The organism is Xenorhabdus kozodoii, from assembly GCF_002632875.1.
Taxonomy (GTDB): domain Bacteria; phylum Pseudomonadota; class Gammaproteobacteria; order Enterobacterales; family Enterobacteriaceae; genus Xenorhabdus; species Xenorhabdus kozodoii.
This window is the reverse complement of sequence record NZ_NJCX01000001.1, coordinates 279,208-323,484: the sequence shown is the minus strand read 5'-3', so window position 1 is coordinate 323,484 and position 44,277 is coordinate 279,208. Positions and strand designations below refer to the sequence as shown.

Genomic DNA, 44,277 nt, shown 5'->3' with positions numbered 1-44,277 from the left:
GGTGGCGAACGTGGTTTTCTGTGCGCTGGCCACGTCTTTAATTGCACAGGCGAGAGGATCTGAAGGTGTCATATGTTGTTTGACCAGCATCGGGTATCGGCGGTTAAGCCGGGCATCAAACCCGGCGAGAGTAAAATTAAGAGCATGCTGAAAGGTAATAACATAAATTTCAATAAATGTGTAGATACCTATGCGCAGCGGGGAGATATAAGCACTTCCATTGGTTTGCAAACTGCAACTTGAAGTTGGATTGGTATATACCGGTATTGTGAAATGTTCACTGTTTAATTGGGCGTTTGCAAAGATATCACATTCTTTGCTCAGTAAAGCGTGAAGCTGAAATAGTTTGCAGCCTTGGCATCATGAAGAAATGGTCAAATCAGACAACTCGCTCCAGCTCAATAAGATACCGATCCAAACTTCAAATTGCAGCTTGCAAGCCAATGTGATTATTTATATCTCCCCGTATAGCGGGGAGATATAAGACACATCTTGAAAGACGACGGGTATATATGATTTAGCAAAACAATAAAGAGCTATTTAATTTATTTTCAAGGAAAAATTATTTCCATTATAAAAAAGTAACAATATGTCCTGACCAAATACCGCCATACGTCACCCCCCTATCATTATCATTACCAATTTGATAATCAAAGAAGATCTCTCCATCATGATATGGAAATGCAAGATTATCATTCAATAAATTGAATGGTATATCAAAAGTCAGCGTTGCTGTTTTTCCACCTATTTTATCTGGTTGATACGGCATGATCCCTTTAAATGGCTGCTTTGTCGTTCTATTACTTGAATTAATATATAAAGTTAAAATAACTTCCGAACCAAATCTTACTTTAGTGCTATCACTGTTATCATTAGTTCCCGTTATTCTGACAAATAACCCTGCATCATTGGGATTATTGATATGATTGGATATCACTTGATTATTGATACCACCATCCTGTTCTATAAGCACATCAGAGCTAGAATAAACCTTACAAGATTCATATATTCTATCAACATCTGTCCACGGCTTATTTGGTCTTCCTCGATAAGTGACGTCTGTGGGGCTGGATTCAGCCAATATAGTTCCACTTGGTTTAATTACGAGATAAGATAATCGTGATAATTCGTTTTTCTGAAAAAAAACATAAGGCAACTTCATTAAACATGGATTACGATGTTCATCGTCATCAATAATTCTAGTATAGTATTTGCATTCTTTGTTAACAAAAAACAACACAAAATCACCAATTTCATATTCATTGCACGGTGATATATCTACCCAGCATTTACTTTCTCCTTCAGATTTGAAATTACCGTCAATAGCAGTAATTATTTCCGGAGGCTTTTGATAATCTTTAACATTATCAACAATGATAAAAATAGGATTTTGAGAAAAAACAAAATCGGTTGAATTTGGTATGATAGAAGACAATTGAATGATTAATGACAATGATTTTTTAGGTACAACATAAAATTCCACTATTCCTTTTTCGTCTGAATTCACAAAGATCCCGGAATATTGACCAAACTTCTGAATATTTATCTCTGTATTTTTATCATCAACGTAAATATACCTTTCATCTAAATCATTAATAACATTGTTCTTGATAAATACAGGTACTCCTGATAACGTACTTCCATTGTTATCTCTTATAACTGTGTTAACTTTCGTTGATATAGATCCTACTTGGGAATCATCAAATGTGATTGGCATCGGCAAAAAAACATCCTCAACCTTCAGCTCCAATGAGCTTGAATCAATTGTTCTTGCTGTATATTTCAGAGTTTTCGGTTGAATACCACTTAATGATGTTTTTACACTAAAAGAAATTTTTTCATTTTCCGATACTGTATTAGATACAGTGAGAGTGATTATTGCTATGGCCTTTTTTTTATTATTATTATCCAATGTTAAAGCAATAGCATTAGACGGTACAGTAATATCTTTATTATTATAAAATGTGATGGTAGAATTATCATCAATATCTTTATCAGATAATACTGTCACAGTAAATAAAAAACTTTGCCCTATTATCAAATTACTATTATCAGGCAAAGAAAATCTCATTGCATTAGACATTTTTATATTCCTTTTTATTAGTGTAAAAAATATTAATGGCGCTACCAACCAGCAGCGCTCATTTATTTTTTGTCAATTAATGATTACCTGGAGATGGAGTGGTTTGAATATTTGCACTCCAACTAATACCATATTTAAAATCTATATCTTGATAAAACTGATAGTCAAAAGTGATATCACCAACTTCTGTTACATCAACTATATCTTCATAAGGAATATGAAAATAAATAGAATCTTTATTACCTGGATCACCTATTTCTGTTAAATTAATCTGTTGGGTATAATGTTTTACAAAATTTCTATTTTGTGAATTTATATACATATTCAAAGTAATATCTGTTATATTTAATGGTACAGGTATTATTTTTTCTTTAGGGTCATGAGTATTAGATCGTACGATCTCAACAAACAATCCGTTATATTTATATCCGGGATATTTCATTATTGCAGCATAATTAACATAATTACCATAACCAGATGGTATAATATGTTCAGAATCAACACCAAGACTAGTATGAACAATACAGGGTTCATACTCTCTTTTAGCATCCGGATCCGGTTCATAAGGAACTCCCCCAACATAATTCAATGGTAATGGTAACGAATATAACGCGTCTCCACCCTCTTTAATTACAGTATAGGAAAATTCAGAGAGTACATCTCGTTCAAATATAGTATAAGGAAGTCTTATACTAGGTTGATCTAACTGTTTTTTTTCATCCTCGATAGTCACGGAGTAGCCAGTATAATTACCATTAACAAAAAATAAAACCACATCACCAATTGCTACGTTATCGTAACTGCTCACAGTAGTTAGAAAATATGCTAATCCTTGATTGGCAAATAGATCTCCCATAGAAAACCCAGCAATATCTGGAGTGCCAATAGAATCCATATAACCTGGATTAATATAATTAGCCACATAAAGTATTTTTTTAGCGCGGATATCAGCAACATCATTCAGAATAACAAGTTGTAACACAAGTGAGGTTACCTCTGACACTTTTGGATAGAGATAAAACTTTACCAATCCATGCTGATCTGAAGAAATGGATATTCCTTCATTAGGTCCTATTTTCTCAGGAAGAATTTCTTGTTTATTATTAGCATCTTTGAACTGAAAATCATTCATTTTATGATGAACAGATGATGTAACAAAAATAGGAGTACCTACCAATATTTTCCCTGATATACTTTTCAAAGTTGTATGTATTGCTGTAAAGTTATCTTTCTCCGATGGTTTATCATCACCCGTAACAACTGTTTTCAAATAAGGCTTTTCAATAAAAAGTGCCAGTGAATTTAAATCAATTTCATTGACAGTACCCTTAAAAGGTACAGGATTAAAATCAGCCACATCCGTATGTACTTCAAATGTAAAAGGAGAACCATCTTTTACAGGACTACCACTGACTTCCGTAAGCACGGTAAACCCCAATTGCGCAGAAGCGATGCGGCTTCCCTGTTCATAAATAAGTGAAATAGTCTCTTTATCAAACTTTATGTTATTACTGGCATTTTTTATGATTACATTTTTCAGTTGGAGAATAGATTTATCCGAACTTAATGTGGCAACAAAACTAACATACTGACCAACGACTAAATCTGCGTTAGGTTGAATTGAAACTTCAATTTTATTTTTATTACCTACCATTTTATCACCTCATGATTTAATTAATGCTAGTTATAGTTAATGTCTTCTTTAATTAGAATCAATCCATCACCTTAACAATTGTTAAAGTAAATAAAATTAACTCTAGAAAATAGTAATTCAACATTATTATTACCTCCTTAAAAGAAGACGAGCTTCCGTGTTCTTAGAGTAAACATATAAAAACGAAAAAAACCAATGACAAAAAGTTATCATGTGATAACTTTTTGTCATTGGTATCTATTAAACAACCTTTTTACCTGATCTGTTTCATTCCTTGTGAGTTAGTTTCTAATAGCTATGTAACATAAAACAATCCCCTCTGAATATTGATCAAATGTATTACTTTTAAAATCATAAACCCTGAATGGATCTTTAATAGAAGGGTCGGTGTTTTTCACTATAATAGTGAATTTATTTTTATCTATTCCAGGTACGTCTTTAAATACCCCCCAGTTATATAAATTACCAAATTCATTATACAGAGTATAACTATTACCTTTATCTGAAACTTCCTTATCTGAAAATAAATCTTGGAATTCTATATCAATAATTGATTCAGACTTATAGTCACAGCTAATATTATCAGTTACGTTGTTATATCCTCCTGTCCCACTGCTAGGGTCAGCGTATGCCCCTTTGGCGAGAGTTATTTTATATTTATACAGTTGAATTTCGCCGTTTTTCTTTGTTATTGTCGCGTTTATTGTGCCATAACCCGTCGCTTGAAATTGTATGGGGCCGTGCCCTTCTTCACCAAAGGCTAACATTTCGTCCCCATATAATGAATTAAAATCAGTCAGTGTATAAATAACTTCATCCTTGTCGAAGGGACCAGACTTTTTGGATGCCCTCAACTCCCCCCGTAAAGTCGTAAAAAAAGTATGGGGATAATTCTCATTATCAAAGTACTTATTTTCACTTGTTTCAGTGTTATAAACATATAACACCGCCGGTTGCGGAACAGGGTTAAATACGACGTGTTGATCTGCATCATGCTTCACATCATCAGTACCATCTGGTTCAGTCATTTTTAATGTTACCGTGACCTTTTCAACACCAACAAAGCTTTTTAATGTTGCATATAAATAGCCATTCCCGTCTGTTTTAAATTTATCCTTCTTGTTTGTGGGATCTGTCGGTGAATAGGCTTCAGGTTGAGGAAATTTGGATTCTCCTATTTTGTCATGGTCGTGCGTCCACTGCACACCATTAAACGTATAATGAGCAAGAGGCTCTACCGTCCCTTTTTTGACAATCAATGCCCTGTAATGATATTTATCTGTGCCATTACCTTGTAATGGCTTGTTTTCATCAAAATCTATTACTTCAACACGGGAAATGTCGAATTCCGGCGGAGGTTCAATAAAATTCATCATATCTGAGCATGTTGGCAAAGCGGGGTTTCTGCCATCAATATCAATGCATGCTTTCACCTGCTGTGCCTTATTGCTAACGACATTCGCTTTCAGGGTGCCATCATTAGGGTTCACTGACTGTGCTGTTGATGGGGATAAAGTTGCATCTGCCGCATCTGTACCATCCTGGTTTTGAGGTCCAAGCCATCGGAACGTAATACCTTGCCCTTTATATACTGTTTTATTTTTTTCACGCCATACAGTTGCCGTAAGATCATATTTTTTTTGCCCACCAATAGTGACATCATGATCCGTAGGTTTCCTTTCTATAGTCATTTCTGGCCAAGTAAAATTAATTTTTTCTTTTGATTCGCCTTTGCCGGATTGGCCTTCAACAGAAGCTATAACGACAATATTTGAAGCCGCAATAGGACTGGTCAATGTTGCTGTCACTTTTCCTTGACCATCGGTTGTTTCTGAAAGGGGTATGGGTTTAAGGTTAGCATCATCTTTAACCGACCAATGCACTTTCTTACCGGTTACGTCTTTACCCGTCACATCGACAACTGTTGCTGTACAAGTGTAGGTTTCAGTGATTAATACAGGGCTTTCGCCATCAGCCTTACAGGTTAAATCAATCTTGTTAAGATCGGCGAGAAAAGAAACGGCTTCTGCTGAAGCAGACTCTTTGTTTTCAATAGAAAGCGTAACCACAACGTCATTTAACGGAATTTTACTGCTTAATGTTGCCGTTAATTTTCCTTTATCCGTTTTAACCGTGCCTGTTGGACCCTCGACAGCAATATCCTTTATTTCCTTACCCGATAAATTTTTACCGACGGCACTCCATTTCACATTATCAACGTTGTCGGCCACCACACCGCCATCAGTGATGATTTCTGCTGTATAAGTATATTTTTGTGTCCCATCAGCCAACAATGCTTTTTTGGGGTCAGGGGTCACACTCAGTTTATCGTCTTTTATTTTGTAGTGAGGCTTATTCTGGCTAAATGTCACTGAGTCTATTTTTTGCCGTGGGGCACCGTCTAATTGTATATAGACATCGACTTTGTCATGCGGTTTTTCACTGACTAAAATGTTAGGCATTAATTGCCCTTTTGCATCAGTTAATTCACCCTTGTCATTCGTTTGGGCAGGCTCATTATTCCAGATAACCGTTAAGCCAGAGTCAGTGCCTAAAGCCGGCTCAGTTGTCCAGGAAACGTTATCGATTCTGGCATTTTTAACAAATTTCCCCGATGGGGAACCTTCATAAGTAATAATGGGCGCGTTAAATGTATACCCATTTTCTTTTTTGCCGGTTGCTATCGGTGATTCAGGTGGAGTGATATTTATTTTTCCCTCTATTATAAAAGGTAAAACTTTCATAGGAACCTGAATCGGTTTTTCTTTTTTTCGACCGTCTATGATATATTCTAATAATATGTCAAGCAGGTAATCATTTTTATGTGTTTCTTGATAGCTGGGGAGAGTAATAACAATATTCTTACCGGTATCAGCAGAAAGTTTACCCTTATTATGTAGAAATGCTTCATCTGCAACAATCCAGCGAATGTTTTTAATATTAATATCATCAGGGAGTGGGATATTCACGGGGATCTCTTGGTGACCATATCCAACAATAGGCTCTAGCGCGATCAATATTTCTCGTTCTCTTTTTAAATGATCCAAAATAATATGATTATTTCTTTCCACCAAATCGTAACGGCTACCTGCCAATGTCCGCATGGAAGCTACGTTAGCGGGTGAAAATTGGGTACTAAAGGGAATACCAAATTTAAAATTTAAGTTTGCCAAAAACTGTGTTTCTGTATGACCACTTTCTCCTTGTTTATAGTTCACACCCAGGGTGAATAGTGGGATCGGGGTATATGTCAGGCCTAACTTAGCCAGATTGGGGTTTTTCTGTTTGGTATCACGGTCAAATAAAACAACATTATCACCAAAATATTGCTCATATGTCAGCTTCATTCCCAGATTAGGGTAAGCAGGCAAGAAAAACTCCCCATTAATGTCATAACCGTTGGCTGAGCGTTCATAATAATCCTGAAAGTTTCGTGATTGTTGCCAGTCACTTAAACGATAATAGGTATTAGCAGAAAATTTAATATAGTCACCCCAAATTTCTCCCCCTAGCCCCAAACGTTGGTTTTTCCCAGTAACATCATGATCATAAAAAGTATTTAATCCATACATCCAGTTCTGATAAAAATAGCGGCCACCTAAACCCAAATTAATGGTATTCCGGCTATCTTTGTTACGATAACCGAATTGGGAAAAGAACAGCCAATCGGCTTTGTTATCATAAAGTGGTAATAATATGTCGAGTGAATTATCTTTCAATGCCCATTTTCTATCTAGCCCGAAGTTAATTCTGACAGTACCAAACGCTGATAACCATTTTTGAGTTTCTGAGGATAAGGTACTGTTGACTTTACCCAAAGCATAGGATTTTGCTTGTTCCGCAAGTTCTGAAGGGGAAGAAGATAAAATATGATTGACTGCTTGGACATTGCTGATAATGGTATGGGGAGGGATAAGTTTCGAGGTATCAGTCGTTTTTTGTAAATGAATAGGCAAATTATTGTCCGTTTTTCCATTAGTTTCCGCTAAAGCATTAATTACTGTTGAAGGCATAAATAATGTGTAGAAAACAATAAACAAGTTAATCATTTTTCTAGCATATGATGACATATATAAGCGCCTCAAAAATTTCATCTCAGATGATCTTTTTACTTAACTATTAACCTATTAAACATCCCCTATCTATAACTTTAGTTAAGAAAATTAAAATTGTCATCATTCAAAATGGTTATCACATGACCTGCAGGGCATGCTAAGGCTATTCCTTGACTCAATTGAAATATCGTCTGCGTAATTGAAATCAGGGAAATTATTCAGAGACACTCTATACCCGAAGAAAACAAATTTCATGCGGGGTCATTCGCTTTGATGATAACCGTACTACACTTATTATTATACGAAATCATTGATAACAAAAAGCTATCAGTTGATAATATTTTATCATTGGTTTTTGGGTTTCACTCTGTTTATTCTAAAACAACATCAGAAGCTCAGTTTTTTAGTGAAAATGACACTGAATGACTATTTCATTGAGTTGATGACGTTAATATTTAAAATAATCAACGCAACAACCTTACTTAATTATAACAGTTATCAACTATAACCAATTTCAATTTAGGCATGAGATTATAATATGTCAAATAATAACTATAAAATGGAAGCTTCAATTCTGCACAACGCAGACTTAAGCATTGTTCAATATATTATTTTTGTTATCACATTAAATTTTAACAAGCCGATTATTTCACTGAAAAAAGTAACAAAAAGAAATTATATGTATTATATAAAGTTTAATTTGGTTACCATTTCATCTATTTGTGGTAATAATGGACTTACACAACATTATTATATCTGCATTATCAGAATGAAAAATCATTTCCCTTAAAATAATTAAATTCATTTAATAAATCAACCTATTATTAAATTTTATTATTTTATATATATTTTTTAAAAAATTCTTAAAAAGGTTTTTTATGAAAAAAAATAATATCTTATTAGCCCCTAAATTCCCCCAAAAAAACTCAGGGGGAATAATTAACATTCCCGATGTTATAGCAACGAAAACCAAATACATAATAATGCAAGTGAACAAATATGATGGTGTGGAAATAAAGGATAAAATAGAAGGAGAAATTTATGTAAAAAATGATACAAACACTAAAATTAAAAGTGTTCCTTATTATATAACACCAAATAAACTAGAACAAGATTTTTATCTCTTATTGTTCCATGTTTATGATATAAAAACATCTGGTTTATATGAAGCGAAATATACAGTAAAAGATTTGATTGGCAATCACATTGATTCACCAACATCAAACATCACTATAATTGGAGTGGAATACATGAATAACGCTGATAATGAAGTCATTTTCCTTGATGCTAAAAAATCCATATTAAGTTTGCGCACCATAAACCTTAAAGAAGGCGTTAGGCTTCGTGCTAAATTTAAAAATCTTGTGCTTTATGATAATATAGTTATAACAGCTAAATTTTTAGGTGAAGATAGTGTAGAGTTAATAACATTGATTTCTGATAATATCAACTTAGATTCAGATGCAATAAATAATGGTTATAAGGATTATATAACCAAAACAGATAAAGTTAATTTTTTAGACGTGAAATATATTATTGCATCTTTCACTGTAGTTAATAAGACAATAAATCAAAATTTTACACAAGTTTCTATTTTAAATGATTTAGATAATGTCAACATTAAAGTGCAAACAACCAAAAACATAGGCAGTAGTCTGAGTGAATATCCTGACATAAGACCTTATTTAACCGCAGTAATATATACTGGTTCAAATAACAATATAATAACTGCTCAATTGACAAATGCTAAATTCATTGATGGTACTTCTAATACAATAATAGATAAGATCGATGAAAATGGTGTAGGCTATTTTCATATTTATAGTGATAATGTTACTAAAAATAGCGTATTAATTCTTAACTATGCAGATCCAGTCGTTGCCTATAAAGTTCCTTTGGATTTTGGAAACTGGATGTCTTCTTCAAGAGAAGAACTCTCTTATACCTATAGTTCTTATGGTGTCGCTGATGGTAAGTGTCAGTGTATTCTTCTTATTAAACTTCTCACAGAGAATATTACTGGTATTTACGTGGGTTTCGATTCACCTGATATTAAAATTAATAATTGGAGTAATACATTAGAAATAGTTAACCCTGATATTAACAAGATATTAGTTTATGAGTTGACATCCACGAAAACAGTTCGTTCAAGTTTTACTATTAATGTTAGCGGTATTTCTATGGATCAAATTAAAAATACTATTGTTTTTGTCGACCCACTTGTACTTTGAGTAAAATAATATGAATATTTCAATAAAATTTTTTCAATCTTATAAACTCTACCAAGGAAGGTCTGCTACTGATATTCAGCTTTTAGTTCATGAAGAATTGATTGAATTGGCTGAATTAGACCTCATTCTTGAATGCTCATTAGGTAGCTTTATCGTTAATGGTCAGGATACAGGCCAAAATCACCTTTCTTGTTCTACAGATGGTGCAGGTGAGGTTTCTGTCTCGATCGTAGGATCAGAAATAGGCGGTGATGGCCAGTTAACTGTTTCCCTCAGGGAAAATAATAAGCAAATTGGTATACAACCCTACCATTTCAACGCTATCGCACATTATACGCTTAACTTTAATGTGATTAATGACTATGCAATGGCTGATGGTGTACAAAGCAATAAAGTCACTGCGACACTTACCGGAACCGGTTCAGAGGTAAATCTCACCAAACGTAAGCTGGATTTAAGTGTTACAGGTTCTGCTTCTTTTGAACAAAATCACTTAACCCAGACCACCTCCATAGAGACTGATGCAACAGGAAATGGGAGTTTTGAGCTTTATAACACCAATAAAGGTGGTGAAACGGTCACACTCACAGGTGTTTTGGATGTCAGCAAAACCGCTCATGCCATCGAACAAGTCCATTTTCAGCCTAATCTAGATTGTGAGGTTTCGCCTCCCGCTAATGGAATATATATTAGAACTATTTTTACTTATTCCATTAATAATCAACAATATCTTTTGCGCCAGCGTCAATGTGATCATTTAGTGACTGTACATAAACTGACAGCCGGCGGACACCAGGGAGTTCAAACTTCCACTGGGCAGAAATGGGTCAATTTTTATGATTTAATGTTTCCTTTCGTGCTTGGGGAAGAACAATATATTTTTGGGTTAGCCAAGAATTTTATTAATACGTCAAAGAATACGTATAATTCCTATTGGATAATTGCAAAATTAGATGAGAAAGGACACAAAGAAATTATAGATCATGGTTATTGGGATAGCGATTATGATGTCGGATTTGCCTATAAAACGGATAAAGGACAATTTATTTATCTCCATAGTCAAGATAAAAATGACAAAGGTAAATTCCCTTATCTTATACGAGAAATACTGCCAAATGGAAAAATGGGAACAATAATAGAACAAAGCTGTTGGGATCAGTTTTATGGGGCTACCTTCTTCTTCTCAATAAAAGGGAAATATTATATATACATCCATTCGGACTCATTTTATTTTATTTCTACTTATTCTGCTTTTACTTATGAATTAAATGTGGATGGAAAGATAGGTAACTTGGACGGTACCTCGCATCTGAGAGGTTATTACTACCCAACGTTTCCATATTCTATTGGAGACACTCATTATTACGTAGGACAGAACCTCTACGATTATTCTTGTTTTTTCAGTTACCTAGGTGATAAAAACATTCATGGGAATGAGAGTCAAGAACTATTTGATAGGAGTTATCAATACATGGTTCCATTTTCCATTGATGGACATCAATATTTTTTACGGCAAGATAAAAGTAAAGACTATTGGTATATTACAGAGATTCTTGCCGATGCTCTGATGGGAAATAATACCGATAGCAGTGCCAATCATTAATTTTTATTAATGTATATGATTTATTCAAAAAGTAGAGCAGTGATGGAAAACATGCTTAACCATGATAATTGACTATCTTTTTTGGAAATTTCACTCACTTAGGCAAACCCACGACATTTTACCTATAAATACAGGCCCTGAATTCAGGGCCTTAACTATAAAATCACGATGATTTGCTGAGGCTTTAAATCATTCCCACTCAATCGTCGCGGGCGGTTTACCGCTGATGTCATAGACTACCCGCGAAATGCCATCAACCTCGTTAATGATCCTGTTCGATACACGTCCCAGGAAATCATAGGGCAGATGCGCCCAATGAGCAGTCATAAAGTCAATAGTTTCTACCGCACGCAGGGACACAACCCAGTCGTATTTACGGCCATCGCCCATGACACCCACAGAACGAACGGGCAGGAACACGGTAAATGCCTGGCTGACTTTATGGTACAGATCCGCTTTATGCAGTTCTTCAATAAAGATGGCATCGGCACGACGCAGCAAGTCACAATACTCTTTTTTCACTTCGCCCAATACACGCACACCCAGGCCTGGACCTGGGAATGGATGACGATACAACATGTCATATGGCAAACCCAATTCCAGCCCGATACGACGAACTTCGTCTTTGAACAACTCTTTCAGCGGTTCAACCAGACCCAGTTTCATATCTTCTGGCAAGCCACCGACATTGTGGTGAGATTTGATAACGTGGGCGTTACCCGTTGCCGATGCCGCTGATTCGATCACATCCGGGTAAATCGTACCCTGTGCCAGCCACTTAACCTGAGTCTGTTTCGAGGCTTCTTCATCAAACACATCAATAAATACGTGACCAATGGTTTTGCGTTTAGCTTCTGGCTCATCAATTCCCGCCAATGCAGACAGGAAACGCTCTTCCGCTTTAACGTGAACGATATTCAGGTCAAATTTACCGGCAAACATCGCCATCACCTGTTCCGCTTCATTCAAACGCAGCAGGCCATTATCGACGAAAACACAAGTCAAACGCTTGCCAATCGCACGGTTTAACAGCAGTGCAGTGACAGAAGAATCTACACCACCAGACAGCGCCAGAATAACATGATCATCGCCAATCTGCGCACGCAGACGTTCTACGATATCGTCAATAATCGATGCAGGATTCCACAGCGCTTCACTTTGGCAAATATCCAGCACGAAACGTTGCAGGATGTTCATGCCTTGGTGGGTATGGGTGACTTCTGGATGGAACTGCACGCCATAAAAACGTTTTTCATCGTTGGCCATGATGGCAAATGGACAAGTATCTGTGCTGGCAATGGTTGTAAAGCCATCAGGGATAGACGTCACTTTATCACCATGACTCATCCATACATCCAACAGTGGGTTGCCTGTTTCGCTCAGGGCATCCTGGATATCGCGGAACAGTTCACAATCATTCTTGATTTCAACCTGTGCATAACCAAATTCACGCTCATTCGAGCTGGAAACTTGTCCTCCCAATTGCGTAGACATGGTTTGCATGCCATAGCAGATCCCCAGTACCGGTACACCCGCATTGAAAACATATTCTGGGGCACGTGGGCTATCGTGCTCAGTGGTGCTTTCCGGCCCACCAGAAAGGATAATACCCTTCGGATTAAATTCACGGATTTGTTCTTCAGTGACATTCCATGTCCAAAGTTCACAATAAACACCGATTTCACGGATGCGGCGAGCAATAAGCTGGGTATATTGCGAGCCAAAATCAAGGATCAAAATGCGATGCTGATGGATATTAGTTGTCATTTGAGGTGAATTCCAAAAACAAGTGGCAATGAAAAAATAAAAAAAGTCAGTGGCCCAATAATGAGCCACTCTCAATAAATTACAGGCCTAAACGATAGTTTGGTGATTCTTTGGTGATCGTGACGTCATGAACGTGGCTTTCCTGAATGCCCGCACCACTGATACGAACGAATTCGGCTTTAGTTCTCAGTTCATCAATGGTTGCACAACCTGTCAGCCCCATGCAGGAGCGTAAACCACCCATTTGCTGGTGAACGATGCCCTTCAGCAGCCCTTTATACGCCACCCGGCCTTCGATACCTTCAGGAACCAGTTTGTCAGCCGCGTTATCAGACTGGAAGTAACGATCGGAAGATCCCTTGGACATCGCGCCCAACGAGCCCATACCGCGATAAGATTTGAACGAGCGGCCTTGGTAAAGCTCAATTTCACCTGGAGATTCGTCTGTCCCTGCCAGCATAGAGCCAACCATCACACATGATGCGCCTGCCGCAATCGCTTTGGCGATGTCGCCAGAGAAACGGATACCCCCGTCCGCAATAACCGGAATGCCCGTGCCTTCCAGGGCTTCAACTGCATCTGCAATTGCCGTGATTTGAGGAACACCCACACCAGTAACAATACGGGTTGTACAAATGGAACCAGGGCCGATACCCACTTTAACGGCGTTCACGCCCGCTTCCACCAGCGCCTTGGCGCCTTCGCCCGTTGCTACGTTACCGCCAATAATTTGCAGATCAGGGTACTTGGCGCGAGTCTCACGAATACGTTGCAACACCCCTTCAGAATGACCGTGGGAAGAGTCAATCAGCAGGATATCGACTCCCGCAGCAACCAGTGCATCGATACGCTCTTCATTACCGGAACCTGCACCCACCGCCGCACCAACCCGCAGGCGACCTTGTTCGTCTTTACATGCGTTTGGCTTACGTTCTGCTTTCTGGAAATCTTTTACTGTAATTAAGCCAAGCAGGTGGAAATGATCATCAACAACCAGCGCTTTTTCAACACGGTGTTCGTGCATTTTCTGCAACACAACTTCACGCGCTTCGCCTTCTTTTACCGTCACCAAACGTTCTTTCGGTGTCATCACCGCAGTCACCGGCTGTTCCAGATCAGTCACAAAACGCACATCACGACCCGTAATGATACCGACTAATTCGTTTTCTCCTGTTACCACGGGGTAACCGGCAAAACCATTACGTTTGGCCAATTCCTGGACTTCGCGCAGGGTCGTTTGTGGTGTCACAGTCACAGGATCGGTCACCACACCGCTTTCATGCTTCTTCACGCGGCTAACTTCTTCTGCCTGACGCTCGATTGACATATTTTTATGAATGAAGCCAATGCCCCCTTCTTGTGCCAGTGCGATAGCCAGTGAAGATTCCGTCACAGTATCCATCGCTGCAGAAAGCATAGGCATGTTCAGGCGAATGGTGGACGTTAATTGAGTGGATAAATCTGCGGTATTAGGCAAGACTGTTGAGTGGGCAGGAACTAACAATACATCGTCAAAGGTTAATGCTTCTTTTTTAATTCGTAACATGGGCAATATCTCACCAGGCTATGGAGCAATAAGAGGGATAAAATATTGCCGCGGCATTATACAGGCCGAAATCGGTTGCCTCCAGCATTTTTTGAAAAAAATTCTTGATTAGTCATATGATGAGATTAATATCAGTTAATTAAGTCATTGTTTTGAAATTTGATCTAGCTCACATGTCACTACCTATCAATACCGGAATTTTTTCTGTTAGCCGCCTAAATCAGACTGTTCGTCAGTTACTTGAACTGGAGATGGGCAGAATTTGGCTGTCTGCGGAAATATCCAATTTTTCTCAGCCATCGTCAGGGCATTGGTACTTCACATTAAAAGATGAACGGGCGCAAGTTCGTGCTGCCATGTTTCGAAGCCACAATCTGAGGGCAACATTTCGCCCACAAAATGGTCAACAGGTATTGGTTCGGGCGCAAATTACCCTGTATGAACCCAGGGGTGACTATCAACTGATTGTAGAAAGTATCCAGCCTGCCGGGGAGGGTTTGTTGCAACAGCAGTTTGAGATGTTGAAGCAAAAGCTCTCCACAGAAGGCTTGTTTGAACAAATTCATAAAAAACCGCTGCCCTCTCCTGCTAAACGGCTCGGTATCATCACTTCCACCAGTGGCGCAGCACTGCACGATATCCTGAATATCCTGAAACGCCGTGATCCTTCCTTACCCATTGTCATTTATCCTACGGCGGTTCAGGGAGCCGAGGCGCCATTACAGATTATCCGGGCAATCGAACTGGCAAATGCGCGACAAGAGTGTGATGTTTTGGTTGTCGGCCGTGGCGGAGGATCGCTGGAAGATTTATGGTGTTTCAATGACGAACAAGTTGCACGGTCAATATTCCAAAGCCGTATTCCCATTGTTAGTGCTGTCGGCCATGAAACGGATGTGACCATCGCGGATTTTGTCGCTGACTTACGTGCACCGACGCCTTCTGCGGCAGCAGAGTTAGTTAGCCGCAATCAAACCGAGTTATTGCGGCAAATACAATCCCTGCAACAACGTCTGGAAATGACAATGGATTATTTCTTTGCTCAAAAACAGCAAGAAATGGGTGTATTGCAGCACCGCCTCCAGCAGCAACGTCCTGATTTGCGATTGGCACGTCAGCAAAATCATTTGGCTGAGCTACGGCAAAAATTGATTGATAGTTTATTACGTTGTCTAAAACAGCATTCAATTTCATATGAAACGTTGAATCAACGTCTGTCACAAATCCATCCTGAACGAGAAATTCAGCGCTACAGCCAATCAATTCAGCAACTTGATTTTCGTTTGAAACAGGCCATTGAACGACAATTAGGGCGTTATCGGGAAAAATTTGCAGTTTCCTGTTCACGTATGGAGGCCGTTAGCCCGCTGGCAACATTGAGTCGCGGTTACAGTATCAGTGAAGTACCTGATGGAAAATTGTTAAAACAGGTTAAACAGGTAAAAGCCGGTGATATGCTGAAAACGCGATTACAGGATGGCTGGGTTGAGAGCCAGGTGACTCAGGTGAAAAAAATCAGCAAAAGAAAAAATTAAATTAGCGTGATAATTTTAGCCTAATAAAGGACTTACATTCAACTTTCCGCCTGTTCATCTTTTTTTTCATTTTATGAGTTGATGAACGGGATCTTTATTCTATACTTAATCACATAGAGTAACTATTTTGTTGGGTAACATTTTGATATGGCTTGATGAAATAGACAGAATAATAAAAGTGCAAATTATCCATAAAAATACACAAGTATATTCATGTATTGAATGGTACTGATTTATTTCACATTTAATTAATTGGTTATTTATCAAAAATATTATACACAGCCGACATTCCGCACCGCATTCGTAATTTATTGATTTAATTAAAATTAAATAATAGCATAAAATTTATGCGATTTATTTAAAATCAGTATATTACAGATATAGCTGCGGAATGACGGACACAACACGAAATATGCGAGGCTATTATGACAGAATCAACAACAGCAGAACAAGTCAAACTTCTTGATGAAAATATTTTGCAGGATATTAAAGACATTATTTCCAGCGCATCTAAATTAATAGATGGGATATTATATACGTTACGTGATAACAATGTTATTTCTGCGGAATCAGTGCAAATCGCAACCACCTGCATAGATGAATTGGTTAATGCTGTTTTAAAAATTTTAGACAAAATATTTAAAGTCAGCGAATAAATTGGCAACCACTCCAGTGTATTTTTTTGGAGTGGTTACTCTCACCTTTTATCTAAATTGTAAAGTTATCCAAAGATTAAATACCGAGGAAATTATGAAAGAGTCAACAAATGTAACTGTAAACTTTGCTATTAGTGAAAATGTATTAAAAGGTATCTCTGAATTTATCACCAATCTTTCTAAATTAATTAAAAAAATAATTAAATTACTGTCGGATTATGGAATTATTAATAAAAATATAATAAACAGATTAGATTCAGGTATAGATTTGATTATTTCAGGCATTAAGATGGCATTCAATTTGCCAGATACAGATACTCTAACAACACATTAATTATAAAACACTACTTTGTCATTTTAAAATTAATTGTTTAATTCATTTCCAAATAAATCATATTACATTTAATTTAAGGAGTGATTTATGAATGAATCAACTAGTGTAACAGAAAGTCATTTTATCAGTGATACATTAAAAAACGACCTTGAAAATATAGTTAAAAATTTTTGTTCAGTACTCAAAGGTATAATTAAACTGTTAGGTGATTTTGATGCTATATCTGATCCGCTTGTAAAGGGTATCATGGGTGCAATAGATTGGTTTTATGGTGTATTTCTCAACTTAATAGAGGACAATAATGATGAGTTGGGAATATGATAAATGTTTCGATTGTATAATAAGTTCCTGAAAAACCGGATAGCGGTGAGCTTTCACCGCTATCTGTACGGGATTATTTAAACACCATCAGAAGCGAATTTCTGCGCCCATGACGTAGGTTCGGCCGCGGGCTGTTTGGGTTTTAGCATCTTGTTCTCCTAAGAACGCCGATGAATTCATACGGTTCAATGCATCAGAATAGTTTCGGTTGGTGAGGTTTTGAACAGAAAATTTAACTAAAATATTTTTATTAATTTGATAATCGGAATATAAATCAATAATAGTCGGTACTTTGTTATCCTTTTTCATAGACGGTAGCATAGCACCATCCTCATTCAGTTCCATTGAAGGATCCTGGTGATAAGATTTTCCTGTATATTTTGCAATAGCACCAATACGTACTTTTTCATCAAATAAACGTACCCCCATATCCAGAGTAACATAACGCTCTGGCAATTGAGACGCAGGACTTGCACCAAAAATGACAGATGAGAGTGAAATGGGCTGCTCTGTTTTTTGCTGACTATATGCGAGTGTACTGTAGAATATACCTGCATCATAATTCATAAAAATTTCATAACCATACATAGTTACTGGGGTGAGGCTATTAGTATGAATGTAAAAATTAAAATTAGGATCGATCCCCGTCCAGTCTTCATCTGTCAATGTTCCATCATTTTTACACATTCTACCTTCTGCACAAAGCAAATAAGATTCATTGAGGATGTAATTTTTGATTTTAGTACGAAACATCGTAGCCTTAAGCCGGAATGAATCCTCTTCCACGATTAAGTTTGGATGGTAACTATTAAATCCAATTTGATAAGTATCCGCTTTTTCTCCTTTCAGGAATGGATTAATAGAACCGCCACTGTCATTGGTATAAAAAATTTCCTGGGCATTAGGCGCTCGCATTGTATGCGAATAACTTACAAACGGTTGAAATTCAGGAATAATTTCTGCCGACAATAAAATGCTTGGATTAAATCCACGTTCTTTTAGGTTTAATTGTGCTTCCCCTTGTGGAAAACAATTTACCCGCTCGTCACAAGCAGGTTTTAATCCTTTTACGCTGTAATCCAAATAATTCAACCCCAGCTCAGCAGTATAGATCCCATGTTCAATTTTTAACTTACTATAAATACTGTTAATATCTTGCTTACCATTTGGTGAAAAGGTATTATTTTCCTCTGTTGATTTATACTCCTCATCCAGATCTATACCTGTTTTTTTATTATATTTAGTCCTCATCAATTTACTACCAAGCGTAAATGAAAAATCAGTATCGGCATAACTAAATCTGCTCGTATTTTTAACATCAATGGTGTCAGATTTATTATTCGATTCACTTTTACCCAAGCCACTTAGGCTATTATCATTGAAACTTTGAATACCATTTGCCTTACTCAGCATAATTTTGGCATCAATTAACTCACTAAATGGCGTGTAATGATATTTCAAATAATAATCATAATTATCAACATGACGATGGTTAAATTTATTGTGATAAAGACGACCACTTAATTCCAGATCATGAAAATCATTAGGTTTAATGTTTAATTTCATCAATTGAGAATTTGGCTTTTGTTTAAATGTGTTGCTTGTACCAAACTCTTCACTACTGATGCCGTCTGCATTTCGATAATGCGCTTCAATATTGTGCCCACTGAATGCGAATAGGGCGCCCAAGGAACCTTCCGGGCTGAATGCCTGGGTTTTTCCAGCAACAGCCATCATGCCACTTCGACCGATGCCATTGTTTCCATATGTCCATTTAGTCCGGACTCCCAGATTATTGCCCTCAAGTACGACATCATCAACACCAATAGTACGGAAATTGGCACTTCCTACTAAGGCATTGATGGAATCAGCGTCGTCAGCTTGCCCTCTGGCAATATCAACCCGGACAATAAAATTAGGATCAACCAAAGCACCAAACTGGTTATAAGGCTGACCTCCATGCGCGAATTCACTGGGCGCCGTACCATAAAAGGTCTGGCTAACACCATCCACCATCATATTGACGCGACCAAAACCACTTAATCCACGAATATTAACACTGACGACCCCCTGCCCCTGACTGGTATCCATCTGGGTATAAGTTCCTGGCAAGCTGCGTAATATGCTATCTACGGATTCTAATTTATGATCTTCCCCCACGGAACTATAAGCGCCAGGTTTCTCCATCGCTTCAATCTGGGGAGAATTATGACTATCCTGAGAGCCTGATATTTTCAGGCTGCTAAATCGTATGACCTTTTCTTTTTTATTGTCATTTTCAGCATAAGCGATGCCCTGAAGCCCAATCAGCATTACGCTGGCTCCAGCTATTTTTGCCACAGTTTTCATGAATATATTATCCTAAATTGAAGAATATTGATTGCTGCTCACATTGCTTCACAAATTTGCATAATAAAATACCCATGACGCTGATAGAAATTATCAGCGCCTGAGTAATAATGAGATATTTTTTATTAATCCTTTAATTCTGGGAAATAGGTCTTAGCGTCATCTAACATTAATAGGAAACTATAATCAGAGGCAATATCATTCAGGCGATTAAAACGCCCTGGTTTTCCGCCATGACCGGTATCCATATTAGTCTCTAACAATAACAGGCTGTCACCTTGTTTCATTTCCCTTAATTTTGCGACCCATTTTGCTGGCTCCCAATATTGCACTTGGGAATCATGTAAACCTGTTGTGACCAACAAATGAGGGTAACGCTGATGTTGGATATTGTCATAAGGGCTATAGGATTTCATACGGAAGTAATCTTCTTGGTTATTTGGATTACCCCACTCTTCATATTCACCGGTTGTCAACGGAATAGAGGGATCGAGCATGGTTGTCAAAACATCGACAAAAGGTACTTTTGCAATCACACCACGGTATAATTCCGGTGCCTGATTAATAACCGTCCCCATTAATAAACCGCCCGCACTGCCACCTTCGGCATAAACACGCTTGCTATTGCCATAACCATCGGCAACCAAGCTCTTGGTTGCATCAATAAAATCGTGGAAGCTGTTTAGCTTATTTTTGAGTTTACCCTGTAAATACCAGTTCTTGCCTAAATCGCCACCACCACGGACGTGCACCAGGGCATAGACAAAGCCACGATCCAGCAAGCTCAGCAAGGCAGAACTAAAATAAGGGTCCATACTGATACCGTAAGAACCATAACCATAAATCAGGATCGGGTTCTCACCTTTTTTGAACAAAGCGTGACGGTATACCAAAGAAACAGGCACCTCCACGCCATCACGGGCTTTGACCCAGATACGCTGGCTTGCATAGTTTTCTTTGTTGAATCCTTTTACTTCCTGTTGCTTTAACAATTCACTCTCACCTGTTTGCATATTCCACTGGAATACTGAACTGGGTGTTGTCATGGATGAGTAGCTATAGCGCAAGAAATGGGTATCGGGTTCTGGGTTATAGCCCAATGATGCCATATAAGCCGGATCATCAAATTGGACACGTTTCTCCTGCCGGGTTTTCCACTCAATCTGGCGGATCGACGACAATCCTTTTGTGCGTTCCTGTATAACCAACCCATTATTGAACAGGGCAAAATTTTCCAGATCGGTATTTTCCTGTGGTGCAATCACCGTTTCCCAAGATTTATTAATGGCATCTGTCTGATATAGGCCAAATAATGGATGCTCATGATTAGAACGGATGTAGAATTGGCCACGGAAATGGTCCAGATCATATTCACGATCCGTCTGGCGGGCAGAAAAAACCTGCGGTTCTGATTGTGGGTTGTTAGCGTCAATCAGTCGATATTCCGAGCTCGAATAGCTCGTACTTGATATCAAAATATAATCAAGTGAGGTGCTCTCCGAAATTGACAAGTAAAAGCGCTCATCATCTTCCTGATAGACCATCTGATCTTGCCGGCTATCAGTACCATATTGGTGGCGGACTAGCTGATAAGGCAACAATGTTTGTTGCTCCCTGCGCACATAAAACAGTGTCTTGCCATCATTTGCCCACACAATGTTGCCAGACGTGTTTTCTATCACATTATTCTGCCAGTCGGTATCGCCGAAATTTTTAAACGAGATCTTGTAGTTACGGCGCCCGTGGGTATCTTCTGCCAAAGCGATACGCGTGTTATCCAATGAAACCGCAAAGCCACCAATTTGATAAAATTTATGACTCTTTGCCCGCTCATTACCGTCAACCATCACCTGCCAATCGGTTGAATTATCGACCGGCTTGCGCTGATAAATAGGAAAATCCTTACCTGCCTCATAAACGGTACGATAAATATAGCCATTATAGGTATAAGGAACTGACTGATCGTCTTTCCTCATTCTGTCAGTCATTTCTTGATAGAGGGTTTCTCGCAATGCCTGGCCTGATTTCAGCATCTGCCCGGCATATTGATTCTCAGCCTTTAAGTAATCAATAACGTTTTTATCCTGACGGTTGTCATCACGCAGCCAGTAATAATCATCAACACGCACATCGCCATGGATTTCCATTTTATGTGGCTGTTTTGCGGCCATAGGTAGCACCCTATTTTCCTCCATTGCCGTAGTAGCAAAACTGTGGCCCAATAAACTACCACCGAGCAACAGACCAAGCACCCCTCTTTTACTGCCCCTCGTATTACCGCAAGCGATCCTTTTTTTATGCCGCCTTTTTGTATCTGCTGAAAATACCGTCTTATGTTGTGACATGCCATCAACCTTGTATTTTTATTGAGATAAATAAAAATCTATCGGCAGTTCAACTGTAATACTGCCGTGAGTTAAAATGTCTAAAGGTGGCTTAGGCAGAGGCTGTGCCCTTTCCAATACCCTCTTTGCTTCCCTGTCTAACGAGTTAGTCCCTGAACGACGGGTTAATTCACTGTTAATCACGATACCCGATTGGTTAACCATAAATTTCACCATTGGTCGCCCTGTTCGTCTTCTTCTCTGGGCATCTTCTGGATATTTTTTATAACGGTTCAAATGTCCGGTCACTTCGGCCTGCCAAACGGCTTTGGCATCAGCAATGGCTTCAGAATTACTTTCATAGGATGCCGCGGTACGGGTGGTCACATTATTCGCTGTTGCACTACTGGTCGTTGGCGCGGCACTGCTGTGGGATTTTTCACTTTCTTGCTCTTTTGCTTTCACGCGCTTAACAGGCTGTGTTTTCTTCGGTGCATCTTGTTTTTTCTTGTTTTTCTTCTGCTTATCCACTAAAAGCAGGGCATTTTCATTTATATCCAATTTAGGCATGTTAATGTGGTCAACTTTGCTTTCCTGCTGCTGACTGGCAACAGAAAGTTGTTGTTCAATGCCAATGGGTTGTATTTGTATTTTATATCGCGCTTCTGTCTGCGTTGACAGTTCTACCATCACCGCTGGCGGAGGAAGAAATTCCTCAATATCCATCTCTTCTGGTTTATAGATCAGCCATCCTACGAACAAAACATGCAGTGTGATCGCGGCGAGAAAGGATTTTGTCACATGACTCGTGTGAGCATTTTGATACGTGGTATACGTCAACATTTCTTATAGCACATTATGTCAATAATCAATGGGTCGTGAATGATAATCAATTCAATACATAAATGAAAACTATTTTTATTTGTTAATTAGTCACATCCTGATGATAGTTACCACTATTTGGTTAAGTTTTCGCTCACTTTAGGCGTAAACCAGACAAAATCAGCATATTCGTGATTTAACAAAACGCCCTCTTCTGCAATGACAACAACAGCTATTTTTTCATTTGGCGCTATTTTTTTGATATGTTGAGGAACCCCCATGGTTTTTACCGCGTGATATCCCCCAACAAAGAGTAAAGCAGGCGATGGTGCCTTAAGCAGTTGCTCTGCCATCCGTTGATCTCGCATTTGCTGGATCTTGGTCATGCCGGAAAGAAGTTGGGCTGCTATATTTCCACCGTGGGAATTTTTAATGGTCGCTTCAATAAGTTTTTTGACATCATCAGAAACAAATGAATTTTTATCTTCAATAGTGTGATTTTTATACGCCTGGTCAATTTCGCTGCGATCCAGATTGGCGGCCAACAGCGGATAAGGCGCCCTCATCAGTTCCATAACCAAATCACCATACCATTTCCACGGCCAACCTGCTTGCCATGCCAATAAGTGCTGGACCCGCTCTTCCCTGACGATCGGATTGCCCTGTAACCAACTTTTCACTTTATTCACTTTTTCTTGCTGGTTTGGGTTAATCATTTCCAGTAATACGGAACCGTGGGAACGTTTTTGCCCAAGTTGTTGAACTAGCCATAACTCGATTTGGTGATGGTAAGGATTGTCATGTTTTTCACCCACAATGACACGAGGGTAATTGGCCAATTGTTCCAGCAACTGATCTGGCGTGATGGCTTTGCCTGTTGTCATATCAAGCACCACACCAGGACGCACTAACTCACTGGGGAGCGTTTGGAATACCACCTGAGGGCTATTTTGGGCACCGTTTGGCATTGCGGAACATCCGGCGAGAACACAACTGCCAAGCAAGAGGGAACAGGCCCAATAAGTTGATTTTGTACGGGTAGATGTTTGCATTGTGATTGATCATCAAAAGAAAAATTGCCCGCATATTATAGATAATGAGAATTATTTACAAATAAAAAGCCCTGCTAAGCATAATCTTAGCAGGGCAGTGTTTATGCTTTTATTCCACATTCACGAATGGGATAAAGGCACGGAAAAACGTTCGTTATAACGGGTTTGTTTGTGCTTCAACCACCGCTAACGCCACCATATTCACGATACGACGTACAGATGCAATCGGGGTCAGAATATGAACAGGCTTCGCAACCCCCATCAGGACGGGGCCAACGGTTACGCCTTCTGAACTGGTGACGCGCAGCAGGTTATAGCTGATACGAGCCGCTTCCATGCTCGGCATAATCAACAGGTTTGCTGAACCTTTTAGCGGACTATCCGGCATGATATCGCGGCGGATACTTTCCACCAGCGCCGCATCGCCGTGCATTTCACCGTCAATTTCAAGGGATGGTGCCATTTGCTGGACTAATTCCAGTGTCTTGCGCATTTTTCGCGCAGAATCACAATCAGAAGAGCCAAAACTTGAACGTGATAACAGGGCGACTTTCGGCTCAATACCAAAACGACGAACTGTTTCAGCCGCCATCAGTGTGATCTCTGCCAACTCTTCCGGGCTGGGATCTTCATTGACATAAGTATCGGCAATAAAAGTATTTCCCGTCGGTAACATCAAGGCATTCATGGCGCCCGCAGTATGCACTCCCTGACGGAAGCCAAAGACATCCTTCACCACCTGATAATGTTCACTATAGCCACCCACCGTGCCACAAATCAGACCATCCGCTTCGCCACGATGTACCATGATGGCACCTATCAGCGTTGGGTTACCAATCACGGCCCGACGTGCTTGCTCTTGCGAAACACCACGGCGTTTCATCATTTGATAATATTCTTGCCAATATTCTTTGAAACGTGGGTCATTTTCGTTATTCACCACTTCAAAGTCTTTACCGGCTTCGATATGCAGCCCCTGCTTTTTAATTCGCATTTCAATAACGCTCGGACGGCCAATCAGCACAGGGAATGCCAGCCCAAGGGAGACAAGTTCTTGTGTCGCATGCAGGACCCGAATATCTTCCCCTTCCGCTAATACAATGCGTTTCTTCTCTTTTTTCGCCTGGGAAAAGATGGGTTTCATGAATAGGTTGGTTTTATAGACAAACTCATTGAGTTTCTCAATATATGCCCCGAAATCGGTAATAGGTCGGGTCGCCACACCTGATGCCATGGCGGCTTTCGCGACGGCCGGTGCAATTTTTACAATCAGACGAGGATCAAACGGTTTCGGAATAATGTAATCAGGGCCAAAGAACAGATCCTGATCGCCATAAGCAGAAGCCACTTCCTGACTTTGTTCAGCCAAAGCAAGATCAGCAATGGCACGCACACAGGCAAGTTTCATCTCTTCATTGATGGTCGTTGCCCCAACATCCAATGCGCCGCGGAAAATGAATGGGAAACAGAGAACGTTATTCACCTGATTAGGGAAGTCAGAGCGGCCAGTACAAATAATGGCATCAGGACGTACGGCTTTTGCCAACGGCGGTAAAATTTCTGGCTCAGGATTGGCCAAGGCCATAATGAGCGGGTTTTTTGCCATGGTTTTCACCATGTCTTGTGTCAACACGCCTGGCCCGGAACAACCGAGGAAAATATCGGCATCCGGGATCACCTCTGCCAATGTACGACTGCCATTATCCTCAACCGCATAATCCGCCTTGGTTTTTTCCATGTTCTCTTCGCGGCCACGATAGATAACCCCTTTTGAGTCACAGACGACAATATTTTCACGCCTTAAACCCAATGCGACTAACAGGTTCATACAGGCAATTGAAGCCGCCCCTGCCCCTGATACCACCATACGCACTTGATCAATATCTTTGTTAACCACCCGCAATCCATTTAACACCGCAGCGGTACAGATAATCGCCGTGCCATGTTGATCATCGTGGAATACCGGAATTTTCATGCGTTCACGCAGTTTCTGCTCAATGTAGAAACACTCTGGTGCTTTGATATCTTCAAGGTTGATACCACCGAAAGTAGGCTCCAAAGCCGCAATAATATCAATCAATTTATCAGGATCAGATTCATCCACTTCGATATCAAAGACATCAATGCCTGAGAATTTTTTGAACAAAACCCCTTTGCCTTCCATAACCGGTTTGCCGGCTAATGCACCGATATTTCCCAACCCTAAGACCGCGCTGCCGTTGGAGATAACCGCAACAAGATTACCACGTGCAGTGTATTTATAGGCCGCCAAAGGATCTTTTGCGATTTCAAGACAAGGCGCAGCAACGCCTGGTGAGTATGCCAGTGCCAAATCACGCTGCGTTGCGAGTGGCTTGGTGGGTGTAACCGTAATTTTTCCCGGTTGTGGAAACTCATGAAAATCAAGAGCACTCTGTTTTAATTTTTCATCCATCATCAAATCCTTTACGCGTCATGTCTTTGTGAAAATTGTTCCAGTATAATAGTTACGGAAGGTTAAATCATGATGCCGGCAACATTTTGTTCATAACCTTTGAAATCAAGGGGCAAAAAACAAACAAACAATGACCTTGTGTTAATCAATATTATATCGATATTATTCCAAAGATACCCATATGGAGGTATTTTTTCTTCAATTAATAACCTGATAAATTAATTAAAGATATATTTTTAAATTAATATTTAAAATAAGTTTACAAAAACAAAACTTAATCTATAAAATATTCATCCAAATTTATATGGAAAATTATTGGCAATTAAGGAAACACATTCTCTTATGAAAGTGAATTTTGTTTCACCTAAGTGGTTAAACCTGTTTGCGCCATTTCTATTTTTATATCAGGATATATTTCCAGAATCTCATTAGCGATGATTCAATATACTCCATAAAAATCACACAGCAATTTAACATAAAGCAGAAAACCTGCCTTTTATGTTTTATTAAACATAAATCTGCATTTCTATATGGGAGAAGAATATGCATAATCATTCAGTCATGATAGTCGATGATCATCCTATCATTCGTCACGGCTTAAAAGGGTTGATTGAATTGGAACGAGAACTCATTGTGACTGCCGAAACTGACAATGGTGAAGATGCAATTAATATCGCCTGCCAAATAAAACCCGATATTATTCTGATGGATTTGAAAATCCATGGCCTTCCAGGGATTGATACCATTAAATCCCTCCGTCGCAAGGGACTTGACTCCTATATCCTGGTACTCTCCGATTCCGATCACAGAAGTGATATTTACGATGCTGTTGATGCGGGTGCGAATGGTTATTTATTAAAAGATATCGAACTCACTTCTCTATTGAACAACATAAAAAAAGCCACTGATGGTCATGCCGTGTTTAGTGAAAAAGTCCACCAATATTTATCCACTCGCCATCTTTATGTTGATCCGTTATCAAAATTAACCAAACGTGAATTAGATGTTTTAAAAGAAATTGCAGAAGGGATGACAAATAAAGAAATTGCTGACTTCCTTTTTATTTCGGAAGAGACAGTGAAAGTGCATACCCGTAACTTATTGAAAAAACTTAAATCTCGTTCCCGCCTCGAAGCCACTATCATCTACCTAAAACAGAGAAAGACAGCGTTCATTTAGCATTGGATTCTTTTTTCATCGTCTCAATATGCAACACAATTTCCCTTAGTCTCACCGATGGGGAAATTGTGGGTTATCAAGGAAGATAACTTAATTAGGGTGAAATTAATTTCGTATATAATAAATAAGGATATTATTTATAAATTTATTATATAAAATGCATCTATACGCATTAAACTTCAAGTTGCAATTTACAACACGATATGAAACCTGATTTCTCCCCGCGAAGCGGGGAGATATAAGACGCATCTTGAAAGGTAACGGGTATAGCAACCACGCGTCATCTGGATAAAATAGCTCATTTCCCGCATTATGTCGGATATGTTAAACAAGACAAAACCAAGGCTCTTATCATGTCAGATATCCTTTATCACAAAGTATCCACTCTCTACGGTATCAAAAACTGCGACACCATAAAAAAGGCGCGTCGCTGGTTGGAAGATCACGGTATTCCTTATCAGTTTCATGATTATCGGGTTGATGGATTATCCCCTGAACGACTCCAATCATTTATTGAACAAGTTGGCTGGGAAGCCCTCCTAAATACCCGTGGTACAACGTGGCGCAAATTGCCTGACGAGCAAAAAGCAACCATCAATAATGCAGAAGCGGCCAAGGTATTGATGCTGGAGCATCCCTCGATCATAAAACGCCCTCTCTTAGTCTCAAGCATCGCTGATTCAAAAAGCAGTGAGACAGCAACAGGAAAGTATTTACTCGGTTTTAAGGCGGAACAGTATCAACAATTTTTTTCGCATGACTAGAGAAGGGAAACATCATGACTTGTCCAGTAATTGACCTTGCTCAACAGTTAATCAAGCGACATTCTGTCAGCCCAGATGATCAAGGTTGTCAGGAACTGCTTATCCAGCGCCTGCGAAACATTGGCTTCACAATAGAACGCATGCCTTTTGGCGATACCCTGAATTTCTGGGCTTATCGTGGAACCGGGGTCACTTTTGCCCTTGCCGGACATACCGATGTCGTCCCTGCCGGCGATATTTCACAATGGCAAACGCCCCCTTTTGAACCCTCTCTCCGTGATGGCATGCTGTATGGCCGTGGTGCCGCGGATATGAAAGGCTCTCTGGCTGCAATGGTTGTTGCGGCTGAACGTTTTGTCGCAGAACATCCTGAACATAAAGGCCGTCTGGCTTTTCTGATCACCTCCGATGAAGAGGCCAAGGCGACCAATGGCACGGTGAAAGTAGTTGAGGCGTTAATGTCTCGTCAGGAGCGTTTGGATTACTGCCTGGTAGGGGAGCCATCCAGCCAGACATGCCTTGGGGATATGATCAAAAACGGGCGACGGGGTTCCCTGACGGCCAGCTTAACGCTTTTTGGCACCCAAGGGCATGTTGCCTATCCACAGTTGGCAGATAACCCTATCCATCGCTCAGTGCCTTTCCTGCAAGAACTCATCAATACTCAGTGGGATAACGGTAATGAATTTTTCCCTGCCACCAGTATGCAAATCGCTAATATTCAGGCGGGAACCGGCAGTAATAACGTTATTCCGGGTAAGCTGTGGGTTCAATTTAATTTCCGTTTCAGCACCGAACTGACAGATAGCGAGATCCGCCAACAGGTTGAAGATATGCTGAAAAAACATCACCTCAAATATGAGATTGACTGGTGGTTATCAGGCCAACCTTTCCTGACCTGCAAGGGTGATCTTGTTGATGCTGTGGTTGAATCGATTGAACACTATTGTGGCTATCAGCCAGCGCTATCAACGAGTGGCGGTACATCAGATGGGCGTTTTATCGCCAAGATGGGCGCTCAGGTTGTGGAATTGGGACCCATTAATGCCACCATCCATAAAATAAATGAATGTGTCAAGGTGTCTGATTTACAAAAATTGAGCCTGATTTATCAACGTATCATGGAGCAATTAATCAAATGATGACACCTGAAACTTTGACCGGCCTGTCCACCGATCATTTAGTGACCCTTAGTGGCAACCACCGCTTGCAGTTTAATGCCACCAAAGCGTTTCTTGCCATGCAAAAAGAAGCAGCCAAAGCAGGCTTTAAGCTACAACCTGCCAGCTCGTTCCGCGATTTCACGCGCCAACAAACTATCTGGAATGAGAAGTTTCGTGGTCAACGTCCCGTGTTGGATGATAATAGCCAGCCCCTTGATATTTCGAAAATGAGCGAAGGGGAACGTTGTGAAGCCATTCTCCGCTGGTCAGCCCTGCCAGGGGCAAGCCGCCATCATTGGGGAACGGAGCTGGATATTTATGACCCCTTTCTGCTTCCAGAGGGGAAAAAATTGCAGCTAGAGCCGTGGGAGTATGAAAACGGAGGGTATTTTGAACCATTAACCCATTGGCTGACAGAAAATATGTCTCTCTATGATTTCTACCGCCCCTTTACGCGCCATGACGCTGGCGTCGCTTATGAGCCGTGGCATATCAGCTATTGGCCCTTATCCCATGAAGCCGAAAATTTATTCAATGAACAACTCCTGTTAAATACCTGGAAAGATCGTGATATTGCCGGCATCGGCTGGTTAAAAATCAATCTATCTTATATAGTTGAAAAATATATCAGGATAATAAGCTAAGAAGACCATCATGACAGTTCAGCAAACTAGCGGGTTATGCATACTCATTGATTCACAGAAATGACACATTAGGCTCCCAAGCCTCATAGAAGAGGCTCTTAACATTCTGAGGAAAATACCATGCAATGGTTGATAGATTATTGGTGGATTGTACTGCTGGTGCTCATCGGTATTATTGTGAATGCGGTAAAAGCACTCAGTCGCGTCGATAAAAAAACTTTCTTAGAAGATAAACCCGAATTGCCTCCACACCGAGATTTTAACGCTCAATGGGATGAGGATGAGGATGATTGGCCGCAGCAGGATCGCAAGAAATAACCCAATCTTTCCAGTGTCTGGCAAGCATTTTATCTATGCTTGCCAATGCACCTGCGGTTTCTTCCCGCCAATGTTCCAATAATGCCTTTCGGCCACTCAGCGATAAGTCACGGACGCATTGTTCGACACTTAACCGCTGTTGAAGATGCTTTCTCAACGCAGGCAAAGCTAAGTTGCTCTCCAGCAATAGCCTTTGCAATGCAAAATAAGATGCTGACAGGGGGCGATGGGCAAATGCAAACCCGGCCAACTCCTGCCAATCGCTGTCGTTGAGCCGTTCGTCATTATCATGCTCAACGGGCAAGGTAAAGCCGAGTAACGATCCCAATTCACGAGCGTCTCTGGATAATCGCTGTTGCGCGGATTGGGTAAACTGTTCCCCCTGTTCACTCAAAGGCAAGACAGCCATCGCGGCATAGCAACCACTACTCGCTTCCCGGTGGCTACCCATTCTCACCAGACGAAAACCACACTTTTGCCAAAGAGCCCACAGCTCAGCGGTATAACCAAAACTGACAGAGAGGAAATCCAGCTTTTGCTGACTGGCTGCCTGACATTGCTGGGTTATCAAATGTCGTGCGATACCACAACGGCGATACTGAGCCTGCACGGCAATGCGGCTGATCCGCTGTGATCGCAAGGTTGCAGCCTGCGGAAAACCGCTATGTGCCGCCAGGGATTGAGCCACCAAATTTCCCCTTGGCCGCCGACGCCCCGCCCAGATCTCATGCGCCAATGTCTGTGACAATCCCCCTTCGTCCACCATCCACAAAGCGCCAACCAATTGGCGCTTATGCGCTGAAAAACGGGCAAGGGCGGCCAGAAATGTCATTCCGTTACCATCCATTAATCGCCGCAGGTCAAGGGGTGATGTGCGGTAATGGGCACTGGTTAATAAACCATAAAATTGGCGCAATAATGTGGGATGTTGTAACCATTCAGGCTGATAGATCGGGTGAACATGCAATTTTTCTGCGCTGAATCGCGTGCCATCAACGGGCTGTTGATCGTCGAATAACAGGGCGCTATCCAGCCATGCTTCCAAGGGATCATTTTCAGCCCAGCGCATAGGCGTTTTCAATTCACGAATATGGCAACCAGGCAATTTAGCACAAAGTTTCAACAAAAAACCGCGTCCCGTGCCCTCGTAACCCTGAACGGTTGAAATCAATAATACCCGTGGGAAATGGCGGATCAATTCCGCTAATTGTGATGTAGGGATCGCCGCGGCTTCGTCAATCAATAGCCAATCAGCATCACTGTTATTTTCCCGCTGACCTTCTTTCGCCCGACAATATTTCAATAAATTGTCCACCGCCCAAAAAGGCGTTTCGTGTTCTAAAGATTGTTGTCCAGCAAAATCGGGCATGCCAGCGTAACGTCGGATCACTTCTGTGGTTATTTTGGCAGGGGCACATAACCAACATTGGCCTTGCCAATATCGCACTAACATGCCTGCCAGAGCCGATTTTCCCCTGCCTCGCGGTGCAGTGATCACCCAGACACCGTGTGTCGCCTGTAACAACTCGTCAAGAATGGATTGCTGGCTTGCTATTGGGTTGCCATCAGGCCTCTGCCATGCCCCAGTTTCAGGTAACAGGGACATTCGGGATATCTGAAAAGGGATCTCCTGACGCCATAATAAGACTTCAGGGAACGCAAGGACTTGCTGCTGAATATGGCGAATAAAATTCGGCGTCGAAATAACACCAGCCGATTCATTCCAGCGCAAACTATCTTCATCAGGCTGTTCTGGCCATTGTGTCCAGGCGGGTACGCACATCACCAACCAGCTTCCCGCTTTTAGCGTGCCAGCCAGTATTGCCAATGCTTCCGCATTAAATCCTTGAGTGGCATCAAAAACACCATGCAAGAATTCACGTCCCAGTAAGCGGACGGCTTTTGTTGGATCAACCGCACCGGATAAGTGAGCGGAAACCGTAAGCCAATCCCCCTGAAACTGTTTTGCTAGCTGATTAACAATCGATTCACTCCATTGCGGCTCACCACTCAAAACGACCAAACGGCGTTGTCCCTGCTGTTGCATCTGTGTCTGCAACATTGTCCACGCACTAATAGTTACCCGCACCGTCATGACTTACCAATCATGAGCGATAAAAGACCAGCAGCAATCAGGGGGCCGACAGGAACGCCCCTAAACAGAGCCACACCTAACACCGTGCCGACCAGTAATCCAGCCACGGTAGAAGGCTGGCTAGACATTAAAGTCACACCACGGCTTCCCAACCACGACACCATGACGCCAACAGCAATGGCTAACAGTGATTTCCAATTTAAGAAAGAACCAAGAATTTCCTGCGCTGAGATTTTTCCGCTTGCGATAGGTGCCATGACTCCTACAGTCAGAATCAGGATACCTATCGTTAAGCCATATTTTTCCAACCAAGGGAAAAACTGATTCAATGGCGTGATACGAACAACCAGCAGAAATAACATGGCAAGTGTCACTGTTATGTTATGACTAATGATGCCAAGCCCTGCAAGCACGAGCAAAATAAGTAAAGTGGGATCGATATGGCTCATGAGTTTTTATTTCCTGTAAACCTCGATAGGACAATGTTTGATTTTTTATGTCAGGCAGCATAAATTCTGGCACGGACAAGATGATAACTTAAAATTTTTGTACTTAATCAAAAATATTTATAAAGTACCATCCCAAGATTGGCTAAATAGCGTAGCGACTGGCAATTTGTTAACCCTCTTGCTTTAAGCAATCACATCGATAAATAATTACTCACACAAATCAAGACACAACGTTGTTTCTTGATAGTGTAATCTTTAAACACCAACATTTTTATTAAGGCGAATGCAGAAAGATTGTAAGAAGTGCCTTGCAGCTCAGATGCGTTCATATAAACGATATGAAAAAATTAACCTCCTCCATAATAATCTGTCTCTCATTAGCGGGTTGTACCACTCAATGGGTACCCGCAACGAGTAATCCTGTTCCTTTCAGTGAAGCTACTGCTGAATGCCATCTGTCAGCATCAAGTTTATTTCCTGTAAAAAACGAAGTCGCCCAACGATCACAGATAAAAACAGTGCGGCAACCTTGCGTGAATGGTGTCCAATGTGGAAAAGACGGTTATTACTACCAAAGTATTCCCATGACTGAAAGTTACGTGATAGATGTTAATCAGGATTCCAGAAGTGGGTTTTATTACAACTGCATGCAACAAAAAGGCTGGAAACAACAAACCAAGTCCCTGCTCTAAACTAAAATTGACTTAATATGTCCACCAGAGACAGGATGCCCTTTTATCATCGGGCATCCTGCTATTTTACCTGATACTTTTCAGGTAATCGTTTGCGTCGTTAATCCAAAATAACGCCAATACGACGTGCTACTTCCTCATACGCTTCGATCAAGCCACCAAGACTTTGGCGAAAACGATCTTTATCCATTTTATCCATCGTCTGCTTATCCCATAAGCGGCTACCATCCGGTGAAAATTCATCGCCCAATATGACCTGCCCCTTAAATAAACCAAACTCTAATTTAAAATCCACCAGAATCAGGCCCGCATCATCAAACAGTTTGCTCAATACTTCATTGGCCTTGTAGCTCAGACGCTTCATTTCAGATAAATGCGCTTTGCTCACCCACCCGAATGTTTCACAGTAGGATTCATTGACCATAGGATCGTGTTTGGCATCATCTTTCAGAAACAGGTCAAACAGTGGCGGGTTAAGCACTATTCCCTCTTCCACCCCCAGTCGCTTAACAAGGGAACCTGCGGCACGGTTACGAATAACGCACTCAACAGGCACCATATCCAGTTTTTTCACCAAGGATTCATTATCTGATAACAGTCGCTCCATTTGCGTCGGAATGCCCGCCTCTTCCAGTTTGCTCATAATGAAATGATTGAATTTATTATTCACCATTCCCTTGCGGTCGAACTGTTCAATGCGTTCACCATCCAATGCTGATGTATCATTACGGAATTCCAGCACAAGTAAATCAGGATTATCAGTGGCATACACTGTTTTTGCCTTTCCACGATACAACTCAGCTTTTTTCTGCATCTTACACTCCAGAAATATGACGTCTTTAAACGTAACTAATTAAACAAAAAACTCAGCCAAAATATAAAGGGGCCTTAGGCCCCTTTATAGATTATTTCTCTTTGGATTGACTAAATGCGGCTTCTAGCGCAGCCACCATTTGATCATTTTCAGATTGGGTCAATGGCTTACCATTGTCACTGATAAATTGCAGGCTGCTTCGGTTATCCAAATCCCCCACCTGTAACTTATAATTTCCTCCGCGGATCGACGGCGCTTCCACTCCCAGCGCTTTCCAATCAGAGGCACTGCGTTCTCCATAAGTCACTTCTATCGCTCCGGTGGAACGAGTGCGATCCGTGACTTTCATGCCTATGCTTTCCAACGCGTATGGCAATCTGTTCCAGACTATGTTATAGGGTGCACGCACGATAATTTGCGGCAACCCGGTATTATCACTACCGCTTTGTACAGATAATGGCCCTGAATTTTTAGCACCGCTCAGGCCCGCGGTTTCTTGTTGCCGGCTTAAGTCACTCGCCAATTTATTCAGCATCACTATATTGTAACGCCGGATTTGTACCGGATCGGTAATTTCCTTGTCTGCCTGTTTCAAACCTTCATTTGCGACAGATAGCGCGATTTGGTAATCCTGTTTGGTGACTGAAATGCGGTAACGCCCCTGATAAGGAACATTTTCATCTGCCCGTTGCCAGGTAATCCAATCAGTCGTCAAGGTTTGTGCAGCGTCATCTTTATGGCTGATTTTATACCCGTCTTCCGCCAGCACCTTGTTTACCTGCGACCATAAATTGTTGTATTCAGGAGTGTTTTCAAGCAACAACTTACTGCTGTTAGCACTATTTTCAACGCGGGAACCTGTCAATAATGCAAGAGCTTGCAATGGAGGACGTATATCCAAATCTTTACCCACAGTCCCTGCTGCATCCAGTGTCGGAATATTGTACTCACCATTTTGCAACGGCAATATCATTCCCGCAGGAACGTTTAACAGTTTCAGTGGAGGCGCGTCAAGATAGGATTGATCCCCGCTTACCTGACGTTTATAGCGCTGATCGCTGGAGCAGGCAGCTAAAAAAACCACCAATGACAGACCAGCAACTTTCATGACCTTCGATTTTTGCAATAATGTTGCCATTAAAATTCCCTAAATATTTACAGTAATCCAGCTACTTTCAAGGCCCTGCCAACTGGAATTTGCCCTTCTTGCGTTAACGGAACCATGGGTAAACGCAATGTATCATCGGCAATCAACCCCAATTGGCGACAAGCCCACTTCACTGGCGTCGGGCTAGGTTCAACAAATAATTGATGATGCAATTCCATCAGTTGGTTATTCAGGTCACGAGCTGGCAAAAATTCACCTTGCTTAGACAATTCACACACCCGTGCCATTTCTGCTGCCGCAACATTTGCAGTGACAGAAATAACGCCCTTACCACCAAGCTGCATAAAGTCGACAAAACTTGCATCATCACCACTCAGGAGAATGAAATTTTCATCACTAACCAATTCTTGGATCTGACTAACACGACTTAAGTTCCCCGTCGCTTCCTTAAGTGCAACAATATTTTTCAGTTTCGCCAAGCGAGCAACGGTCGGCGGCAATAAATCACATCCGGTACGAGATGGCACATTATACAGAATTTGTGGTAAGTCAGTATTCTCAGCTATTGCCTTATAGTGCAAATATAAACCTTCCTGTGAGGGTCTATTATAATAAGGTGTGACTGACAGGCAACCCACAACACCGGTGTTTTCGAAACGGTTAGTCAGAGAGATGGCTTCTGCTGTAGCATTTGCCCCTGTTCCTGCAATCACCGGAATACGCCCATCAGCGATTTCCAGCGTTGTCAGTACAACATCAACGTGTTCGTCATGGTTAAGTGTTGCACACTCGCCCGTTGTTCCAACAGACACAATCGCAGATGTACCACTGGCGATATGATAATCAACTAATTTCCTCAAACTGGCCTTATCAATCTGACCTGCGGAGTCCATCGGTGTTATCAATGCAACTATACTGCCTGTGAAACCAGAATGATTGCTTACCATTGCCATTTCCCCTTAGTTAAACCTAAAACTGCAAATGAGAAGTTCATGGTACTTTCTTGTCAGACAGAAGAAAACTCTTTAACCACGCGATTTCAATGAATTTTGTTAATATCAAGTGTAGCCAATTAAACAGAAATTATAATTTTGCTCTCGCGACAAATGCGATTGACCTTCCCTTGATCATTTTTTATGTTTAAACACAACCTCCACAACAATCACCAACTAAAATTAAAGGAAAATCGCTTTGCCAACATCAGAACCGCATTTTTTAGTGATCACCGCCCTGGGTGCAGATCGTCCCGGCATCGTCAATACTATCACCCGTCTCGTGAGTACATGCGGCTGTAATATTGAAGACAGCCGGTTAGCAATGTTTGGCGAAGAATTTACTTTTATCATGTTGCTATCTGGTAGCTGGAACGCCATTACGTTGATCGAATCCACCTTGCCGCAAAAGGGCGCAGAACTTGAATTACTCATCGTGATGAAACGTACTCGATGCGGTGTTCAGAAAAAATTTCCTTCAACTATCACCGTTAAGGTAGATGTCAATGATTCACCAGGCATTGTTGAACGTTTTACCAATTTATTTACCACCCAAGATTTTAATATCGCCGAACTGATATCAAAAACTCACCCAGCCGAAGGCGATCACCCTGCCCGCCTGCAAATCCAAATTACAGGCCACAACCCATTTGATGATAATGGCTCGATATTTAAAGAAAATTTTCATCATCTATGTACAGAATTAAACGCACAAGGCAGTATTATGGTACAAAATCTTTTAAATCAAAACGATTAAACGGAGAACGAGTGATGAGCCCATTGAAAGCCGGTGATAAGGCCCCTCAATTCAGCCTTCCTGACCAAGATGGCGAAACCATTAGTTTACCTGATTTCAAAGGCCAACGTGTTTTAGTTTATTTTTATCCCAAAGCAATGACACCAGGCTGCACTGTTCAGGCATGTGGCTTACGTGACTCAATAGATAAGCTGAAAGACGCCAATGTTGAAGTGCTGGGTATTAGCACCGATGCACCAGAAAAGTTATCCCGCTTTGTAGAAAAAGAGATGCTGAACTTCACACTACTTTCTGATATTGATCATCAAGTTGCTGAACAATTTGGTGTGTGGGGGAAAAAGCAGTTCATGGGAAAAACTTATGACGGAATGCATCGCATCAGTTTCTTAATTAACCCACAAGGTAATATTGAACACGTTTTTGATAAATTTAAAACCAGTGAACATCACCAGGTTGTATTGGATTACCTGAAACAACATTCATCGTGATCCTGTCACTACAGGTGCAATAGTTTTTAAGTTGCCGCAAGTCATAAAGCGGCAACTTATTTTTGCGCTTGCTGTTTTATGGCATCGTACTCAAAACAATTTGGTTCTTACTCATTGCCATAGTCACTCTTTTTCTTCTGGCCAGGCATGAATAACCGCCTTGATTAAGGTCGCAAGTGGAATAGCAAAGAAAACACCCCAAAATCCCCATAATCCACCAAAAATAACAACAGAAAGGATGATGACAAGGGGATGAAGATTGACGGCTTCCGAAAATAAGATTGGCACAAGCAGATTGCCATCTAACCCCTGTACCACCAGATATGCGACAAATAGCGCCCAGAAATCAGCCCCAAATCCCCATTGAAACAATGCCACCACAATCACTGGCATGGTAACAAGTACGGTGCCGATATAAGGAACGAGTACAGACAAACCCACTAAGACGGCGAGCAACAGGGAATAGCGCAACCCAAAGAAGGCAAATACCGCATACGTGCAGAGAGTCAGTATCACCATTTCTGTCACTTTACCGCGGATATAATTGGTAATCTGCTGGTTCATTTCGCGCCATACTTTCCCTGCCAGACTGCGATTGCGAGGCAATATACGTTTCAATGCCACCACCATTTGGTTTTTATCTTTCAACAGAAAGAACACCATCAAGGGGACAAGGATCAGGTAAATCGCCAGTGCCAATAATCCAATCAGAGATGCAACCGAAAACTTAAAAACGGACTCCCCCGCCAAAGAGAGTTTGCTACGCAAATTATCAGCAACCATATCGATTATGCCGGCATCGACCAGGGCAGGATAACGAGAGGGTAAAGTATGCGCGTACTCATTAAATCGATTAATCATATTGGGAAGATCGGAAAACAAATTTAAACCTTGTTGCCAGACAGTTGGGGCAACAATCAAAATCATTAACGCACTGATCCCCATAAAAACCGTCAATACAATGGCCACCGAGAGAGTACGGCTACATCCTAACTTGCTCAATTGTACTGTCGGCCACTCTAACAAATAAGCCAGCACAATGGCTGCAAGAACAGGCGCCAGAATGCCATTAAAGAAGTAGATGATCCCAAAACCAACCAATAAAATGATTAATAATGCAACAATTTGTGGATCAGCGAAACGGCGACGATACCATTGCATAACCATATCCAACATAAACACAACTCCTTTGCGATAATACTTAATAAGTATTTTTCACGAAAATTTATTATAGTTAATGATTTTAAGATACTCTTCTATCATAAAAAGTATTCATGAAAGTGATAGCTAAAAACGGAGCACACTATTTTATGAGAATCGCTTTATGAGAAAAACGTCAAAAAAATCTTTGATAACCGTTTTTATCAGCCTGTTGTTATGGGGGAACCCTCCTGTGTTCTCTGCCCCGGTTGAAGATTCACTGCCTGATATCGGCACGACAGCCGGAGCAACCCTCAGCATCAATCAGGAAATGGTGATGGGTGATTTATATATCCGCTCGATAAGGGCTCAGGCTCCTCTGATTTATGACCCGTTGCTGACTCAATATATTAATCAGCTAGGCCAAAAATTAGTCACTCATGCCGATTCAGTCAAAACCCCTTTCCATTTCTATCTGATAGATAACCCTAATATTAATGCCCTCGCATTTTTCGGTGGTAATGTTGTTCTTCATTCGGGCTTATTTCGCTATAGCCGCAATGAAAGTGAACTGGCATCTGTCATGGCACATGAGATATCCCATATTACCCAACGGCATTTAGCACGATGGATGGAAGAACAAAAACGTACCCGCCCTCTGGCATGGACGGGCACATTGGGTGCTATCCTGCTTATGATAGCCAATCCACAGGCTGGTATGGCAGCACTTAGCGGTACACTGGCAAGCTATCAACAAGGCATAATCAGTTTTACTCAGGCGAACGAGCAAGAAGCGGATCGAATTGGAATGCGGACGCTCAGTCGGGCGGGATTTGATCCCCACGGTATGCCTGATTTCATGCAAATATTGGTCGATCAATCCCGTTACAGCTCCAAGCTCCCTGAAATGCTATACACTCACCCATTACCGGCCAGCCGTTTATCTGACGCCCGCAATCGGGCCAATCAATATCCAGCGAAAACGGTTTCAGATTCTCAAGATTTTCTGTTTGCCCGTGTGCGCATTTTAACCCTGTATTCAACTGATCAACGTCCCTACATTGATCAATTTCTAAAGAAATATAGCCAGGGAACCGCCAAGGAACAGCTTGCTGCGGCCTATGGACGCGCCATTTTGCTTACTGAAGAGAAAAAGTATGCCGAGGCCAGGGCTATATTATCGCCATTACTGGATAAGCAACCGGATAATATTTGGTTTATTGATACAATGACTGATATTGATATCGGACAAAAACAGTATGCCAATGCTATCACTCGCTTGCAGGATGCACTTAAAAAGCAGAAAAACAAACCGGTATTGCAAATTAACCTCGCAAATGCCTATTTTATGGACAAAAAGTACCCTCAGGCATCACAACTTCTGTTTCGTTACACCTTTAACCACCCTGACGATCTTAATGCCTGGATACTTTTAAGAAAGACAGCCGGTGCACAAGGAAAACACAATGATGAACTGGCCGCCTATGCGGAAATCATGGCATTGCAAGGTAATTTTGACTCCGCGATAGAACAGCTAAGCAAAGCCAGTGCATTGGCAAAATTGGGCAGTTATGAACAAGAGCGGTATGATGCCCGCATTGATCAATTGCGCCAATTACAACAAAGTTACAAACAATATGAAAAATGAGGGACTTTTACATGCAAAATTTTGACACACAAAAAGTGACGTTTTACCACAATCCTCGCTGTTCAAAGAGCCGTGAAACCCTTAAGTTGGTTGAAGAACTTGGTATTACGCCAGAAATCATTCACTATCTTGATACACCACCGACAGCAGAACAACTTGCCGTATTATTAAAACAGCTTGATTTTAAAGATGCCCGCCAACTGATGCGTACTCAGGAAGAGCGCTACAAAGAATTGAACCTTGGTGACCTCTCATTATCCCAAGACGCCTTGCTCCAGGCGATGTCTGAAAATCCCAAATTGATAGAACGCCCGATTGTGGTTGTTGGTGATAAGGCTCGTTTGGGGCGCCCTCCTGAGCAAGTCAAAGAAATTCTGCTATAACCATTTTTAATCAGGGCGTTTTTCAATAAGCGCGTTTTTCAATAAAAAAGTGATAGGAATATATTCCTATCACTTTTTTATTTTGATCTTATTTTATTACCGCTTTATTCACTCAAAGCTCAAGGATATCTTTTACAAACGGGATCGTCAGTTTGCGTTGCGCCATAATGGAAGCCCGATCAAGCTCATCCAAGGTTTTGAACAATGTTTGCATTTCCCTATCGAGCCGCTTCAACACAAAACGCCCCACATCCTCAGGCAATTCAAAACCCCGTAATTTCGCCCGTAGTTGCAATGCCTGGATTTTCTCATCATCTGACAGCGGTTGTAATTTGTAAATTTGCCCCCAATCCAGACGAGATGCCAAATCCGGTAGTGTCAGGTTAATTTGCCGTGGAGGGCGATCGCCGGTGATCAAAAGACACGTTCGACCAATTTCTACAATCCGGTTGTAAAGATTGAAAATCGCCATTTCCCACTCCTGATCACCGGCAATACACTCAATATTATCGATGCACACCAATGATAAATGTTCCATACCATCAAGAACTTCGGGAACAAAATAGGCGCGTTTATCCAGTGGTACATACCCTACAGCTTTTCCCTGTTGGGACAATTCGGCACAGGCGGCGTGAAGCAAATGGCTTTTGCCCCCGCCATCGCGGGACCAAAAATAGATATAACTGCCATGTGACTGACTAATAGCCAATTTTACTGCAGCTAATAAGGAAGTATTCTCACCTGCAAAGAAACTGGCAAAAGTTTCATCATCGGGCAAATATAATGGCAATGAAAGCTGCGACGGTGTATTCAGAAGCACCTCAAACAGAACGGATAACGAACAGCGCTAAGTTTACCACAAAAAGTCGCTATAAATGAAATGAATGCTTTATTTAAAGCAGGAGGTTATCATCAAAGCGCTTCCCTCCATAAAATGGATAAATTACGACCAACCAGATAATACAAATTGATTTTTTAACTGGTATTTTCCCGAACTTTCAGATTATTATCTGGAGATGCTTGCCATAACAATGCGACTGTAACTAAACAGCACCTATTTTTCCTCAACCTAAAGTAAAAATACTCTGTATTTACCAAAGATTCTACTTATCAAGGTTAAATTATTTTTAATGGAGGTTAACATGTTAATAGAAAACATATTACGCAACGTGATAAGAAAAACACAAAGCGTCTTCATGGGGGGATCTAACAACAAAATTTATTTTAAAACAAAAAATATTGATAAAGTGGGTGAACATGAACCCCCTGAAGTTCATGACTTAACAAAGTTACTGAAGAAAAAAACTGAACTCCTTGATAAATTACGCGAAAATCAAAATAAGATGAAAAACATTCCACAATGCTATACCTATTATACTAAAAATAAATTTAAGACCAATCTTGTTGGAAATTGCGATGAGCTTTCTACCTATGCTTTTCATTATTTAATCAAAAATCATTCTCTCCAAATTTTCAATTATTACAGGCAACAAGATCCCGATCGCAAAAAAATAATCTATATAATCATGTATGGGGCGCAGAAACCTTATGACCATGTTTTTCTAAGTATCCATTATATGGAAGATAAAATTAGCAAAAAGGAGATAATTGAGGCACTCTCACATGTTCAGGCCGAGTCATGGATATGTGATCCTTGGGCAGATATTATTTGTAAAGGAAAAGAATTTCATTATAAATGGAGAAGTAAAATGACAGATTGGTATCATGCAAATATATTTAGAACACCCAATAGTGATGACAGAACTATAAATGACACAGGGCGATACGAATCATTATTTTCTCCTTTAAGACCCGAAGTCTTCAATACAATCCAAGAAAATTCAACGTATGATGTGTTAGAATTAGCTTTCTTTGATCAAGATGGAAACATCACCACATTAGCAAAAAACGAAAAAATAATGCCTTATGATATAAGCAATATTGATAATTCTGTTTTTACATCTTTGGGGGTACTTAATATGGATGAATAAATCGCTTCTTTAAATAGTGATTTCTCCCAGCTTCCACTCATATCTCGCCTGCTATAATCAGCCGAAAAATTAAGGGAAAAAGTACGTATATAGAGTATAAGCTATTTTATAAAGTTAAAAAACAGGAAGGGCTTTTAAAAACCCCCTTCCTAATCAATGTCATCAACGTATTTTATTCTGCCACTTCACTCTTCTTATCCGGTCTCATTGATCCTAAAGAGGCGTTAATATACTGTTCTTCTGGCCGGATAATGCTTATCAATTTGAAAAAGAGACTCAAACCAATACCGACAACCGTTGCAAGCGCCATTCCCTTCAATTCTGCTGCGCCAATCTGAATTTTGGCTCCGCTGACCCCAATAATCAAAATAACAGCAGTTAATATCAGGTTCTGAGCCTTACTGTAATCAACTTTTGAATCAATCAAAACCCGAATGCCCGATGCGCCAATCACGCCATAGAGTAACAGTGAGACGCCTCCCATCACGGGGACGGGGATCATTTGGATCGCAGCCGCCAATTTACCCACGCAGGAAAGCAATATTGCCATCACCGCAGCGCCGCCAATCACCCATGTGCTATACACACGAGTCAGCGCCATCACACCAATATTTTCACCATAAGTCGTGTTAGGGGTTGAACCAAAAAATCCCGAAAATAGGGTTGAAATCCCATTAGCAAACATTGAGCGATGCAGCCCTGGATTTTTCAATAAATCTTTCTGCACGATATTTGCCGTCACCACCAAGTGCCCCACATGTTCCGCAATGACCACCAGCGCCGCAGGTAAAATGGTCATAATGGCAAACCATTCAAAACGCGGGGTATAGAACGTCGGCAAGGCAAACCACGGGGCTTCACGTACTGGCGTCAAATCAACAATGCC

The 44,277-nt window shown here is 40.7% G+C and carries 35 protein-coding genes (1 of these 35 only partly in view); 16 read left to right on the top strand and 19 right to left on the bottom strand.

Annotation, left to right across the window (positions count from 1 at the left end; all coding sequences use genetic code 11):
• The 4 genes from Xkoz_RS21505 to Xkoz_RS01355 all read right to left on the bottom strand — a co-directional run.
• Positions 1-231: hypothetical protein (locus Xkoz_RS21505; RefSeq protein WP_208615189.1), on the bottom strand; the 231-nt coding region annotated here is incomplete at its 3' end.
• Positions 232-571: 340 nt separating this feature from the next.
• Positions 572-2,083 carry a hypothetical protein gene (locus Xkoz_RS01365; RefSeq protein WP_099140410.1) on the bottom strand — a complete coding sequence of 504 codons (1,512 nt, stop codon included), beginning with the start codon at positions 2,081-2,083 and terminating at the stop codon, positions 572-574.
• 76 nt (positions 2,084-2,159) lie between these two features.
• Entirely contained in the window at positions 2,160-3,737 is a 1,578-nt protein-coding gene (locus Xkoz_RS01360; protein ID WP_099140409.1) for a hypothetical protein, read from the bottom strand.
• Between the two features lie 281 nt (positions 3,738-4,018).
• Positions 4,019-7,807 carry an inverse autotransporter beta domain-containing protein gene (locus Xkoz_RS01355; protein ID WP_167386533.1) on the bottom strand — a complete coding sequence of 1,263 codons (3,789 nt, stop codon included), beginning with the start codon at positions 7,805-7,807 and terminating at the stop codon, positions 4,019-4,021.
• Positions 7,808-8,670: 863 nt separating this feature from the next.
• On the opposite strand from Xkoz_RS01355, the gene Xkoz_RS01345 reads away from it, so the two are divergent.
• Positions 8,671-10,023 carry a hypothetical protein gene (locus Xkoz_RS01345; RefSeq protein WP_099140406.1) on the top strand — a complete coding sequence of 451 codons (1,353 nt, stop codon included), beginning with the start codon at positions 8,671-8,673 and terminating at the stop codon, positions 10,021-10,023.
• A 10-nt stretch (positions 10,024-10,033) separates the two neighbouring features.
• A complete protein-coding gene (locus Xkoz_RS01340) occupies positions 10,034-11,626 on the top strand; it encodes an Ig-like domain-containing protein (protein ID WP_099140405.1) in 1,593 nt (530 codons plus the stop codon).
• Positions 11,627-11,815: 189 nt separating this feature from the next.
• On the opposite strand, the gene guaA is transcribed toward Xkoz_RS01340, so the two are convergent.
• On the bottom strand, positions 11,816-13,393 hold the full coding sequence (guaA, locus tag Xkoz_RS01335; RefSeq protein WP_099140404.1) for a glutamine-hydrolyzing GMP synthase: 1,578 nt from the start codon (positions 13,391-13,393) through the stop codon (positions 11,816-11,818).
• 79 nt (positions 13,394-13,472) lie between these two features.
• The gene (gene guaB / locus Xkoz_RS01330) at positions 13,473-14,939 is read right to left on the bottom strand and encodes an IMP dehydrogenase (RefSeq protein WP_099140403.1); all 1,467 of its coding nucleotides are present in this window, start codon (positions 14,937-14,939) and stop codon (positions 13,473-13,475) included.
• A gap of 173 nt (positions 14,940-15,112) precedes the next feature.
• Here guaB and xseA point away from each other — a divergent pair, with 173 nt between their 5' ends.
• From xseA to Xkoz_RS01310, 4 genes are all read left to right on the top strand, one after another.
• Positions 15,113-16,474 carry an exodeoxyribonuclease VII large subunit gene (gene xseA, locus Xkoz_RS01325; protein ID WP_099140402.1) on the top strand — a complete coding sequence of 454 codons (1,362 nt, stop codon included), beginning with the start codon at positions 15,113-15,115 and terminating at the stop codon, positions 16,472-16,474.
• A 425-nt stretch (positions 16,475-16,899) separates the two neighbouring features.
• Complete coding sequence (locus Xkoz_RS01320) at positions 16,900-17,130, top strand: hypothetical protein (RefSeq protein WP_099140401.1); 231 nt, start codon at positions 16,900-16,902, stop codon at positions 17,128-17,130.
• A 94-nt stretch (positions 17,131-17,224) separates the two neighbouring features.
• Positions 17,225-17,464 carry a hypothetical protein gene (locus Xkoz_RS01315; RefSeq protein WP_099140400.1) on the top strand — a complete coding sequence of 80 codons (240 nt, stop codon included), beginning with the start codon at positions 17,225-17,227 and terminating at the stop codon, positions 17,462-17,464.
• 87 nt (positions 17,465-17,551) lie between these two features.
• Positions 17,552-17,785, top strand: a complete 234-nt coding sequence (locus tag Xkoz_RS01310) for a hypothetical protein (protein ID WP_099140399.1) — start codon at positions 17,552-17,554, stop codon at positions 17,783-17,785.
• Between the two features lie 87 nt (positions 17,786-17,872).
• Here Xkoz_RS01310 and Xkoz_RS01305 read toward each other — a convergent pair whose 3' ends face one another.
• The 5 genes from Xkoz_RS01305 to maeB all read right to left on the bottom strand — a co-directional run bounded on the left by Xkoz_RS01305 (position 17,873) and on the right by maeB (position 26,766).
• Positions 17,873-20,134 (bottom strand): TonB-dependent receptor domain-containing protein, encoded by a 2,262-nt coding sequence (locus Xkoz_RS01305; RefSeq protein WP_099140398.1) that lies wholly within the window; start codon positions 20,132-20,134, stop codon positions 17,873-17,875.
• A 125-nt stretch (positions 20,135-20,259) separates the two neighbouring features.
• On the bottom strand, positions 20,260-22,479 hold the full coding sequence (locus Xkoz_RS01300; protein ID WP_208615188.1) for a S9 family peptidase: 2,220 nt from the start codon (positions 22,477-22,479) through the stop codon (positions 20,260-20,262).
• An 18-nt stretch (positions 22,480-22,497) separates the two neighbouring features.
• On the bottom strand, positions 22,498-23,259 hold the full coding sequence (locus Xkoz_RS01295; RefSeq protein ID WP_244183362.1) for a TonB family protein: 762 nt from the start codon (positions 23,257-23,259) through the stop codon (positions 22,498-22,500).
• Positions 23,260-23,414: 155 nt separating this feature from the next.
• A complete protein-coding gene (locus Xkoz_RS01290; RefSeq protein WP_099140396.1) occupies positions 23,415-24,332 on the bottom strand; it encodes a ChaN family lipoprotein in 918 nt (305 codons plus the stop codon).
• 154 nt (positions 24,333-24,486) lie between these two features.
• Positions 24,487-26,766, bottom strand: a complete 2,280-nt coding sequence (gene maeB, locus Xkoz_RS01285; RefSeq protein WP_099140395.1) for an NADP-dependent oxaloacetate-decarboxylating malate dehydrogenase — start codon at positions 26,764-26,766, stop codon at positions 24,487-24,489.
• A gap of 543 nt (positions 26,767-27,309) precedes the next feature.
• On the opposite strand from maeB, the gene Xkoz_RS01280 reads away from it, so the two are divergent.
• The 5 genes from Xkoz_RS01280 (at position 27,310) to Xkoz_RS01260 (ending at position 30,834) form a co-directional block, all read left to right on the top strand.
• Positions 27,310-27,945, top strand: a complete 636-nt coding sequence (locus tag Xkoz_RS01280) for a response regulator (protein WP_099140394.1) — start codon at positions 27,310-27,312, stop codon at positions 27,943-27,945.
• 353 nt (positions 27,946-28,298) lie between these two features.
• Entirely contained in the window at positions 28,299-28,709 is a 411-nt protein-coding gene (locus Xkoz_RS01275; RefSeq protein WP_099140393.1) for an ArsC family reductase, read from the top strand.
• 14 nt (positions 28,710-28,723) lie between these two features.
• Complete coding sequence (dapE, locus tag Xkoz_RS01270) at positions 28,724-29,851, top strand: succinyl-diaminopimelate desuccinylase (RefSeq protein WP_099140392.1); 1,128 nt, start codon at positions 28,724-28,726, stop codon at positions 29,849-29,851.
• Positions 29,848-30,516: a M15 family metallopeptidase gene (locus Xkoz_RS01265; protein WP_099140391.1), complete on the top strand. Its 669-nt coding sequence runs from the start codon at positions 29,848-29,850 to the stop codon at positions 30,514-30,516. Before dapE ends, Xkoz_RS01265 begins: the two co-directional genes overlap by 4 nt.
• A 120-nt stretch (positions 30,517-30,636) precedes the next feature.
• Positions 30,637-30,834: a YpfN family protein gene (locus Xkoz_RS01260; RefSeq protein ID WP_099140390.1), complete on the top strand. Its 198-nt coding sequence runs from the start codon at positions 30,637-30,639 to the stop codon at positions 30,832-30,834.
• Here Xkoz_RS01260 and Xkoz_RS01255 read toward each other — a convergent pair.
• The 5 genes from Xkoz_RS01255 to dapA all read right to left on the bottom strand — a co-directional run bounded on the left by Xkoz_RS01255 (position 30,776) and on the right by dapA (position 36,939).
• Positions 30,776-32,896, bottom strand: coding sequence for a tRNA(Met) cytidine acetyltransferase TmcA (locus Xkoz_RS01255; RefSeq protein WP_244183361.1), 2,121 nt, complete (start codon positions 32,894-32,896; stop codon positions 30,776-30,778). The two genes, Xkoz_RS01260 and Xkoz_RS01255, sit on opposite strands and share 59 nt — an antisense overlap.
• 29 nt (positions 32,897-32,925) lie before the next feature.
• On the bottom strand, positions 32,926-33,378 hold the full coding sequence (locus Xkoz_RS01250; protein ID WP_099140388.1) for a DUF441 domain-containing protein: 453 nt from the start codon (positions 33,376-33,378) through the stop codon (positions 32,926-32,928).
• Positions 33,379-34,170: 792 nt separating this feature from the next.
• A complete protein-coding gene (purC, locus tag Xkoz_RS01240) occupies positions 34,171-34,884 on the bottom strand; it encodes a phosphoribosylaminoimidazolesuccinocarboxamide synthase (RefSeq protein WP_099140387.1) in 714 nt (237 codons plus the stop codon).
• Positions 34,885-34,975: 91 nt separating this feature from the next.
• Complete coding sequence (gene bamC, locus Xkoz_RS01235) at positions 34,976-36,022, bottom strand: outer membrane protein assembly factor BamC (protein ID WP_099140386.1); 1,047 nt, start codon at positions 36,020-36,022, stop codon at positions 34,976-34,978.
• A gap of 17 nt (positions 36,023-36,039) precedes the next feature.
• A complete protein-coding gene (dapA, locus tag Xkoz_RS01230) occupies positions 36,040-36,939 on the bottom strand; it encodes a 4-hydroxy-tetrahydrodipicolinate synthase (RefSeq protein WP_099140385.1) in 900 nt (299 codons plus the stop codon).
• A 244-nt stretch (positions 36,940-37,183) separates the two neighbouring features.
• Here dapA and Xkoz_RS01225 point away from each other — a divergent pair, with 244 nt between their 5' ends.
• Together Xkoz_RS01225 and bcp are read left to right on the top strand one after the other, a co-directional pair.
• A complete protein-coding gene (locus tag Xkoz_RS01225; protein ID WP_099140384.1) occupies positions 37,184-37,741 on the top strand; it encodes a glycine cleavage system transcriptional repressor in 558 nt (185 codons plus the stop codon).
• 14 nt (positions 37,742-37,755) lie between these two features.
• Positions 37,756-38,229: a thioredoxin-dependent thiol peroxidase gene (gene bcp / locus Xkoz_RS01220; RefSeq protein WP_099140383.1), complete on the top strand. Its 474-nt coding sequence runs from the start codon at positions 37,756-37,758 to the stop codon at positions 38,227-38,229.
• Between the two features lie 123 nt (positions 38,230-38,352).
• Here bcp and Xkoz_RS01215 read toward each other — a convergent pair whose 3' ends face one another.
• Positions 38,353-39,405 (bottom strand): AI-2E family transporter, encoded by a 1,053-nt coding sequence (locus Xkoz_RS01215; RefSeq protein ID WP_099140382.1) that lies wholly within the window; start codon positions 39,403-39,405, stop codon positions 38,353-38,355.
• Between the two features lie 148 nt (positions 39,406-39,553).
• Here Xkoz_RS01215 and bepA point away from each other — a divergent pair, with 148 nt between their 5' ends.
• Both bepA and arsC read left to right on the top strand, forming a co-directional pair.
• Positions 39,554-41,017 carry a beta-barrel assembly-enhancing protease gene (gene bepA, locus Xkoz_RS01210; RefSeq protein ID WP_099140381.1) on the top strand — a complete coding sequence of 488 codons (1,464 nt, stop codon included), beginning with the start codon at positions 39,554-39,556 and terminating at the stop codon, positions 41,015-41,017.
• Positions 41,018-41,028: 11 nt separating this feature from the next.
• On the top strand, positions 41,029-41,400 hold the full coding sequence (gene arsC, locus Xkoz_RS01205) for an arsenate reductase (glutaredoxin) (protein ID WP_099140380.1): 372 nt from the start codon (positions 41,029-41,031) through the stop codon (positions 41,398-41,400).
• A gap of 112 nt (positions 41,401-41,512) precedes the next feature.
• Here the strand turns inward: arsC and hda are convergent, their stop codons facing one another.
• Positions 41,513-42,220 carry a DnaA inactivator Hda gene (gene hda / locus Xkoz_RS01200; RefSeq protein WP_099140379.1) on the bottom strand — a complete coding sequence of 236 codons (708 nt, stop codon included), beginning with the start codon at positions 42,218-42,220 and terminating at the stop codon, positions 41,513-41,515.
• Between the two features lie 322 nt (positions 42,221-42,542).
• On the opposite strand from hda, the gene Xkoz_RS01195 reads away from it, so the two are divergent.
• Positions 42,543-43,391 (top strand): hypothetical protein, encoded by an 849-nt coding sequence (locus tag Xkoz_RS01195; protein ID WP_099140378.1) that lies wholly within the window; start codon positions 42,543-42,545, stop codon positions 43,389-43,391.
• 172 nt (positions 43,392-43,563) lie between these two features.
• On the opposite strand, the gene uraA is transcribed toward Xkoz_RS01195, so the two are convergent.
• On the bottom strand, positions 43,564-44,277 hold the 3' portion of the coding sequence (gene uraA / locus Xkoz_RS01190) for a uracil permease (RefSeq protein ID WP_099140377.1). 597 nt of this gene lie beyond the right edge of the window; the window shows 714 of its 1,311 coding nt (coding positions 598-1,311); its start codon lies off the right edge, out of view; the stop codon is at positions 43,564-43,566.

Coding starts and splice junctions, on each gene's coding strand:
- Xkoz_RS01320 (WP_099140401.1), top strand. CDS start 16,900: ATGACAGAATCAACAACAGCAGAACAAGTCAAACTTCTTGATGAAAAT.
- Xkoz_RS01290 (WP_099140396.1), bottom strand. CDS start 24,332: ATGCAAACATCTACCCGTACAAAATCAACTTATTGGGCCTGTTCCCTC.
- Xkoz_RS01345 (WP_099140406.1), top strand. CDS start 8,671: ATGAAAAAAAATAATATCTTATTAGCCCCTAAATTCCCCCAAAAAAAC.
- guaB (WP_099140403.1), bottom strand. CDS start 14,939: ATGTTACGAATTAAAAAAGAAGCATTAACCTTTGACGATGTATTGTTA.
- Xkoz_RS01255 (WP_244183361.1), bottom strand. CDS start 32,896: ATGTTGCAGACACAGATGCAACAGCAGGGACAACGCCGTTTGGTCGTT.
- Xkoz_RS01215 (WP_099140382.1), bottom strand. CDS start 39,405: ATGTTGGATATGGTTATGCAATGGTATCGTCGCCGTTTCGCTGATCCA.
- arsC (WP_099140380.1), top strand. CDS start 41,029: ATGCAAAATTTTGACACACAAAAAGTGACGTTTTACCACAATCCTCGC.
- Xkoz_RS01305 (WP_099140398.1), bottom strand. CDS start 20,134: ATGAAAACTGTGGCAAAAATAGCTGGAGCCAGCGTAATGCTGATTGGG.
- Xkoz_RS01195 (WP_099140378.1), top strand. CDS start 42,543: ATGTTAATAGAAAACATATTACGCAACGTGATAAGAAAAACACAAAGC.
- bamC (WP_099140386.1), bottom strand. CDS start 36,022: ATGGCAACATTATTGCAAAAATCGAAGGTCATGAAAGTTGCTGGTCTG.
- Xkoz_RS01250 (WP_099140388.1), bottom strand. CDS start 33,378: ATGAGCCATATCGATCCCACTTTACTTATTTTGCTCGTGCTTGCAGGG.
- Xkoz_RS01365 (WP_099140410.1), bottom strand. CDS start 2,083: ATGTCTAATGCAATGAGATTTTCTTTGCCTGATAATAGTAATTTGATA.
- Xkoz_RS01275 (WP_099140393.1), top strand. CDS start 28,299: ATGTCAGATATCCTTTATCACAAAGTATCCACTCTCTACGGTATCAAA.
- Xkoz_RS01355 (WP_167386533.1), bottom strand. CDS start 7,807: ATGTCATCATATGCTAGAAAAATGATTAACTTGTTTATTGTTTTCTAC.
- bepA (WP_099140381.1), top strand. CDS start 39,554: ATGAGAAAAACGTCAAAAAAATCTTTGATAACCGTTTTTATCAGCCTG.
- guaA (WP_099140404.1), bottom strand. CDS start 13,393: ATGACAACTAATATCCATCAGCATCGCATTTTGATCCTTGATTTTGGC.
- dapA (WP_099140385.1), bottom strand. CDS start 36,939: ATGGTAAGCAATCATTCTGGTTTCACAGGCAGTATAGTTGCATTGATA.
- dapE (WP_099140392.1), top strand. CDS start 28,724: ATGACTTGTCCAGTAATTGACCTTGCTCAACAGTTAATCAAGCGACAT.
- Xkoz_RS01315 (WP_099140400.1), top strand. CDS start 17,225: ATGAAAGAGTCAACAAATGTAACTGTAAACTTTGCTATTAGTGAAAAT.
- maeB (WP_099140395.1), bottom strand. CDS start 26,766: ATGGATGAAAAATTAAAACAGAGTGCTCTTGATTTTCATGAGTTTCCA.
- Xkoz_RS01360 (WP_099140409.1), bottom strand. CDS start 3,737: ATGGTAGGTAATAAAAATAAAATTGAAGTTTCAATTCAACCTAACGCA.
- bcp (WP_099140383.1), top strand. CDS start 37,756: ATGAGCCCATTGAAAGCCGGTGATAAGGCCCCTCAATTCAGCCTTCCT.
- Xkoz_RS01280 (WP_099140394.1), top strand. CDS start 27,310: ATGCATAATCATTCAGTCATGATAGTCGATGATCATCCTATCATTCGT.
- Xkoz_RS01340 (WP_099140405.1), top strand. CDS start 10,034: ATGAATATTTCAATAAAATTTTTTCAATCTTATAAACTCTACCAAGGA.
- purC (WP_099140387.1), bottom strand. CDS start 34,884: ATGCAGAAAAAAGCTGAGTTGTATCGTGGAAAGGCAAAAACAGTGTAT.
- Xkoz_RS01300 (WP_208615188.1), bottom strand. CDS start 22,479: ATGTCACAACATAAGACGGTATTTTCAGCAGATACAAAAAGGCGGCAT.
- Xkoz_RS01310 (WP_099140399.1), top strand. CDS start 17,552: ATGAATGAATCAACTAGTGTAACAGAAAGTCATTTTATCAGTGATACA.
- Xkoz_RS01265 (WP_099140391.1), top strand. CDS start 29,848: ATGATGACACCTGAAACTTTGACCGGCCTGTCCACCGATCATTTAGTG.
- Xkoz_RS01260 (WP_099140390.1), top strand. CDS start 30,637: ATGCAATGGTTGATAGATTATTGGTGGATTGTACTGCTGGTGCTCATC.
- xseA (WP_099140402.1), top strand. CDS start 15,113: ATGTCACTACCTATCAATACCGGAATTTTTTCTGTTAGCCGCCTAAAT.